The 57494-nt window shown below is 37.8% G+C and carries 67 protein-coding genes and 1 riboswitch (2 of these 68 running past the window's edge); of the genes, 8 read left to right on the forward strand and 59 right to left on the reverse strand.

Annotation, left to right across the window (positions count from 1 at the left end):
• From J7E81_RS14320 to J7E81_RS14415, 20 genes are all read right to left on the reverse strand, one after another.
• On the reverse strand, nucleotides 1-652 hold the 5' portion of the coding sequence (locus J7E81_RS14320) for a hypothetical protein (RefSeq protein WP_215043122.1). 245 nt of this gene lie to the left of the window's left edge; 652 of the gene's 897 nt are visible here — the first part of the coding sequence; its start codon is at nucleotides 650-652; the stop codon falls past the left edge of the window.
• Between the two features lie 103 nt (nucleotides 653-755).
• Entirely contained in the window at nucleotides 756-2045 is a 1290-nt protein-coding gene (gene aroA / locus J7E81_RS14325; protein WP_215043124.1) for a 3-phosphoshikimate 1-carboxyvinyltransferase, read from the reverse strand.
• Nucleotides 2046-2083: 38 nt separating this feature from the next.
• Entirely contained in the window at nucleotides 2084-3190 is a 1107-nt protein-coding gene (locus J7E81_RS14330; protein ID WP_215043126.1) for a prephenate dehydrogenase, read from the reverse strand.
• A 33-nt stretch (nucleotides 3191-3223) separates the two neighbouring features.
• Nucleotides 3224-4312 (reverse strand): histidinol-phosphate transaminase, encoded by a 1089-nt coding sequence (hisC, locus tag J7E81_RS14335; protein WP_215043129.1) that lies wholly within the window; start codon nucleotides 4310-4312, stop codon nucleotides 3224-3226.
• 36 nt (nucleotides 4313-4348) lie between these two features.
• The gene (aroH, locus tag J7E81_RS14340) at nucleotides 4349-4723 is read right to left on the reverse strand and encodes a chorismate mutase (protein ID WP_215043131.1); all 375 of its coding nucleotides are present in this window, start codon (nucleotides 4721-4723) and stop codon (nucleotides 4349-4351) included.
• An 18-nt stretch (nucleotides 4724-4741) separates the two neighbouring features.
• Nucleotides 4742-5812, reverse strand: a complete 1071-nt coding sequence (gene aroB / locus J7E81_RS14345; protein WP_215043134.1) for a 3-dehydroquinate synthase — start codon at nucleotides 5810-5812, stop codon at nucleotides 4742-4744.
• Nucleotides 5812-6984, reverse strand: coding sequence for a chorismate synthase (gene aroC / locus J7E81_RS14350; protein WP_215044371.1), 1173 nt, complete (start codon nucleotides 6982-6984; stop codon nucleotides 5812-5814). Before aroC ends, aroB begins: the two co-directional genes overlap by 1 nt.
• Nucleotides 6985-7151: 167 nt before the next feature.
• A complete protein-coding gene (ndk, locus tag J7E81_RS14355; RefSeq protein ID WP_215043136.1) occupies nucleotides 7152-7598 on the reverse strand; it encodes a nucleoside-diphosphate kinase in 447 nt (148 codons plus the stop codon).
• A gap of 108 nt (nucleotides 7599-7706) precedes the next feature.
• Nucleotides 7707-8669 (reverse strand): heptaprenyl diphosphate synthase component II, encoded by a 963-nt coding sequence (gene hepT / locus J7E81_RS14360; RefSeq protein WP_215043138.1) that lies wholly within the window; start codon nucleotides 8667-8669, stop codon nucleotides 7707-7709.
• Between the two features lie 43 nt (nucleotides 8670-8712).
• Nucleotides 8713-9417 carry a demethylmenaquinone methyltransferase gene (locus tag J7E81_RS14365; RefSeq protein ID WP_215043140.1) on the reverse strand — a complete coding sequence of 235 codons (705 nt, stop codon included), beginning with the start codon at nucleotides 9415-9417 and terminating at the stop codon, nucleotides 8713-8715.
• A 3-nt stretch (nucleotides 9418-9420) separates the two neighbouring features.
• Complete coding sequence (locus J7E81_RS14370) at nucleotides 9421-10227, reverse strand: heptaprenyl diphosphate synthase component 1 (RefSeq protein WP_251028650.1); 807 nt, start codon at nucleotides 10225-10227, stop codon at nucleotides 9421-9423.
• Nucleotides 10228-10413: 186 nt separating this feature from the next.
• Nucleotides 10414-10650, reverse strand: a complete 237-nt coding sequence (mtrB, locus tag J7E81_RS14375) for a trp RNA-binding attenuation protein MtrB (RefSeq protein WP_215043142.1) — start codon at nucleotides 10648-10650, stop codon at nucleotides 10414-10416.
• Between the two features lie 33 nt (nucleotides 10651-10683).
• Nucleotides 10684-11250 (reverse strand): GTP cyclohydrolase I FolE, encoded by a 567-nt coding sequence (gene folE / locus J7E81_RS14380; protein WP_215043143.1) that lies wholly within the window; start codon nucleotides 11248-11250, stop codon nucleotides 10684-10686.
• 185 nt (nucleotides 11251-11435) lie between these two features.
• Nucleotides 11436-11708 carry an HU family DNA-binding protein gene (locus J7E81_RS14385; protein WP_007084878.1) on the reverse strand — a complete coding sequence of 91 codons (273 nt, stop codon included), beginning with the start codon at nucleotides 11706-11708 and terminating at the stop codon, nucleotides 11436-11438.
• Between the two features lie 360 nt (nucleotides 11709-12068).
• Complete coding sequence (spoIVA, locus tag J7E81_RS14390) at nucleotides 12069-13547, reverse strand: stage IV sporulation protein A (protein WP_215043145.1); 1479 nt, start codon at nucleotides 13545-13547, stop codon at nucleotides 12069-12071.
• A 359-nt stretch (nucleotides 13548-13906) separates the two neighbouring features.
• Complete coding sequence (locus J7E81_RS14395) at nucleotides 13907-14617, reverse strand: hypothetical protein (RefSeq protein WP_215043147.1); 711 nt, start codon at nucleotides 14615-14617, stop codon at nucleotides 13907-13909.
• Between the two features lie 34 nt (nucleotides 14618-14651).
• The gene (locus tag J7E81_RS14400) at nucleotides 14652-14837 is read right to left on the reverse strand and encodes a DUF2768 domain-containing protein (protein ID WP_215043149.1); all 186 of its coding nucleotides are present in this window, start codon (nucleotides 14835-14837) and stop codon (nucleotides 14652-14654) included.
• Between the two features lie 229 nt (nucleotides 14838-15066).
• Nucleotides 15067-16125, reverse strand: a complete 1059-nt coding sequence (locus tag J7E81_RS14405) for an NAD(P)H-dependent glycerol-3-phosphate dehydrogenase (protein ID WP_215043158.1) — start codon at nucleotides 16123-16125, stop codon at nucleotides 15067-15069.
• 19 nt (nucleotides 16126-16144) lie between these two features.
• Nucleotides 16145-17455 (reverse strand): ribosome biogenesis GTPase Der, encoded by a 1311-nt coding sequence (der, locus tag J7E81_RS14410; protein ID WP_215043160.1) that lies wholly within the window; start codon nucleotides 17453-17455, stop codon nucleotides 16145-16147.
• 198 nt (nucleotides 17456-17653) lie between these two features.
• Nucleotides 17654-18262 carry a YphA family membrane protein gene (locus J7E81_RS14415; protein ID WP_215043162.1) on the reverse strand — a complete coding sequence of 203 codons (609 nt, stop codon included), beginning with the start codon at nucleotides 18260-18262 and terminating at the stop codon, nucleotides 17654-17656.
• A 106-nt stretch (nucleotides 18263-18368) separates the two neighbouring features.
• Between J7E81_RS14415 and J7E81_RS14420 the strand changes: the two genes are divergently transcribed.
• Nucleotides 18369-18515, forward strand: a complete 147-nt coding sequence (locus J7E81_RS14420; protein ID WP_215043164.1) for a YpzI family protein — start codon at nucleotides 18369-18371, stop codon at nucleotides 18513-18515.
• A gap of 30 nt (nucleotides 18516-18545) precedes the next feature.
• On the opposite strand, the gene fni is transcribed toward J7E81_RS14420, so the two are convergent.
• The 14 genes from fni to J7E81_RS14490 form a co-directional block, all read right to left on the reverse strand.
• Nucleotides 18546-19604 carry a type 2 isopentenyl-diphosphate Delta-isomerase gene (gene fni, locus J7E81_RS14425; protein ID WP_215043166.1) on the reverse strand — a complete coding sequence of 353 codons (1059 nt, stop codon included), beginning with the start codon at nucleotides 19602-19604 and terminating at the stop codon, nucleotides 18546-18548.
• A gap of 11 nt (nucleotides 19605-19615) precedes the next feature.
• Entirely contained in the window at nucleotides 19616-20755 is a 1140-nt protein-coding gene (rpsA, locus tag J7E81_RS14430; RefSeq protein WP_215043168.1) for a 30S ribosomal protein S1, read from the reverse strand.
• Between the two features lie 160 nt (nucleotides 20756-20915).
• Nucleotides 20916-21497, reverse strand: coding sequence for a lysophospholipid acyltransferase family protein (locus tag J7E81_RS14435; RefSeq protein WP_215043170.1), 582 nt, complete (start codon nucleotides 21495-21497; stop codon nucleotides 20916-20918).
• A 2-nt stretch (nucleotides 21498-21499) separates the two neighbouring features.
• Nucleotides 21500-22174 carry a (d)CMP kinase gene (cmk, locus tag J7E81_RS14440; RefSeq protein WP_215043172.1) on the reverse strand — a complete coding sequence of 225 codons (675 nt, stop codon included), beginning with the start codon at nucleotides 22172-22174 and terminating at the stop codon, nucleotides 21500-21502.
• A 229-nt stretch (nucleotides 22175-22403) separates the two neighbouring features.
• Complete coding sequence (locus J7E81_RS14445) at nucleotides 22404-22589, reverse strand: YpfB family protein (protein ID WP_215043174.1); 186 nt, start codon at nucleotides 22587-22589, stop codon at nucleotides 22404-22406.
• Nucleotides 22590-22697: 108 nt separating this feature from the next.
• Complete coding sequence (gene ypeB, locus J7E81_RS14450; RefSeq protein WP_215043176.1) at nucleotides 22698-24047, reverse strand: germination protein YpeB; 1350 nt, start codon at nucleotides 24045-24047, stop codon at nucleotides 22698-22700.
• Nucleotides 24048-24061: 14 nt separating this feature from the next.
• Complete coding sequence (gene sleB, locus J7E81_RS14455; protein WP_374104056.1) at nucleotides 24062-24754, reverse strand: spore cortex-lytic enzyme; 693 nt, start codon at nucleotides 24752-24754, stop codon at nucleotides 24062-24064.
• Between the two features lie 188 nt (nucleotides 24755-24942).
• Nucleotides 24943-25632 (reverse strand): glutamic-type intramembrane protease PrsW, encoded by a 690-nt coding sequence (prsW, locus tag J7E81_RS14460; protein WP_215043181.1) that lies wholly within the window; start codon nucleotides 25630-25632, stop codon nucleotides 24943-24945.
• A 96-nt stretch (nucleotides 25633-25728) separates the two neighbouring features.
• Complete coding sequence (locus tag J7E81_RS14465) at nucleotides 25729-26685, reverse strand: asparaginase (RefSeq protein WP_215043183.1); 957 nt, start codon at nucleotides 26683-26685, stop codon at nucleotides 25729-25731.
• Between the two features lie 6 nt (nucleotides 26686-26691).
• Nucleotides 26692-27663, reverse strand: coding sequence for a YpdA family putative bacillithiol disulfide reductase (locus J7E81_RS14470; RefSeq protein WP_215043184.1), 972 nt, complete (start codon nucleotides 27661-27663; stop codon nucleotides 26692-26694).
• A 133-nt stretch (nucleotides 27664-27796) separates the two neighbouring features.
• Nucleotides 27797-29077 carry a Glu/Leu/Phe/Val family dehydrogenase gene (locus J7E81_RS14475; protein ID WP_215043186.1) on the reverse strand — a complete coding sequence of 427 codons (1281 nt, stop codon included), beginning with the start codon at nucleotides 29075-29077 and terminating at the stop codon, nucleotides 27797-27799.
• 207 nt (nucleotides 29078-29284) lie between these two features.
• Nucleotides 29285-29866, reverse strand: a complete 582-nt coding sequence (locus J7E81_RS14480) for a genetic competence negative regulator (RefSeq protein ID WP_215043188.1) — start codon at nucleotides 29864-29866, stop codon at nucleotides 29285-29287.
• Between the two features lie 74 nt (nucleotides 29867-29940).
• Complete coding sequence (locus tag J7E81_RS14485; RefSeq protein ID WP_215044376.1) at nucleotides 29941-30669, reverse strand: metallophosphoesterase; 729 nt, start codon at nucleotides 30667-30669, stop codon at nucleotides 29941-29943.
• 171 nt (nucleotides 30670-30840) lie between these two features.
• The gene (locus J7E81_RS14490) at nucleotides 30841-31473 is read right to left on the reverse strand and encodes a CBS domain-containing protein (protein WP_215043190.1); all 633 of its coding nucleotides are present in this window, start codon (nucleotides 31471-31473) and stop codon (nucleotides 30841-30843) included.
• A gap of 145 nt (nucleotides 31474-31618) precedes the next feature.
• On the opposite strand from J7E81_RS14490, the gene J7E81_RS14495 reads away from it, so the two are divergent.
• From J7E81_RS14495 to J7E81_RS14505, 3 genes are read left to right on the forward strand one after another with little or no spacing between them, the layout of a single operon-like run.
• Entirely contained in the window at nucleotides 31619-31849 is a 231-nt protein-coding gene (locus J7E81_RS14495) for a spore coat associated protein CotJA (RefSeq protein WP_215043192.1), read from the forward strand.
• Nucleotides 31846-32106, forward strand: a complete 261-nt coding sequence (locus J7E81_RS14500) for a spore coat protein CotJB (RefSeq protein WP_215043195.1) — start codon at nucleotides 31846-31848, stop codon at nucleotides 32104-32106. The genes J7E81_RS14495 and J7E81_RS14500 overlap by 4 nt, the downstream gene beginning before the upstream one ends.
• A gap of 36 nt (nucleotides 32107-32142) precedes the next feature.
• Nucleotides 32143-32712 (forward strand): manganese catalase family protein, encoded by a 570-nt coding sequence (locus tag J7E81_RS14505; RefSeq protein WP_215043197.1) that lies wholly within the window; start codon nucleotides 32143-32145, stop codon nucleotides 32710-32712.
• A 32-nt stretch (nucleotides 32713-32744) separates the two neighbouring features.
• Here the strand turns inward: J7E81_RS14505 and J7E81_RS14510 are convergent, their stop codons facing one another.
• From J7E81_RS14510 to J7E81_RS14530, 5 genes are all read right to left on the reverse strand, one after another.
• Complete coding sequence (locus tag J7E81_RS14510; protein ID WP_215043199.1) at nucleotides 32745-33200, reverse strand: DUF2663 family protein; 456 nt, start codon at nucleotides 33198-33200, stop codon at nucleotides 32745-32747.
• An 88-nt stretch (nucleotides 33201-33288) separates the two neighbouring features.
• On the reverse strand, nucleotides 33289-34005 hold the full coding sequence (locus tag J7E81_RS14515; RefSeq protein WP_215043201.1) for a LysM peptidoglycan-binding domain-containing protein: 717 nt from the start codon (nucleotides 34003-34005) through the stop codon (nucleotides 33289-33291).
• A complete protein-coding gene (locus J7E81_RS14520) occupies nucleotides 33998-34606 on the reverse strand; it encodes a CPBP family intramembrane glutamic endopeptidase (protein WP_215043203.1) in 609 nt (202 codons plus the stop codon). Before J7E81_RS14520 ends, J7E81_RS14515 begins: the two co-directional genes overlap by 8 nt.
• 9 nt (nucleotides 34607-34615) lie before the next feature.
• Nucleotides 34616-36124: a RecQ family ATP-dependent DNA helicase gene (locus tag J7E81_RS14525; RefSeq protein WP_215043205.1), complete on the reverse strand. Its 1509-nt coding sequence runs from the start codon at nucleotides 36122-36124 to the stop codon at nucleotides 34616-34618.
• Nucleotides 36115-37161 (reverse strand): YpbB family protein, encoded by a 1047-nt coding sequence (locus J7E81_RS14530; RefSeq protein WP_215043206.1) that lies wholly within the window; start codon nucleotides 37159-37161, stop codon nucleotides 36115-36117. Before J7E81_RS14530 ends, J7E81_RS14525 begins: the two co-directional genes overlap by 10 nt.
• Before the next feature lie 258 nt (nucleotides 37162-37419).
• Between J7E81_RS14530 and J7E81_RS14535 the strand changes: the two genes are divergently transcribed.
• Entirely contained in the window at nucleotides 37420-37668 is a 249-nt protein-coding gene (locus tag J7E81_RS14535; RefSeq protein ID WP_215043208.1) for a ferredoxin, read from the forward strand.
• Nucleotides 37669-37775: 107 nt separating this feature from the next.
• Here J7E81_RS14535 and J7E81_RS14540 read toward each other — a convergent pair whose 3' ends face one another.
• From J7E81_RS14540 to J7E81_RS14625, 18 genes are all read right to left on the reverse strand, one after another.
• A complete protein-coding gene (locus tag J7E81_RS14540) occupies nucleotides 37776-38351 on the reverse strand; it encodes an ECF transporter S component (protein WP_215043210.1) in 576 nt (191 codons plus the stop codon).
• Between the two features lie 162 nt (nucleotides 38352-38513).
• A riboswitch (FMN riboswitch) is annotated at nucleotides 38514-38646 on the reverse strand.
• A gap of 128 nt (nucleotides 38647-38774) precedes the next feature.
• On the reverse strand, nucleotides 38775-39530 hold the full coding sequence (locus J7E81_RS14545; RefSeq protein ID WP_215043212.1) for a peptidoglycan DD-metalloendopeptidase family protein: 756 nt from the start codon (nucleotides 39528-39530) through the stop codon (nucleotides 38775-38777).
• 176 nt (nucleotides 39531-39706) lie between these two features.
• Complete coding sequence (locus J7E81_RS14550) at nucleotides 39707-40885, reverse strand: negative regulator of sigma-X activity (RefSeq protein ID WP_215043213.1); 1179 nt, start codon at nucleotides 40883-40885, stop codon at nucleotides 39707-39709.
• Nucleotides 40860-41411: an RNA polymerase sigma factor SigX gene (gene sigX / locus J7E81_RS14555; protein ID WP_215043215.1), complete on the reverse strand. Its 552-nt coding sequence runs from the start codon at nucleotides 41409-41411 to the stop codon at nucleotides 40860-40862. Before sigX ends, J7E81_RS14550 begins: the two co-directional genes overlap by 26 nt.
• A 285-nt stretch (nucleotides 41412-41696) precedes the next feature.
• Complete coding sequence (locus tag J7E81_RS14560) at nucleotides 41697-43478, reverse strand: ATP-binding protein (protein WP_215043217.1); 1782 nt, start codon at nucleotides 43476-43478, stop codon at nucleotides 41697-41699.
• A complete protein-coding gene (locus J7E81_RS14565; protein WP_215043219.1) occupies nucleotides 43475-44191 on the reverse strand; it encodes a response regulator transcription factor in 717 nt (238 codons plus the stop codon). The genes J7E81_RS14560 and J7E81_RS14565 overlap by 4 nt, the downstream gene beginning before the upstream one ends.
• Before the next feature lie 181 nt (nucleotides 44192-44372).
• The gene (gene ccsB / locus J7E81_RS14570; RefSeq protein ID WP_215043221.1) at nucleotides 44373-45557 is read right to left on the reverse strand and encodes a c-type cytochrome biogenesis protein CcsB; all 1185 of its coding nucleotides are present in this window, start codon (nucleotides 45555-45557) and stop codon (nucleotides 44373-44375) included.
• A complete protein-coding gene (gene resB / locus J7E81_RS14575) occupies nucleotides 45558-47183 on the reverse strand; it encodes a cytochrome c biogenesis protein ResB (RefSeq protein ID WP_215043223.1) in 1626 nt (541 codons plus the stop codon).
• 23 nt (nucleotides 47184-47206) lie between these two features.
• Nucleotides 47207-47731 (reverse strand): thiol-disulfide oxidoreductase ResA, encoded by a 525-nt coding sequence (gene resA, locus J7E81_RS14580; RefSeq protein ID WP_215043225.1) that lies wholly within the window; start codon nucleotides 47729-47731, stop codon nucleotides 47207-47209.
• Nucleotides 47732-47828: 97 nt separating this feature from the next.
• Nucleotides 47829-48566, reverse strand: a complete 738-nt coding sequence (gene rluB / locus J7E81_RS14585; RefSeq protein WP_215043227.1) for a 23S rRNA pseudouridine(2605) synthase RluB — start codon at nucleotides 48564-48566, stop codon at nucleotides 47829-47831.
• 191 nt (nucleotides 48567-48757) lie between these two features.
• Entirely contained in the window at nucleotides 48758-49294 is a 537-nt protein-coding gene (locus J7E81_RS14590; protein ID WP_215043228.1) for a spore maturation protein, read from the reverse strand.
• A 6-nt stretch (nucleotides 49295-49300) separates the two neighbouring features.
• Nucleotides 49301-49888 (reverse strand): nucleoside recognition domain-containing protein, encoded by a 588-nt coding sequence (locus J7E81_RS14595; protein WP_215043230.1) that lies wholly within the window; start codon nucleotides 49886-49888, stop codon nucleotides 49301-49303.
• Entirely contained in the window at nucleotides 49881-51026 is a 1146-nt protein-coding gene (locus J7E81_RS14600) for a D-alanyl-D-alanine carboxypeptidase family protein (RefSeq protein WP_215043232.1), read from the reverse strand. The genes J7E81_RS14595 and J7E81_RS14600 overlap by 8 nt, the downstream gene beginning before the upstream one ends.
• Before the next feature lie 164 nt (nucleotides 51027-51190).
• A complete protein-coding gene (locus J7E81_RS14605; RefSeq protein ID WP_215043239.1) occupies nucleotides 51191-52081 on the reverse strand; it encodes a superoxide dismutase in 891 nt (296 codons plus the stop codon).
• A gap of 121 nt (nucleotides 52082-52202) precedes the next feature.
• Complete coding sequence (locus tag J7E81_RS14610; protein ID WP_215043241.1) at nucleotides 52203-52691, reverse strand: YpuI family protein; 489 nt, start codon at nucleotides 52689-52691, stop codon at nucleotides 52203-52205.
• Nucleotides 52692-52719: 28 nt separating this feature from the next.
• Nucleotides 52720-53139 carry a hypothetical protein gene (locus tag J7E81_RS14615; RefSeq protein WP_215043243.1) on the reverse strand — a complete coding sequence of 140 codons (420 nt, stop codon included), beginning with the start codon at nucleotides 53137-53139 and terminating at the stop codon, nucleotides 52720-52722.
• A gap of 99 nt (nucleotides 53140-53238) precedes the next feature.
• A complete protein-coding gene (gene scpB / locus J7E81_RS14620; protein ID WP_215043245.1) occupies nucleotides 53239-53826 on the reverse strand; it encodes an SMC-Scp complex subunit ScpB in 588 nt (195 codons plus the stop codon).
• Nucleotides 53827-54582 (reverse strand): segregation/condensation protein A, encoded by a 756-nt coding sequence (locus J7E81_RS14625; RefSeq protein WP_215043254.1) that lies wholly within the window; start codon nucleotides 54580-54582, stop codon nucleotides 53827-53829. It abuts the gene before it with no gap.
• 211 nt (nucleotides 54583-54793) lie between these two features.
• Between J7E81_RS14625 and J7E81_RS14630 the strand changes: the two genes are divergently transcribed.
• Both J7E81_RS14630 and J7E81_RS14635 read left to right on the forward strand, forming a co-directional pair.
• Nucleotides 54794-54880 (forward strand): YjcZ family sporulation protein, encoded by an 87-nt coding sequence (locus tag J7E81_RS14630; protein ID WP_160722190.1) that lies wholly within the window; start codon nucleotides 54794-54796, stop codon nucleotides 54878-54880.
• Between the two features lie 152 nt (nucleotides 54881-55032).
• Nucleotides 55033-55554, forward strand: coding sequence for a DUF309 domain-containing protein (locus tag J7E81_RS14635; protein ID WP_215043256.1), 522 nt, complete (start codon nucleotides 55033-55035; stop codon nucleotides 55552-55554).
• Between the two features lie 21 nt (nucleotides 55555-55575).
• Here the strand turns inward: J7E81_RS14635 and J7E81_RS14640 are convergent, their stop codons facing one another.
• On the reverse strand, nucleotides 55576-55926 hold the full coding sequence (locus J7E81_RS14640) for a GNAT family N-acetyltransferase (RefSeq protein ID WP_215043258.1): 351 nt from the start codon (nucleotides 55924-55926) through the stop codon (nucleotides 55576-55578).
• Nucleotides 55927-56414: 488 nt separating this feature from the next.
• Between J7E81_RS14640 and J7E81_RS14645 the strand changes: the two genes are divergently transcribed.
• Complete coding sequence (locus J7E81_RS14645) at nucleotides 56415-57278, forward strand: DUF1002 domain-containing protein (protein ID WP_215043260.1); 864 nt, start codon at nucleotides 56415-56417, stop codon at nucleotides 57276-57278.
• A gap of 182 nt (nucleotides 57279-57460) precedes the next feature.
• Here the strand turns inward: J7E81_RS14645 and lysA are convergent, their stop codons facing one another.
• On the reverse strand, nucleotides 57461-57494 hold the 3' end of the coding sequence (gene lysA / locus J7E81_RS14650) for a diaminopimelate decarboxylase (protein ID WP_215043262.1). It continues 1271 nt past the right edge of the window; the window shows 34 of its 1305 coding nt (coding positions 1272-1305); its start codon lies beyond the right edge, outside the window; the stop codon is at nucleotides 57461-57463.

The raw sequence follows: 57494 nt of genomic DNA on the forward strand, positions 1-57494 counted from the left end.
TAAGAATAGGAATGGGCAAGGGGTGATTTTCTTCTATTGGCTCATATATGGCTGGAATTTTTTCTTTTACCATCCTATCTTTCCATTTCGACAGAACCAGGCTGGCTTCCTTCTTTTGCGGGGAAGAAATTAATGGAATTAATGGACAGTTATAGGGAAACATTGCTTCCCTAACCCACCCCCACGGAATCGACTCCAATTCATCAAACTCATGCAGTTCAACAAAAATGGCTGGAATTTTATACTTTTTACAAGTTCTCATAAGTGAGGGGGTGATCAGATTAGCGGAAATCTTAACCCCAATGATAAAATCGATCGGACTGCTGTTTAAGGCCGTCTTCAATTCATTTATCTTGTCTGCCAGTTGATTTTCGTATAATAGGTCAACATAGGTGAAAATGGTGGTACAACCTTTTACTAAAAAATGTTCAGATATATAGGACTTTAATGCTTGAAAGGATTCTTTATAAGGTATGGATGAACTTAAAAGGACATAAGAAGGGGTCATGATAAAGGGCTCTACGTTCATTCTCATATACTGATCATGGGATGTACATTTTTTAACCATTGTTATTCGTTCATCCGCAATGAAAAGTGAAGTAGTCATTATCTGCTTGTTTTTAAGGATATTGGCATTTTCAATAATATACATCGTCCACCACCTTTTTACTTTTCTTAAGACAAGCTATGCTAAAATTGATAAAACTATGACTTTAATGCAGTGTAAAAATGCAAAAAGCTGCTCAAAGGCAGCTTTATCGGATTAAACTATTTAGATGTGTGAAAAAGTTCGGATAGGAAACAGAAATAGCCTCGGATTGTTGAAGATCAACAGCATCCTCACATAAGAGGGCAGCAATGGCGAGCATCATCCCAATCCGATGATCCCCATGGCTGGAGACCTTTCCACCAGTTAATTTAGATTTCCCCTGGATAATCATCCCATCTTCAGTAGCTTCAATAACAGCCCCCAATTTACCTAGCTCTTGAACGACTGTATCGATGCGATTTGTTTCTTTTACCTTTAATTCTTCGGCATCCTTAATGATCGTGGTCCCTTCTGCTTGTGTAGCTAGGAGAGCAATAATCGGAATTTCATCAATTAGTCTTGGAATTAAGCTTCCCTCAATTACAGTCCCTTTAAGATTTGAAGTTTTTATAATGAGATCCCCAGCAGGTTCAAAATCATCTGTAGCAGCTTGAACAATTTCTAAATCTGCGCCCATTTTCTGCATAACCTCAATAATTCCGGTCCTAGTAGGATTTAATCCCACATTTTTTAAGGTAATTTCACTTTCAGGGATAATAGCACCTGCAACAAGAAAAAAAGCCGCCGAAGAAATATCACCAGGAACATGAATGGTTGATGCTGTCAGTTTTTGTCCACCTTTAACCTGAATAGTATGGTTATCTTTGGTTATTTCACCGCCAAATTGTCGGATCATGCGTTCTGTATGATCACGAGTCTCAGCAGGTTCAATAATGGTACTGACCCCATCTGCCTGTAATCCGGCAAGGATTATTGCAGATTTAACCTGTGCACTGGCCACCGGAAGTTCATATTGAATAGGCTGTAATTGCCCTCCACGGATCGAAATTGGAGTGAAGTCACCGCTTTTTCGGCCATCCAGTTTAGCACCCATTTGCGTTAATGGACCCGTTACCCGTGTCATTGGCCGTTTACCAATCGAAGCATCGCCCACTAAAGATGAAAAAAATGGTCTGCCTGACAAGATTCCCATTAATAAACGAATGGTTGTTCCGGAATTCCCAACGTCTAAAACCTCAGAAGGCTCTGTTAATCCCTCAAAGCCATTTCCATAAATTCGAAGCTCATCATTGGATTCCTCAATCGTAACGCCAAGCTTTCGAAAGCATGAGATTGTACTTAAACAATCATCACCCGGCAAAAAGTTAGTTACTCTTGTTTCGCCATGGGCAATAGAACCAAACATGACAGATCGATGGGATATAGATTTATCACCTGGGATTGTTACTTCACCAACTAAACGATTAATGTTGGTCTTTAGTTTTAATGTTTCCATCAGAAATCACCTTTTTTAAATTCATAATATTTTACCGGTTAGGTACCCACTGAAGTTGCGTAGTTGGAATAACTCTCTATACATCGCTCAGCTCTTTGACGATCCTCTTCTGTTTGAAAACTGATCACTAACACTCCATTAATATCCTCTCGCGTTTCTAAAATACGAATATTAGTGATGCTAATGTGTTCCTTTGCTAGATAACCAGTTATCTCAGAGATCACCCCAGGATAATCCGGAATATCCACAAACAAGTCATAAAATGAAGGAATAGCCCCTTTTTCTTTCTGAGGAAGCCCATCGCGGAACTGCTTTGCTTGATTAAAATAATTGTATATAGCAGTACTGTTTTCTTGTTCTAAAAGTGTTTTGACCTCATTCATTTCTGAAAGCCATTGGTTAAGTAATTCTATTAATATTTCACGGTTGTGAAGCAAGATGTCCTTCCACATTTTAGGACTGCTGGAAGCAATCCTTGTAATATCACGAAAGCCTCCCGCTGCAAGGCGGGGGATTAGACCCTCTGATTCAGAGAGTCTTTCGGTTTGCCGAACAATTGATGCAGCGATAATATGCGGAAAATGGCTGACGATTCCTGTAAGATAATCATGTGTATCCGGAGTAATCGTTAAGAATTTAGCATGTGTCCCGATTAACCACTCTTTTAGAGTATCCACCTTAGAATTTTCAATATGGTCCTCAGGTGTTAACAAATAAAAGGCATTTTCAAATAATATTTCCTTTGCTGCTGATACTCCGCTTTTATGTGAGCCAGCCATAGGATGGCCGCCAATAAAAGTAAACCCACGTTTTGTTAAACATAGACTACTCTCAACAATTTTCCCCTTCGTACTCCCTGTGTCAGTTACTATTACTTCTGGATTAAGTGGAAGTTCAGAGAGCAGGTGAATGATTTCTTTTGTTTCATTAACTGGCGCAGCAATAATAATTAAATCGGCGCCAATCGCTCCATCCTGGATACTATCTGCTATTTCATCAATGACACCAAGCATACTAGCCAGTCTGGCCTGTTCGTTGCTAATGTCGAATCCTACAATTTTAGAATTGAAATGTTCCTTCTTAATACATAATGCCAAGGATCCACCTATTAATCCTAAGCCAATCACAAAAACCCGGCCCTTCAATGTCCATCCCCCTATTTAGAAAAAACTGCTTTTCTAATTTGTCCTAAGAAATTCACTTAGTACCTTTAAAACACCATCGTTTTGTTCTAGGGAGCCCACCGTTATTCTTACTGAGGTAGGGAAGCCCAGTGCTTTTCCGGAACGTACAATAAATCCTCTCTCTTGTAAATAATTGAAAACCTTATCTCCGTCTACTTTAAAGTCTATTAAGATAAAGTTGGTCTGGGTAGGATAATATTCTAGATTATACTTTTCGCAAAATTGATAAAATTGTGCAATTCCCTGCCTGTTCTTATCTTTACAATCTTCGACAAATTGCTGATCCTGAATTGCCGCACTTGCAGCTAACTGGCCTAAAGAATTAACGTTAAATGGTTCCCTAGCAGGTTCTAAGGCCTTGATAATTGCTGGATTTGCTACACCATAACCTATTCTTAAGGCTGCTAAACCATAAATTTTTGAAAACGTACGGAGTACGATTAGGTTATCGAACTTACGGGTCAAACTAATAGAATTATAATAATCCTCGGCAACTACGTACTCGTAATAAGCCTCGTCAAGAACCACCAGAATGTGTGGCGGAACCTTTTCAAGGAATGGGATTAATTTATCCTCCGAAACATATGTACCAGTGGGATTATTAGGGCTGCACACCCAAATGACATTCGTCTGTTCATCAATGGCCTCTAACATAGCGTCTAAGTCATGCTCGCCGTTTACAAGAGGGATTTCTTTAATAATGGCTCCTTCAATTACCGCATTGTGCTTATACTGCGAAAAGGTCGGATGAGCCATTACTGTACTCGCTTTTGGATGTAAGAGAGCCCTTGAGATCATTTGAATTAAATTATCTGAGCCATTTCCTAAAATGAGCTCGTTCTCTTCAACTTCCAAAAAGGATGCAAGTGTTTCTCTTAGATTAGTCGCATAGCCATCAGGATAAATTGCCAGACTGGTTGAATTCGAATTTAGTGCTGAATGAACTGAATCTGAACACCCAAAGGGGTTTTCATTGGAGGCTAATTTTACGATTTTTTCAAGATTAAACTGTTTCTTCACTGCATCAATTGACTTTCCTGGTTGATATGGAGTCAGTGTTAATAACTGTTCTTTCCATCTCATTTTCCACACCCCGTTTGCTTTAAAAAATTTGAATTATTATAATGTCATGCTATTGTTTAAATCAGGTCTTAACACTTGGGCATCATTTAGATAAACATGGACAACTTTTTCCTGTGGAACACTTGTATTGACGTGCATCATTACTCTAACACACATTTTCAAGGAATTAGGAACAGGCATTTCTCGCATACACATTACTGGTACATAGGTCCAGCCTTGAAATTTCCGCAATGCTTTAGCTGGAAACGCAGCATTAACATCTTCTGTTGTTGAAACTAATACAGAGGCAACGGAATCAGGTTGAATTTGATTTACTTCAATTAATTTAGCAAATAGTTCCTCCGTTGCAGTAATAATAGCTTCTTCAGAATTAGCAGTAACCGTTGTGGCACCCCTCACACCTCTGATCATAAAACATTCTCCCTTATATTAAAATCTTGTCAACTCTTGCCATAATACCTCTTCTGACACTTCCTGGAGTAAAGGATGCCCCACTTGTTCAAGTAAAACAAAACGAATTGCATCCCCAACAGATTTTTTATCCTGTCTCATTTTCGCTATCAAGTTTTCAAAGGATAATTGTTTGGGTACTGTGGTTTCATAGCCCAACTCGGTAACCCAATCTATGAATTCATTGATATTAAACGTTAAACCTAATAAGTTATTACTTAATTTCAAAGCGAAGATCGTCCCAATCATCACTGCTTCACCATGGGTGAAATTACCGTAGCCCATTTCTGCTTCAATTGCATGTCCTAGGGTATGCCCTAAATTTAAAAAAGCACGGACTCCTGTTTCTTTTTCATCCTGTGATACGAATTTGTTTTTTATCTTTATCCCTTGAACAAGTGAAGCGGATAATTGTTCTTTAGTAAGAGTACTTAAATCATGAATATTAAACTTTAACCAATCATAAAAATGAGGATCAGCAATGAGGGAATGTTTAATAACCTCTGCAAAACCTGAACGTATTTCATGAATGGGCAGCGTATTTAATAATTCAAGATCATAAAATACCGCCTCCGGCTGATAAAAAGCACCAATCATATTCTTCCCCAGAGGATGATTGATGGCAACTTTCCCGCCAACGGCACTATCATGTGCAAGAATAGTGGTAGGAACCTGAATAAAAGGTATCCCGCGCATAAAAGAAGCTGCAACAAATCCGGTTAAATCCCCGACTGCTCCTCCTCCAAGAGAAAGAACAACTGATTTACGATCTAAATGACTAGCTAAAGCAGTTGTAAGAGCCTCATAATATACCTCAAAGGTCTTTGCTTTTTCACCTGAAGGTGCCGTAAAAATAACTGGTTCCAACGGTTTTAATCCTTGAAGTAATTTATCAAGATGAAGCTTTGCAACTGTTTCATCGGTAATAATTAGGATTTTTGTTAAGTTAGGAAAATGGTTTGCTAGGAATGAGCGAAGTTCATTTCTCACCCCATCTCCTACAAAAACAGGATACTGTTTGGATTCAGTTAGGATTTGAATCGTCTCCATTAAAATCCCCTCGCATACTCACGATGTCTATTAATTTCATCGACTAGGGTATCAAAACGGTCACTATTAAACTGTTCAATCAATGCGTTGGCAAGTTCCCATGCTACTACTTGCTCGGCAACAACAGCCGCCGCAGGAACTGCACAACTGTCAGATCGCTCAACACTTGCTGCAAATGGCTCCTTTGTTTCAATATCAACGCTCATCAATGGTTTATATAGTGTTGGAATAGGTTTCATGACTCCTCTTACTACAAGCGGCATCCCGGTGGTCATACCGCCTTCCACTCCACCCAAACGATTGGTCTTACGATAATAGCCCGTTTCTTCATCCCATGCTATTTCATCATGTACCTGACTTCCAGGTAATCTTGCGGCTTCAAAGCCAATTCCTATTTCAACGCCTTTAAATGCGTTTATACTCATAATTGCGGCTGCTAACTTCGCATCGATTTTCCGATCGTAGTGAACATAACTTCCAATACCTGCAGGCATCCCTGTTGCTATGACCTCGACGACTCCGCCAATCGAATCACCATTTTTCTTTGCTTCGTCAATAGCAGACATCATTGCTTGCTCAACAGTAGGATCTGCCACACGAACTGGAGATAACTCTGTTACTTCTTTTAATGTTTCTATCGAAAGATTAGGATCAACATTCGCTTTCACTCCACCGATTTCGACAACATGTGCGACGATTTCCACCCCAACTAATGAAAGCAGTTTCTTTGCTACAGCACCAGCTGCAACTCTAACAGTTGTTTCCCTAGCTGAAGAACGCTCTAATACATTTCTCATATCGCGGTGGCCATATTTAATGGCTCCATTTAGATCAGCATGACCAGGCCGTGCTCTTGTCACCTTCCGCTTTACTTCATCCTCTTGGCCTTCCTCTAAAGCCTCAATACCCATTATCTTAGTCCAATGCTTCCAATCATTGTTCTTTACCACAAGGGCAATCGGTGAACCAAGTGTTTGTCCATGACGAACTCCTGAAACAATTTCTGCAGTATCCTTTTCTATTTGCATACGTCTTCCACGGCCATAGCCTTTTTGCCGTCTGGCTAATTCATTATTTATATCTGAAGCTTCAATCGGCATTCCTGCCGGTAAGCCCTCTAAAATTGTCGTTAGCTGCGGCCCATGGGATTCTCCTGCTGTTAAATATCTCATTCCCATCGCTCTTTCCCCCTTCAACTCATTAAAGAATTATGTATCAATATAACATATTGAGCAAAATAAACATAGTATAACTATTCAGAAAATAAGGAAGAAATTTTTGTAACCGGATACAAAAAAAGGCACTTGTATATGTCTTATACAAGTGCCTTTCCGATCAATTAATAAATCCACTCATTAACTATCTTAGAATAATCAACTAATTCAATTTCTTTAAAAAATAAGCCAATTTCACGTTCTGCACTAGCAGGCGAATCAGAGCCGTGGATAATATTTTTACCAACAGTAAGGCCAAAATCTCCACGAATCGTTCCCGGAGCTGCGTCCTTAGGATTTGTAGATCCCATCATTTGACGAGCCGAGAAAATAACATTTTCTCCTTGCCAAACCATCGCAAATACAGGCCCGGATGTAATAAAGTCCACCAATTCCCCAAAAAATGGACGGTCCTTATGCTCACCATAATGTTGTTCAGCAAGCTCATTCGGAATTGTCATTAATTTTGCCCCTACTAATTGGAAGCCTTTCTTTTCGAAACGAGCCACAATTTCCCCAATAAGGTTACGCTGAACACCGTCAGGCTTGACCATTAAAAATGTTTTTTCCATGAAATCCCACTCCCAAAGAATATTATGTATATTGGTTGTTAGTTTGAACAATCCATGAAAATGTTATCATTTTTTTGAATATTTAGCAAGAAGATGTCGGCAGAGAAATTAAAACTTTCGTCTGCCTATATATTTAGCGATATCTCTTAGTGTTTTTTTGGCTTTATTTTCTGGTAACTCCTCTAGAATAGTTAATGCTTTATCCAGGTAGTGGTCACTTAAAGCGAAGGACTTTTCAATTGCACCCGATTGTTTGATTAAGGAAATAATTCGTCCAATTTCATTAGGTTCCATATTTTCATGAACCTTTTCAATTTCACTAAGTATTCTAGGGCTGTTCATAGCAAATAAGGCAGGGGCAGTAATGTTTCCTTGGAGAAGATCGCTGCCAGCTGGTTTCCCTAATTCCTTTTCTGTCGAAGTAAAATCCAAAATATCATCAATAATCTGATAGGACATGCCAACATAATAACCAAATTGGTAGAGTTTCTTATGATCATTTTCCTCTACACCCGCAGCAACAGCTCCTAATTGGCAGCTTACTGCAATTAACAAAGCGGTCTTCCTTTTAATTCTTCTAAGATAATCCTTCAGGGATTGGTTAAAGCGGTACTTATCTTTTATTTGTTGAATTTCCCCCACCGTTACTTCGACAATGGTGTTGGCCAAAATTTTATGAGCTTCTGAGCTTTTAATATTTGACATCAATTCAAGGGCAAGTGCAAATACAAAGTCACCTGTGTACATAGCTATTTTGTTGTCCCATTTGGATTTGACAGTTGGCTGCCCCCGACGCAGATCAGCATCATCGATTACATCATCATGAACGAGCGAGGCCATATGAATTAATTCTAAGGCGACAGCTACATTTTTGAGGACATGGATATCGTAATGTCCAAATTTACCTGCAAGTAAAACAAAAACAGGACGAATTCGTTTTCCTCCGGCTTGTAGTGTATGCATAGAAGCCTGTTTCAAAAGAAGAGACTCCGGTTGGATGGTCTCTTCAAGTTCTTTTTCTATTATGTTAATATCCGAATTCAAAAATGAATACATCATTTTTAATTTCATTTGTATTCACCCTGCTTTTCATCCTGTCTTCATTTTTGACGAATTAAAGTTTTTTGCCTATATGAACAGCGGCAGCGCCGCCACTATATGGTTTATATTTCACTGCTTTAAGCCCTGCCGTTTCAAACAACCTAGCAAGCTCCCTCATCCCCGGAAAATCACGGGCAGATTCATGGAGCCACGCATATTCCCGATAGCTTTTCGCCAGCATTTTCCCAAACAGCGGCATGATAAAACGAAAGTAAAAATAATAAAGCTGTTTATAGCCTATTAAGGTAGGCTGTGACGTTTCCAAGCACACTGCTATTCCGCCTGGTTTTAGAACCCGATGCATTTCCTTTAATACCTGCAGGTAATCCGGTACATTCCTTAAGCCAAAGCCAATTGTAACATAATCAAAGCTGTTATCAGGGAATGGTAATTCCATTGCATTTCCATGAATTAATGTCACCTGGTCAAGCCCTAGTTCCTTAACTTTTTCTATCCCTACATTTAACATGTTTTGGCTAAAATCGAGTCCTGTAACCTTTCCGGTCGGGCCAACTGCTTCCGCTAAGGCAATGGTCCAATCAGCCGTTCCGCAGCAGACATCGAGAGCCTTTGAACCAGGTTGAACATTCATTCTTCTCATGGTATCCTTCCGCCACTTGATGTGTTGCTGAAAACTAATAACCGAATTCATTTTGTCATAGTTATCAGATATCTTTTCAAACACATTGTGAACGCGCTGTTCTTTCGATTGCTGCATGTTTTACCCTTCTTCCACAAAAGTTTTTGCATATGGATGGTATTGACCCAATAACACTCTGACCCTTTTTGCAAGGAAGTCATTCAAGTAAGGAAGTTGTTTTTCAATCCCTTGTTTGGACCGCTCTATATATTCGTCACAAGCCTGTATTAAACGCTGTTGTTGTTCTTCGGTTAAATTTCCCAATATTTCACCAGAGAAAATGATTTTCTTTAGAGTTTGAAATAAAAAAGAGTATCCTGTTTGAAAATATTGGTTTCTCTCATTTAGTAACCTTTTAAATAAAAACAGCTCACTAAGAAACTCGTTCCAAACCCCGACTTTAAAATAATCAGCAACTTTAGTCAGTAGAGAACTTTCGATTCTTTTCATACTAGACATCAAGCTCTCAATGCCATCCAGGTCATTTTTGTTGTAGACAAGAATTTTATTTTCATTTACTTCTTTTACACCTGCAGATAGACATTTTATCATATTTATATCTTCTGCATCCGCAAGAAGTTTATAGTAAAGGCCGCTAAAATAGTCTCCAGCAAGTACTGTTAGCTGCCGTTTTTTCTCATCTATGGCAGTACTTGATATATAATCATGGGTGTCAAGGGCAATTTGAATTAGCATGGTTGACAATGTATAGTTTTGAATCTGATTAAAAGACAGTTCTAGTGGTTCCATTAAAGAGACGAGGACTAACAACTTTTCCTCATCAATTTTGGGGGGTTCTATATATTCAAGCAAGTAGGAATCAAAAACCCTTTTTTCGACCTGCTCTTTAATCATTGTATATTTTTGTCGAATGTCATGCACTGTCATCACCCTTGCTTCCCCGATGTAATCACTTTATGTATTTTATATTGTCTATTTTCACTAAAATTTCATGCCCACTTTAAGGAAAAATAATTATCTTGTTAATAAAATAAGGCAGACACAATTATAACATAAAAGGTCTGCTGTGGGCAGGAATTCACAAAATAATCACTTACCATTCTATGTTCGGAGTTATTTCTTCATTTCACTCTCAACTTCACCAAATTGAGTGAGAATTTTAGCGTTACCACGAATTTTAATGGCAGAGGTATGCTCGGTAAATTGAGCAATGAGAACTTCCCCTTTATCAAGCTTTTCTGAATGATGGAATCTTGTATCCGTACCCCTTGTTAAGCCGATTACACTGACACCGTCATCTTCAGCTTTAATCACAACATAATCACTATTTTGTGGATTACGCTTTTCCAATTTGATCACTCCATAACCAAGAAATAATTGCTCTTAATATTTAATTAAAGATAGAATCTCTGACCGTGCCACTGAGTCCTCTGCAAGAACTCCTCTAACAGCTGTTGTAACCGTTTTGGAACCAGGCTTTTTTACTCCACGCATCGTCATACACATATGCTCAGCTTCCACAACAACCATTACACCTTTAGGATCAAGTTTTTCCATCATACTATCCGCTATAGTGGATGTAATCCGTTCCTGCAGCTGCGGCCTTTTAGCAACAGCTTCGACAGCCCGGGCTAATTTACTTAGTCCTGTAACACGGCCATTCTGTGGAATATAGGCAACATGGGCTTTTCCAAAGAAAGGGACTAAATGATGTTCACACATTGAGTAGAATGGAATATCTTTGACTAATACAAGTTCTTCATGATCTTCACTAAAAATAGTTTCAAAGTGCTGTTTCGGATCTTCCTTTAATCCGCTGAATACTTCTTCATACATTTTTGCTACTCGCTTTGGTGTGTCAAGAAGTCCTTCACGATTTGGATCTTCACCAATTGCCTCTAATATTAAACGTACCGCCTCTTCAATTTGGGCACGATTGATTTCCGACATACCGATTTCCTCCTAAAGTATATCTTTTAAGTATAAACAACAACTACATATTAGCACAATCATTTCCCTGCAAGCAAAAAAATAGTTACTTACCCATATGTTTAACTTTAAGATAGAAAAAAGGCCATGGAGTGATCCATGACCTTTTTGCCTAAGCTACCCGCTTTAAGCAATCATTTATGTAATTACTTAACTGCATCTTTAAGTGCCTTACCTGGTTTAAAAGCTGGTACCTTGCTAGCAGCGATTTCGATTTCATCACCTGTTTGTGGGTTACGACCTTTACGGGCAGCACGCTCACGTACTTCAAAGTTACCAAAACCAATTAGTTGTACCTTATCACCATTTTTTAAAGCATCTAAAATCGCATCAAAAACAGCATCAACTGCTTTTGTAGCGTCCTTTTTTGAAAGCTCGCTAGCTTCAGCAACTGCGTTAATAAGTTCTGTCTTGTTCATGCCATTCACCTCCTCCCGAAGAAATTATCAAGATTCGTAAATAAGATTACTTATCTACATTTCTAAACAATTTTTCTAATTTCTATACGTCATAGCAAGGTTTTATTACCAAAGTAATCGATTTTGACTACTTTAGTGACCTTAAATCTATTTTTTTAATAAAAACCCAATGATATAAAGGGTTTAAGGACTATAACGTAATTCTGTTAAAAGATTATCATAATCATTTCCGCATATCAAGAAGATTTCATGAAATTATGGTAATCTTTTCTTTGTTTATCAAGATTCTTCTATATTTGACCTAAATTTTGTCATAATCAGTTAAAATAAAAAAAAGGACTCCGAATCGGAGCCCAATAATTAGAGGATTATCGCAATTAATCCGCCGCTGCCTTCATTAATAATTCTCTCTAATGTTTCTTTTAATTTATATCTGGCATTCTCTGGCATTAGAGATAGTTTACCTTGAATCCCCTCTCGAACAATAGAACTCAAAGACCGGCCAAAAATATCGGAATTCCAAATCGATAATGGATCATCCTCGAAGTCCTGCATTAAATAACGGACTAACTCTTCACTTTGTTTTTCTGTACCGATAATCGGAGCAAATTCTGATTCTACATCGACTTTAATCATATGAATCGATGGAGCGACCGCTCTAAGTCTTACACCGAATCTAGCACCCTGACGAATGATTTCTGGTTCTTCAAGACTCATATCAGAAAGTGATGGTGAGGCAATCCCATAACCTGTTTGTTTAACCATTTTTATTGCATCGGCAATATGGTCATATTCCGCTTTCGCATGGGCAAAATCCTGCATTAATTCTAGAAGATGATCCTTACCTCTGATTTCCACTCCGACAATTTCTTTTAATATATCATCATATAACTCATCCGGAGCGATTAAGTCGATTTCTGCAACACCTGAACCCATCTCTATACCAGCTAATCCGGCTTTTTCAATGAATTCAAAGTCACTAAACTGCTGCACAACTCGATCCACATCTCGTAATCTCTTTATATCTTTAACTGTTTCTTTCACAGCATCTTGATAGCTTGAACGGAGCCAGTGGTTCTCTCTTAGTACCATAACCCAGCTTGGCAGGTTTACATTGACTTCAAGTACCGGGAACTCGTATAGGGCCTCGCGAAGGACATTGTATACATCACTGTCACGCATGCTTTCTACACTCATTGCTATAACAGGAATATCATATTTCTCTGCTAAGCTTGATCTTAATGTTTCTGTGCTAGGGTGGTATGGCTGAGCGCTATTGACCACCATAATAAATGGTTTGCCCACTTCCTTCAGTTCGTTTATGACTCTTTCTTCGGCTTCGATATAGTTACTCCTAGGGATTTCACCAATTGTTCCATCCGTTGTAACTACAACCCCAATCGTTGAATGTTCCTGGATTACTTTTCTTGTGCCAATTTCTGCCGCTTCATGGAATGGAATAGGTTCCTCATACCATGGCGTATTAATCATCCTAGGTCCATTTTCATCTTCATATCCTTTAGCACCTGGGACTGTGTATCCCACACAATCCACTAGCCTGATATTAACATTAAGTCCCTCATCAACATGTACAGTAGCCGCCTGATTTGGGACAAATTTTGGTTCAGTTGTCATAATGGTTTTACCTGCTGCACTTTGTGGAAGCTCATCCTGTGCGCGGGACCTCTCCGCTTCACTGTTTATATTTGGTAAGACAACAAGCTCCATGAACTTTTTAATAAATGTTGATTTTCCTGTTCGTACTGCTCCGACTACTCCTAGATAAATATCGCCGCCTGTTCTCTCGGCAATATCTTTAAAAATATCAACCTTTTCCAAGTGATCCCCTCCCGATCATAGAGTAAAGTGGGATAATAACATCCATTTTAGGTATTTTTGGACAGTATATATTTATGACGTTGTCCTATCTTGTTATGACACTTTTCTAAAATTTTTACCCCCTTGTTAATATTTCACACGATGTAATGATATCTGTTTTCTCTGAACTTTTAAGTTGTATGGAGGGTTTCTAACTATGGTTAACGGATACGGCAGTAATAGTTAAATCTATACTGCCATTAAATGATTAAGCATAAAAAAACCCTTCTCCTACAATATATTTCATAGGAAAAGGGTTATGACAAAAATTAAAGCAAAGGACGTTCTCTAGGAGTAGAGAGGAGGACCTAATTATATTCTTATTTTTCTAAAAAAATAGGTTCCTTTGTCTTAGGATCAATGGTATAGGGCAGGGAATAAGCAGGAACAAACATGGAATTATCCACTAAAATAGAGCGGATATCCTCGCCAGGTTTGGGCTCCTTACCTGTCTTTTTTAAAATCTGATAGAGGTCGGGCCGATAATCAACGTAAACCTCGGCATCACCTGTTATGACGAACGAAAGGTTTTGATTTGTAAAGGGACTCACGGCGTATGGAGCTTTCTTGAATCCAAGTTTTGAATAGTCAAGTGAATAAACATTTTTGGCCAATTGCGTTTTATATGGTGGATAACCATTCGTTCTTATCCTTAAATTAATATCCCGAATCGTTTCCGCCATCCGCAAATCCAACAATTTAACCGTAGGATTTGTCTCCTCATTTACAAGTACATATTGAAATATACCACCGCTCTCATAAGCATTTCCAGGTGGTTCTGCTATATACTTGGGCGCAATTTTTTTAAAATCTACAGGATACTTTTGATAAATCGGTGTTTCGGCTTCCTTGGTTTTAATGGGCAGAATTCCGCCATTATCTTTTTGAAAGTCATCTACTGCCGATTGTACTGCCTTGATTTGATCTTTATAAGGTACCTGGTTTTGCGTTAATTCCTCTTTCGGGTACATGCAGCCTGATAAAATGACTGCCATAATCATGAGTGTGCTAAACAGCATTATTCTTTTCATAAAATCACCTTTAGGTTTATGTATGGTCGAAAATTCAAGTTAAAAAAACAATCAGTAAGGTTATTCCTGCCACAATCATAAACAAATAAGCAATAATTGCAGTTAGAATTCGAAATACTCCTTGTAACTTATATCGGCTCAAATAAATCGTAACGATCGCAAGAAACATAAGAGCCATACCTGCAATGGATATCCACATCTTTATCATGGCTGGCGACAATTTTATTCCCCCTTTTTCGAAGATTAATTATAACATAGCTATTATTATAAAAAAATTCATAACATAAAAAAACTGAAGTAAAGAGGGGCGAGTTCTTTACTTCAGCATAAATTTGGACTAAATAACCCATTCTCCAGCGTCTACTACTAGGTTGCTTCGTTGCATTGTATGCAACCTTGAGAAAAAACGCATCATAAGATTGCCTATTTTTTAATAAAAAAGCACATTTTTAATCTTCAAGGGATTTTTCCTCAAGAACATTAACCAAGTCTTCCATCTCATGGGTTCTGCCGCGCGACATTAAAACATCAACTGCATCTTTCGGATTTTTGCCATTAAACAAAACATTATACAGGACAGATGTAATCGGCATATTAACATTATACTTTTGTGCAAGCTGATTCGCCGCTTTTGTTGTTCTTACACCTTCAACCACCATTCCCATATTATCGAGAACCTCAGTTAGCGTTTTTCCCTTACCAAGCAGATTTCCTGCTTTCCAGTTTCTTGAATGTACACTTGTGCAGGTAACAATTAGATCTCCTATTCCCGCTAATCCGGAGAACGTTAATGGATTGGCACCCATTTTTGTTCCGAGCCGGGCTATTTCCGCTAATCCCCGCGTCATTAAAGCGGCCTTAGCATTATCACCGTAACCAAGTCCGTCTGTAATACCGGCCGCCAAGGCTATAATGTTCTTTAAGGCTCCGCCAATTTCCACGCCAATGACATCTGAATTGGTATATACGCGGAAATTTTGATTGATAAATAGATCCTGTATATGTTCAGCTGCTTCCATATTTTCCGATGAGACTGCAACGGTTGTAGGGTGTCTAAGACTGACTTCTTCCGCATGACTAGGTCCTGAAAGAACCACGACATCCTTAAGAAGTTCTTTAGGCATTTCTTCTTTAATAATTTCGGTTATTCGCAGCAGGGTATTAGGCTCTATCCCTTTACTCACATGCGTAATCGTCAATGGTTCACTCTGAACTGCTCGAATACTGCCTAGCACTTCCCGAATGGCTTTTGTCGGAACAGCCAGGATAATGTTTTCCACTCCCATTAATGCATCATTTAACGAAGCATACCCCACAATTAATCCTGGCAATTTGATATCAGGTAAATATTTTTTATTGGTATGAAATTGATTTATTTCCTTTACCTGGTCCTCATTATGACTCCATAAACGTACTTCATGACCGTTGTCTGCAAGTACCATTGCGAGGGCTGTTCCCCAGCTTCCTGCACCAATAACAGTTACGGCTGTTTTGCTATCCTCCCGCATAACCCTTCACCTGCCTTTATTATTTTCTTTCTCGAGCATAAATCTTGATTGGCGTCCCCTCAAAACCAAAAGCGTCCCGAATCCTGTTTTCAAGAAAGCGTTCATAGGAAAAATGCATTAATTCAGGTTCATTTACAAAAACAACAAAAGTTGGTGGTTTGACAGCCACTTGGGTAGCATAATAAATTTTTAATCGTCGACCCTTGTCTGTCGGAGTAGGATTCATCGCGACCGCATCCATAATGACGTCATTTAACACGCTTGTTTCAACTCGCATCGAATGATTATCACTTGCCGTATTGATCATTGGCATTAGCGTATGGATACGCTTTTTCGTTTTTGCCGATAGGAAAACAATTGGAGCATAGCTAAGAAATAAGAAATGTTCTCTTATTTTTTGTTCCAATTCTTTCATTGTTTTCTCATCTTTTTCAACCGCATCCCATTTATTCACCACAATCACGACAGCCCGTCCTGCTTCATGGGCATAACCGGCAATTTTCTTATCTTGCTCAATAATTCCTTCTTCAGCGTTAATGACCACTAAAACAACATCTGAACGTTCAATCGCCCTTAGTGCACGCAACACACTATACTTTTCTGTCGTTTCATACACTTTTCCTCTTTTTCTTATTCCAGCTGTATCAATAATGACATATCTTTGGCCGTTATAAGTATAAGGGGAATCGACTGCATCACGAGTGGTACCGGCAATATTGCTGACTATGACACGATCTTCTCCTAGTATCGCATTTACGAGAGAGGACTTTCCAACATTCGGTCGTCCAATTAAAGAAAACTTGACCACATCTTCATCATATTCTATTGGCTTTGATTTTGGAAAATATTTAGCTGCCTCATCTAATAAATCACCAAGGCCAAGTCCGTGAGATCCTGACACTGGGATTGGTTCACCAAAACCCAATGAATAAAAATCATAAAGTAACTCTCTCATTTCAGGGTTATCGATCTTATTTACTCCTAATACGATTGGCTTTTTGGACTTATAGAGGATTTTTGCTACTTCTTCATCCGCTGCCGTTACCCCTTCACGACCATTTGTTAAAAAGATAATGACATCAGCTTCATCAATTGCAACCTCCGCCTGCTGGCGAATCTGCTCTAAAAATGGCTCATCTCCAATATCTATTCCACCCGTATCGATCACATTAAAATCATGTGTTAACCATTCACCTGAACTATAAATCCGATCTCTAGTTACTCCCGGCACGTCTTCCACGATGGAAACACGCTCACCCACAATCCTATTAAATATGGTGGATTTTCCAACGTTTGGTCTTCCTACAATGGCAATAACAGGTTTAACCATCTTAATCGCCATCCTTTCTAATATATTTCACAATAGTGTTATTAGTTAGCATTATTCAAATTGAAAGTTCTTACGTAAGTAAGGCGGACAATAGCCTTAAGTAAAGAAACCCTTCTGTTAACAAGAAGGGCCTAACTTCAATTATTTTAACAATGTTAGTCCTTTCCTGCAATGGTAAGGATTCTCCAAGCAGCCCATTTAAGATGATTTTTGTTTTCCTTTTTCAAAAAAATGATAGTGTGTTTGAAAAAACGTTCCAGCATTTTCGATTGCACTCCAAGCAACAAGTAAAGCAGAAATCAACGCACATGCATCTAGATATTCAAACCCGCCTATTTCATATGGAAAAGGGAATTTACTTAAGGTATATGCATATAGAAACTCCCCTTGCATCGTTCCGCAAATCGCAATCAGTAATCTTCCTTTTAAGCTTTTTTGCAACAGGATGGCAAGGTATCCAAAGGCAATTCCCATCATCCATTCCTTTTTAAAAATAATCCAGACCGGGTCAAAAATTTCAAACAAATGAAACGCCACATATCCTATTGATACAATCAATGAACAAAGATAGAAATAAAGAATTGCTCCCCGTTTTTCCTGGCTAAAGAAAAGATAACTCATGACGAGTAAAAATAATCCACTGGTATGAATGTCATATTCCCCCAGTTTAAAGTGCTGATTGGATAATAGGATAACGATTAAAATAATTGCAGATAGTTTTCGCCGATACGGGTTTTTCTTATCTGTCAGAAAAGTAAGGTAAACCCAAAATGACCAATAAATCCAATAAAACATCGTACCTTCCATGCATACACCTCCTATTATTTTCATTATTGGTAAACTTTATGTACTTTCATACTTCCTTGAATAATATTTCAGTGGTGAATCATCTTATAAAGAGGAGGTGTAGAAAATGGGAAAAGACCGCCAAGAAAAAAAGCTGGCTGCAAGCGGGCGCGCTGGGAAAGATCGTGATCAGGCCTTGCATTATCCTGGCTCAACAAAGTTATCAAGTCCTGAGGAAGCTAGAGATTTAAACGATGGAAAATATGATGAATAAATAGTAAAAGCTCCCGCACATGCGGGAGCTTTATTTAATCTTTCGCTGACTATATTGCTTTGTATCGATTCCTCTTTGCGTTAACCAGTGATAGGTCTCACCTGATATAATTACGGGCGCATTTTTTAAGTCCGAAATAGACTTTGCACCTAATGCAGTCATTACCATTGTTAATTCCGAATGAAGAGTGTTTATTTCTTCGATTAAAGCTTCCAGACCATCCTGCACAAGTATTTGCAAGAAGAAGCCTGCGAGACCAATCGCACTTGCACCAATTGCTAACCCTTTTGCAATATCTATGCTTGAGGAAAAACCTCCAGACCCAATAATCGGAATATGATTAGGGATACTTGCTGCCTCAAGTATTGAAATAGGTGTAGGGATTCCCCAATTATTGAAAAACGGAAGAGATTGTTTCCTGCGTTTATTTTCTATTTCAGCAAAATTTGTCCCTCCGGAACCTCCTACATCAACAAAAGCTGCACCTGCCGAAATGAGAGACTCAACTGTTTCCATAGACATGCCAAAGCCGACTTCCTTTACGATAATCGGAACGTTTACCCCACTGGCAATCTCTGTGATTCTGTTTAGAGATCCGAAAAAATTCCGATCCCCTTCAGGCATCGTTAATTCTTGAATCACATTTAAATGGATTTGTAAGGCATTGGCCCCAATCATATCAATGGCCAATTTAGCATTTTCAATGGTCGCTTCACTGCCTAAATTGGCGATGACAATCCCATTGGGATTCTCTTTACGGACAATTTCATATGTATATCTTTCTTGTTGATCCCTAATAGCCGACATTTGTGACCCAACAGCCATAGCCACTCCGGTATGCTTTGCAGCGATTGCCAGCTGCTTATTAATTTGATAGGTTTTTTCGCCGCCGCCGCCCGTCATTGCATTGATAAAAATTGGCGAACTTAAAGAAAGTTCGCCAATTAAATAATTTAATCGAACATCGGACACATTGATATTCGGTAAGCTTTGGTGAATAAATTTGATATCGTCGAAAACTGTAGAACGATTTTGCCTATTTTCCAAGGCAAAGCGAATATGATCCCATTTTCGTTCAGATCTTGACACTTACATCACCATTATTTTCCTAGATTCTTTAATTTATCTCCAATCATTTCTCCAAGCTGGAACCCTTTAGACTCTTCAGGAAGCTCGTAATCAAAGTTTTCCTCTACTTCTTTTTCAAGCAATTCCTTTATGCTCAATGATAAACGCTGATCCTGCTCATTGACATCAAGAACTTTTACATTTACTTCTTGACCTTCTTTTAAAACTTCATGAGGGGTTCCGATATGTTTATGAGCAATTTGCGAGATATGAACAAGCCCTTCTACACCAGGAAATACTTCCACAAAAGCTCCATAAGAAACCAATCTTTTCACTGTTCCGCTTAAAGTACTTCCTTTAGGAGCTTTCTCAGCGATATTATTCCAAGGTCCTGGAAGGGTTTCTTTAATCGATAATGAAATTCGCTCATTATCGCGGTCAACACTCAACACTTTTACGTTCACTTGTTGTCCTTCGTGGACAACATCCGATGGTTTATTAACATGTTCATGGGAAAGCTGTGAAATATGAACTAGTCCATCAATTCCGCCGATATCTACAAAGGCACCAAAATCAGTAATTCTTTGGACAGTTCCCTCAATAACTTGCCCCACTTCTAGAGCACCAAGACGGTTTTGTTTTAACTTTCCTTTTTCTTGTTCTACAACTGCACGATGGGAGAGAATTAAGCGATTTTTTTCCTTGTCAAGTTCAACGATTTTAAATGAAAGCGTACGGCCTTTGTAATCACTAAAATCCTCGACAAAATGCGCCTCTACTAAGGAAGCTGGAACAAATCCACGAACACCAAGGTCTACAACTAATCCGCCTTTAACAACGTCTTTAACCTCTGTTTCGAAGATCTCTTCAGCTTGGAATTTATTTTCTAAGCTTTCCCAAGCTTTCTCAGCATCCACTTTCCGTTTCGATAATACTAATGCATCTTCTTCTACCTTTGTTACTTCTAATTCCAATTCATCGCCTTCTGCAACAGCATCAGATGCCTTTTCAATATGAAGGCTTGAAAGTTCACTAATTGGGATAATTCCATCCAATTTACTGCCTGGAATATTCACAAGCACCTGTTTTTCCTCAACCTTAGTAACTTGTCCAGTTACTTTATCCCCGATTTCAAAGTTTTTCACTTCTACTTGATTCAATTCTTCCGACATATGTATTCCTCCTTATTCCATTTACTCTTAAAAATCTATATATGATTTGGTGAAAAACACACTGTTCACCACATATAAAATAAAACAAAACCAATAGAATTTTCAAAAAAAATCTCTTTTTATTAACTTCTTACAAATAGCCTTTTTTGTCAAGCAGAAGCTATTTATGCTCTTTTATAAGTTTATCGATTTCTGACATAATTAATTCAGTTACTTGCTCAGCTGAAGCTTTTGTTTGTCTCATTTCAGTCATATCGATTGGTTTACCATAAACCATTTTTAATTTTTTTAGACTTTTATACGGACCAATGACCGCACAAGGTACAACTTGCGCTTCCGTTCGTAATGCAAAAAAACCCGCTCCTGAAAGCCCTTTTCCCAGTTCCCCTGTTTTGCTTCTTGTTCCTTCTGGAAAGAGTCCAAAAATATGTCCATCCTTTAAAAGCTTTAATCCTGTCCTTAGCGCCTCTCGGTCACTGAATCCCCTTTTTACCGGGAATGCATTACATTTTCTTACGATTCCACCCAATACCGGGACCTGAAAAAGCTCATCTTTAGCCATATAATGCACGGGACGAGGGCACATAATACCGACAACGATTGGGTCGATTACAGAGATATGGTTGGAGCAAAGGAGCACGCCACCCTCTTTCGGGATATTCTCTACACCTACTGCTTGTATCCGATACCACGGTTTAAAAATGGTATAAACCACTGATTTGGCAAACCCATAAAACGTCATACTCAACCAATCCTTTCATTCACCAACGCCATTATTTTTTCGACAACATCAGGAATGGTCAAAGAGGTTGTGTCGATTTCAATTGCATCACTTGCCTTTTTTAAAGGAGCCACTGCTCTTTCCGAGTCAATTTTATCACGCTGGGCAATCTCTTCTTTTAATTTTTCTAAATCAGAAGGAAAGCCTTTCTCTAAGTTTTCAGTATGCCTTCTTTCAGCTCTCTCTTCTACACTTGCTAGCAAAAATACTTTTACTTCAGCATTTGGTAAAACATGTGTTCCAATGTCTCTACCATCCATCACAACTCCGCCTTCTGTGGCGAATGCTTGCTGTCTTTTCACCATTTCTTCACGGACTTTTGGCTGCCGTGCCACGTAGGACACAGAATTAGTTACTTCAGATGTACGAATCAAATCAGTTACATCACAGTTATCAAGAATAACCAATTGTCCTGTATTGGAAGGTTTTAGTTCAATCACTGTCGATAAGAGCGTGTCCAATAATGCTGCTTCATCTTCCAAATCAAGTTGATTGTTGATTGCTTTATATGTCAATGCTCTGTACATCGCACCAGTATCAATATAAACATAAGAAAGTCTTTCTGCCACAATTTTTGCTACTGTACTTTTCCCGGCTGCGGCAGGGCCGTCAATTGCAATTGATATTTTATTTTCCATAAATCCTCCTAAATGCTCTCATGATCGTCTCATCTACCTTATTTATTTTACCACAAGATAAAGATATGCCTCTTTTTTTAGCAATTAAATAAAAGAAAAATGCTGAAATAAGCCTAATTTAATTAATACAATTGCCCAAAATTCGATAATAAAAATAGGAAAGTATAAATCTTCCAACAAGAGGAAGCATTTATACTTTCCTATTTTATTTGTTAACAAAATGCTTTGGTTACGGGCTATTCTCCTGAAAGGTCTGCAAAATTTCAGTTATTGAATTTTCATTAACCCCTTCGTATTTTGTTAAATGTTTAATTTGCGGAAAGATATCGAATTGATGCAACAGTAATTGTGATAAAAATAAAAAGATAAATTGTACTATCACTACTTTAATTAAAATTCTTTCTATTGTTTTCATGCCAATCACTCCAAAAGCCATATGTCGTTAGTATTGGAGCAGCCTGCCGATTTTATTCTTTTCTTCTAATAAAGGAATGATTTAAAAAAGGGGAAAACTGTGTTTTCCCTATAAAACATCTTCGTATGTTGCCTCGGCATTTTTTAATTTTTCTACTTCTTCTTCTAATCCTGTTTTAGCATTAATAAAAATCCGATAGGTATCATCACCCAATGTTCCTAAGAATTCATAACATAACACATCTTCATTTAGATCATTAACGATCATTGCTTGGCGTTGTTCCATTACCTTTAATTTTGGATTTACTTTGGTACGAGCTTGTGCAAGAGTAAGCGTTGGTTTTTCAATGGTTCGAGTTTGGAATGATTTTAAGTACTCTTCAGCAGAAATACCAACTATATCTCCATTATCCAGCGCTACTTTGACTTTTACTGATTCTGGATAAATTCTAACTCCATTTATATTTGTAACAAAATCAAATACTCCCACATTATCATATTGTGTACTCTCAAATGTTTCTAAATTTTTAAAGCCTGTTTCCTTCAAAAATGCTGCCGCCTTATTATTGGCATCGTTTAAACTCAAAGATTGTTTTTTGATATCACGGTTATTAATGAACCAAATGGGCTTGCCTGCCTTTTTCGTAATATCCATACTTGCTTCTTGTCCTGCCGTTTTATTTTTAATGGATACACTGTAAAAACCATAATCAGAGCCTTTACCATTATCAGTGACTTTTACGTTTGCATTTCCATCAAACTTCATATACCTTTTTGCAATTTGAATTGCCTCATTGCGGGTAATGGTTTTCCCTTTAATTTTCTTATAGTTTTCATCCTTTTTTTGAAAATTGCTAAATGTTGGCCCCAAATCTGATTCCGCAAAGCTTGTAACTGTTTTTTCAACAGTCTTAAACCCATCAATAATCGTATTGTCTGTGTTTTCCTTCCCAGATGCCAGGGCAAGTTCCACATCCATCCACCGAAGATTATTTTTCAAGACCATATGTTGTACATTTCGAAGCTCATTTTGGATGTCACCAGACTGCTTGTACAGTGCTTGAAGTGTTTGATATTCTTTATCAGTCAATGGTTCCTTCGATAAATCTCTAACTGCAGTACGATAGCTAAAGTTACCAATATTCGCTAAAAATTCCTCAGTTTTATTGAAAGGCAATAGTGTTAACGGAAGCTGTCCAACATCGCCATGTGCCTGCGAAGTGAGCCTCCATACTTCGATTAAGGAGGGCGATAAGGATTCTTTGGAATTCATCGCAAGTGTAGTTCCTATTTTATCGTTTAATAGATCCATACGATAAGAAAGATTATGGAATGCCCGTTGATAGTTGTTTTCCGCATTGATAAGGATTGCATTTTTTTCCTGATGTTCTTGATAGCCCCAATAAGCTGTTCCCGCAATACCAACAGCGAGAACACCTATCAATATGCCTCTAATCAATTGAGCTCACCCCTCTATTTACAAAAAATATGCTTGCCAATACGTTTAATTTGCGGTCTGCCCCAAATCCATCCGCTGGTGGCCGTTGCTGGATTAAAGTAATACAGTGCCTCTCCCGTTGGATCCCATCCATTTATGGCATCTATTACCGCTTTTTTAGCGGATTCATTTGGAGTCAGCCAAATTTGTCCATCTGCTACTGCTGTAAAGGCACCCGGTTCAAAAATAACACCGGAAACTGTGCTAGGAAATGATGAGCTGTTGACACGATTCAAAATAACTGCAGCAACAGCGACCTGACCAATATACGGTTCTCCCCTTGACTCACCATGAACAGCATTGGCCATTAATCTTATATCATTTTGCGAGTACCCTTTTGGTGTGTTTAAGGCTGTCGGCTTTTTTGCAGCTGCCTTGGGCGGCGTTGAATTCTGTGCTGTTTGTTTGTTATATTTCGTGGCTTTTGTTAATTTTGCTTTTGTTGTTGCCCCTGCAATTCCATCAATAGGTAAACCGAATTCATATTGGAAATTTCTTAACGCCCAATACGTGCCCCATCCAAATACCCCATCAATTTTCCCATGATAGAAGCCTATATATGTGAGCCTAGATTGCAGCTCGATTACATCCTCCCCTACTGCTCCTCTTTGAATTACCTGATTCGAAAACGCATATACCTTTTGACTCTCCAAGGAAGAAAATATCATGGTACATGAAAAGATTAAGATGAAGAATCTGATGAAGATGTTTTTCTTTATCATGGAATAATAACCCCCATTATGAATCTTTTTAGCATTAAGGCTATTTTTTGTTTTAATGGTATTTTTATTCCATTTCTAACAGAAAAAAACCCTTCAACCAACTGTGAAGGGTTTTAAAAAGTTTTTTCGGTTAGTTAAACAGGTGCTTGTGCCTTATGTTCCGGGTATTCTTTAAAATGATTTGCACTTAAAATTTTCGCCTTTTTTACTTTCCGCAATCCAAACCACCAAAGGAAAATCATAAATGGAAAAATAATAAACAACCAGTTCTCAAGTGAAATTAAAATAAAGTCATAGGAGCCATGCAAAAGAATCGGCAACAACAAGGATAATAAAATCCACTTTGCTTTATGATCCTTCGTAAACTTTGCTTTTCCTAGATAAAAGCCCATAATAACACCGAATAGAGCATGACTAGAAACAGGTAATAGAGCGCGGGTCATGGCATGCTCAATTCCATTTGCCACTAAATAAAAGATATTTTCAACAGTAGCAAAACCAAGCGAAACGGCTACCCCGTATACAATTCCATCAAACGGTTCATCAAATTCGACGTGCTGATATATAAGATAAAAAAGGATAAACCATTTAAAAAACTCTTCTAAAATACCTGAACCAAAAAAGGCATTTAATAAATCGGATTGTAATAAATGCTCTGTTTCCAAAACATGTTGGATAAACATAATGGGGAACACCAGCAGCACACCATACAAAAATGTTCGAAAAACAAAGGAAACAGGCTCTGGTTCATATTCATCCCTTAAATAAAAATAACTTAGCAAGGCCAAACCTGGAGCAATTCCGGCCGATAATATTCCAAGCATGCTGAACCTCTTTTCCAATCCTTTTTCTTAATGGTACCATGTATAGCACGTAAAGAAAATGAAAGATTCATTCCAGCGGCCAAAGAAACCTACGCGTTAAAAATTGATGTTTTCAATGCTGCTTGCCATCGCAACAGCCAATTTCATCCTTGCCTTTTTAGAATCATTATCACTTCCAAGTATGACTCCCTTTTTATACAGGTCATATGCACTGCCTTCATAATCGTACGTTGTATAGACTGCGCCCTCTTCAGCACTGGTAGTAATCACTATTTTGATCCCTGCTTTTATGGACGCTTCGATTTCTTGCATCATCTTCGGAGCTACCTGACCTCTTCCCACTCCCTCAAGGATGATTCCAGATACACCTGCTTCTCGGGCTGCCTTTATAAATTTCCCATCTGCCCCAATATAGCACTTAATAATTTCTACAGCCGGAATGGGGGATTTTAATTGATAGTACTCTCTTCTAATCGGTTTCTGGAAAACATGGACATTGTCATTATCAATAATACCAAGATAGCCAAAGCCGAAGGCATTAAACCCCTGAATATTAGAGGCATGTTCTTTTTTTACATATCTAGCCGCAAAAATTCGTTCATTAAATACAACAACGGTGCCAACATCGTGTAAATCTTGAGAACATGCCGAATAAATGGCATGTCGCAAATTAATGTACACATCACTGCCTAAATCATCAGGTGATCGCTGCGAGCCTGTGACGACTACAGGCCTGCGGTCATTAATGGTTAAATCAAGAAAATAGGAAGTTTCCTCCATTGTATCAGTCCCATGGGTGACAACGACACCAGAAACGGACTCATCCTTAAAGTAATCCTCAATTTTAGTTTTTAAAAAGACTAAATCGTCAAATGTAATATGTATACTCGCTTTTTGAAAGACAGAGTCCACGATTACTTCTATTTCATTGGGTAAGTGACACATCGCTGCCAGTTCTTCCCCGGTAATAGCTCCGGAAGCTAATTTACCAGAGGTTTTATTTGGTTTACTAGCAATCGTACCCCCTGTTGTTAATAAAACGACCTTTTTCATCATTTATCACCCTTTAGTTTCTTTATCTAGTATAGATTGTGCGATTTGACCGCCATGGAAACGACCATTTTCAATAAAAATTTCATTTGCATTATTGCCTGCCGCAATAACACCAGCAATATAGATTCCACTGATATTAGTTTCCATTGTATCAGAATTATAGAAAGGTCTTCCGGTTTCTTCATCCATTCTTATCCCCATCTTCACTAGGAAATCATGGTCAGGATGATATCCGGTCATCGCAAAGACAAAATCATTTTTTATCGTTTTTTGTTTCCCTTCCTTTATATAAGTTACTTGGTTTTCGGTAATTCCTTTAACATCTGCTTCAAACTCCATTGTAATGGTTCCATTTTTGACTAATGATTCAAATTCAGGGAGAATCCATGGTTTAATACTTGGTGAATATTCTTTACCGCGGTATAAAACCGTTACCCGGGCTCCTGCCTTTACGAGTTCAAGTGCGGCATCGACACTTGAATTTTTCCCTCCGATTACACAAACATCCTTATCAAAATAGGGATGTGCTTCTTTAAAGTAATGGAATACTTTTGGAAGGCTTTCACCTGGTACATTCATATAGTTTGGATGATCATAATAACCCGTTGCAATGACAACATAACCACTCTGATAAGTATCTTTATCTGTTTTGACGTGGAATATCTGCTCATGTTTTGAAACTTCTATAACTGTTTCAAATGCATTTATCCGCAGCTGTTTCCGCTTTGCAACCTCCCGATAATACACTAACGCCTGATTACGTTTAGGCTTGTAACTATCCGTCACAAAAGGAAACCCGCCTATTTCTAATTTTTCGCTTGTACTAAAAAAGGTTTGATGGGTTGGATAATGATAGATGGAATTTACAACATTCCCCTTTTCGATAATTAATGGCTTCTTCCCAATCTCTTGTAAAGCGATTGCTGCAGCTAAACCACAGGGACCCCCGCCAATAATAATGACATCTTCAATTTGCATCTAGACCAGCTCCTTACAACGAATATATATATAAAGAATTATTTCTCTACAAAAAAATCTCCTACCGTATCATGATAGGAGATTTTTTATTTAGTTTCAACAAACAAAACTTTTTATGATGTTATTAATTTGGTTAAATCCAGCCTCTGAAGCGGCTGGCCTCTGCCATTTTCCTTACCCCGACCATATAGGCAGCAAGCCGCATATCCACTCTGCGAGTTTGTGCAGTATCATATATATTCATAAATGATTTGACCATAACTTTTTCTAGTTTTTCTTCTACTTCTTCTTCCGTCCAATAATAGCCTTGGTTGTTTTGAACCCATTCAAAATAGGAAACCGTAACGCCACCTGCTGAGGCTAATACATCTGGAACAAGCAGAATACCGCGTTCAGTTAAAATTTCTGTTGCCTCCAAGGTTGTTGGACCATTGGCAGCCTCAACCACAATTTTCGCACGAATATTATGAGCATTTTCAGCTGTAATTTGATTTTCAATAGCCGCAGGAACTAAAATATCACAATCCAGCTCAAGTAATTCTTTATTCGAAATTGTATTATTGAATAATTTTGTGACAGTTCCGAAGCTATCCCGTCTATCCAATAAATAGTCGATATCTAGTCCATTAGGATCATATAATGCACCATAAGCATCTGAAATACCGATTACGATAGCACCAGCATCATGCATAAACTTTGATAAATAACTTCCTGCATTTCCAAAGCCTTGGACAACTACCTTGGCTCCTTCAATTTGAATGCCTTTCTTTTTGGCAGCTTCACGAATACAGATGGTCACCCCTTTTGCGGTTGCAGATTCTCGACCATGGGAGCCTCCTAATACAAGCGGCTTTCCTGTGATAAATCCTGGAGAATTGAATTCATCAATTCGGCTATATTCGTCCATCATCCAGGCCATAATTTGTGAATTAGTAAATACATCCGGAGCGGGGATATCCTTTGTTGGTCCAACAATTTGACTGATTGCTCTCACGTAGCCACGGCTAAGTCTTTCAAGCTCTCTAAAAGACATGTCCCGCGGATCACAGACAATTCCGCCTTTCCCTCCGCCATATGGGAGATCGACAATACCGCATTTCAAACTCATCCAAATCGAAAGGGCTTTCACTTCCGTTTCAGTTACATTAGGATGAAAACGAATACCGCCCTTTGTTGGCCCGACTGCATCATTATGCTGTGCACGGTATCCAGTAAATATTTTAATAGAACCGTCATCCATTCTGATTGGAATTTTGACTGTCAGCAAACGTAATGGCTCTTTTAAAAGCTCATATACTTCTTCAGGATAACCTAACTTTTCAAGGGCTTTATGTATAACGGTTTGTGTTGATTTCAACACATCGTGGTGCTCTCCCTCTTGATTAGTTTGACCATTTGCTTTTTCGGCAACCATTTAAAATCCTCCTAGAAAATGCTTTACGAATGTTGTCTTCTTTCAGAGACAAGTATACACGTTTCATTGATTTATGCAAGAAGAAAAACCAAGACTAAATCTTAATTTGTAAACGCTGCGATAAAATTTAAACCTCTCAAAATATGGAGGTTTAAAAGACTTTTAAAGGGGCGTCCGCCCCTTTAGTGTGGTATTGATCCAATCAAGTTATTTAAAAAAATGAAGAATTGTTTCAACAGCAAATTGTTTCATCACAGGCTTTCCATATTCAGCAAGAACGTATGGACTTAGAATAGATGGGTTACCGAACTCCGATAAAATACAGGCAGCCATTTCTTTTTTATCAGATTCGACCTTATCCATTTCAAGATAATAACGGTTATGCATGGCATAAAGGGTTCCGCCATAAATGTCGACAATTGATAGTCTTTTGGCTAGGCCGACTAGATCCTCAAATTCATTGAACTCATATAAGAGAGCTTCACAGCCTTCAACTCTTACCTGCATTTCAATATAACCATCGTACAATAATTCTTCGTCATCTTTTACTTCATCAACGGTAATGATTAAAATCATTCCTTGAGCCTGAAGGGAGAAAATTTCTACAGCTACAGAACCCTGGATATCAACATCAAATTCCTCACTTGCCTCTTCGAGCATATCATGAAAGAGCTGATTCCATTTACTTGAATCCTTCCAAATATCCTCTTTTGAAAGTCCTCTTTCAAATAAATCATCAGAGGTTAAAAATATTTTTATTTTATTGGCCGTTAAGCGTTCTAAGCGCATGCTTTTGCCCCCTGCCGTGACGTAACTCTTGTTTTCAGTGTATGCCGCAGGGAACTATTGGTGAATTGTCTATCTCAGCCTATCTTTTCTAAACCTCGTTTAAGTGTAATAAGATGAGTTTCAGCAGGAGCTCCTAATCGCAAGGGCACAGTCGTTGTTCCATAGCCGTTACTAATTAACAAGATTGTATTTTTAAGCTTTTTTAACCTTCCTCTTGGATACGGGCTATACCCCAAAATATGTATTTGCCCTCCATGGGTATGTCCGCTCAGTACCAGCCTAATATTATGCTCAGGTAAAATCTTATCTGTAATGGTTGGAATATGACTAGCTAATATTTTAAAACTGCCCTCCTCGGCATCCATAAGGGCAAAATCAAGCCGGTCTCGCTCCTGGCTGCAGTCATCAACCCCCAAGAGAGATAATTTATCCCCATGATTTGACTCAAAAGTAACGGCTGTATTATCCAGGACCTTTATACCCATATCGAGCAATATCGCATCCAATTTACGAAAATCCACTTCATAATCATTGTTTCCCCAGACAAAATAAGCAGGCCCCACTTGTTTTAATTTCCGTAAATTTTCCTTTACTTGCGGAAAAGATACCCCTTTTTCAGTTAAGTCTCCTCCGATTATAACAAAGTCGGCTTTCCCTTTTACATTCTGAATAATACGATCGGAAATAACCCGTCTATGAATATCCGAAATAAAAAAAATGGTCACCTTCCCAAACGAGTCAGGAAAATCCGGAAAGGTTACCTCATGCTCTACCACTTTATTTAAAAAGGCCTCTCTCACCATAAATAAGAAGAGAAAGATACCTCCCAATAACAATAACACGACTATCCCCCATATAATCAACCTGTTCTCCCCCTCTTACAGTTCTACGGAAATCATACCATAAAGACGATCTAAACTAAAAAAATCCCCCCATACAATGTATGAGAAGGATTTCCTTTCTTTCCCTTGATTTTAATCCTCATGTATATCTAAAATACGGAAGCCGTGTTCTTCGAGTTTCCTAGTAAACCTGTCAATATTATCTTTCTTTTCAATCTTCATCACAATCCTTCTTACAAGCTTATCGGTTTCATCGAATGTAACAAGGGAGATGATATGCTCATGGAACTGATGGGCAATTTCTGATAGCCGGGCAATCCGTCCTTCCGTCTCCACTGATGTAAAAGCAATCCTTACGCCCGGTCGATTTACACCAAAAGCACTTTCAAACGAAGTTAAACAATCGGATCGTGTGACTACCCCAAGAAAGGTTTTCCCTTTGTCGACCACAGCTAATAATGGGAAATCCTTCAGGTCAAGAAGTGTTTTTTCAAATAATTCTCCACCTAGCAAAAACTGATCTTCATGGGATGCAATATCCCCCACCACTGTCGATGTTAGATAGTCATCCTTTTGTTTCCCGGCCTTAAAAAAACCTTCATATATATTAAATCTTGTTACAACACCTGCATATTTATTACCCATTAAAACAGGGAGCCCATCAATTTGGTGTTTCTCTAACAGCTCCAGTGCATCCTTAAGGGATACTTCAGGTTGAGTGGTAAAACACTCATGCTTGGGGATCATAATATTTTTAACAAACACTTACCATCACCTCATAAATTAGTCCTATATCCATTATTATACATCTACCATACCATTAAAACCCCTCATATTATTAAAGCTTTATGTCATGTAACGGAAATACTCTCATAAGATTAAATGATATCGAAATTAAGGGAGGGCAACTATGAATACACATTTTAAAACCTATCATCCCTATGCTAGTCCGTTTGACCCTTGTCCACCAATCCTTGAAAAAGCATACTCCACACCACCCAATTTATATATGGGCTTTCAGCCGCCAAATTTACCGCAATTCACCCCACTTGAAGCACTTAGGGCAGGGACATTGTGGAAAGCCTTTTATGATCCTTGGTTCAGCCCGCTTGAACCAGGTAAAGGGGGACTCCCGCAATGAAACAGGTTCCTGCAGAATATTATCAACTAATGGAACAGCTTCAAGCTGTGGACTTTGTATTAGTTGAGTTAACCTTGTACTTAGATACACATAATGATGATCAAGAAGCTATTAATCAATTTAATCATTATGCCAAAGAAAGAAAACGATTAAAAAAATTATTTGAGAGCCAGTTTGGACCTTTACAGCAATTTGGAAACAGCTACTCTGGATATCCTTGGAACTGGGATGATTCACCATGGCCATGGCAAGTATAAAGCGATTCAGTATAAACGTATAGGGGAGGGTCAAACATGTGGATATACGAAAAAAAGCTGCAATATCCTGTACGAGTTAGTTCATGTAACCCAAGATTAGCTAAATATTTAATCGAGCAGTATGGCGGTGCCGATGGAGAATTAGCAGCTGCACTCAGGTATTTAAATCAAAGGTACACAATTCCTGATAAGGTAATCGGCCTTTTGACGGATATTGGAACCGAAGAATTTGCTCATCTCGAAATGATTGCTACTATGGTCTATAAATTAACGAAAGACGCTACACCTGAACAAATAAAAGCTGCAGGCATTGAGGATCACTATGTCGACCACGACAAGGCATTATTCTATCATAATGCCGCTGGAGTACCTTGGACAGCTTCCTATATCCAGGCTAAAGGGGATCCAATTGCCGACCTCTATGAGGATATTGCCGCTGAAGAAAAGGCGCGGGCTACCTATCAATGGATTATTAATATTAGCGATGATCCAGATTTAAATGATGGATTAAGATTTTTACGGGAAAGAGAAATTATTCATTCACAGCGATTCCGTGAGGCTGTCGAAATCTTAAAAGAAGAACAGGGCAAAAAGAAAATCTTTTAATTCGTAATAAGAAGCAGTTGAAGATCTGCTTCTTATTTTTTTTCATGGTATAGATTAATATCATATTGCTTTTTCATTATTTCAAAGACAATATGCCGGTTTTTCCATTCCTCTTCCTTTTTCCACAAATCCTTGCTCCGATCAACAATTTCGCATCGTAACTCTTGATATTCCTTTTCCTTCTTTTCCTTTTGCTGTTTCAACAAATTCATTGCCCCAAACCCGACAATTGTGAATGCCAGCAAGTAAACAGCAACCGTATCATTTAATACCGCCGACAACATGGCTAAAAAAGAAAATGAAAATGGTTTTATGAAAGTAATATAGAAATACACAGTAAAAATAAAGGCAAAAAAGAGTGTTGCATAAACCGATAGATAATGCCACATTTTTATATCATCAAATTTCTTCTTTCTCTTTCTTACATTCTCTAACATTTGTTTGGTTGCCTGATCGGTATAATCAAGTTGCTGAATTGGTGTATCCATCTTTGTCCCCTCCCTATTTCGATATATATATTTATGTTCTTGTCCTATAAATTATGTTGGGAAACAAAAAAAACCGATCAAAGATCGGCTAGTTTAATGGTATTTTGAGTACTTGACCAACATATATATTCTCATTTTGCAGATTATTAGCTCTCTTGATAATGGTAACACCATTTTTAGAATGGTAATACCTTATCGCTAGTTTAAACAATGTTTCTTGAGGCTTTACCTTATGATAAATAATTTTACTTTTTTTTTGAGGTGCAGTTGGTATGGGTTGACTTTTTACTGCCTCGATTGGCTGACTATTTTTATCTGATACCTGCTGATCGGCTGTCCCTTGGTTTGAAGTTGGCAAAGACGTTCCAGCAGAGCTAGTCGCTGGCTCCACAATCTGTGTGGAAGTTCCTAAACTTTTTTCCTCTGGAGCCGTTAACTTTTCATCATCTTGAGCGGATTTTGATGATTCCTCCTTCAGATCTTCATTAACAGGAATAGACTTTTCAAGATTAATGGTTTCATATCCCACTGAACTTCCAGAAGTTTTTTGCGTTCCAGTGACTTTCCCGCCGCTATCCCGGTAGGAAATGACACTAAAAATAATGATAGGAAGGAGAATAAAACATAAAACTAAAAGCCGGATAACAGGATATTTAACCTTCCATTTTGTTTTCTTTCTCTTTTGTCTGTGGACCTGCTCCCTTGGCGGCAGTTTTTTATTGTCACCATCCACTTTTTCATTTATTTTTTGAATCCGTTGTTTTAATCGTTCCGCTTGGTCTCTGTATGGTTCTTCTTTATTCACAGAGCTGCTCCTCCCTGTTCTGATCATCTGTTGTCTTTCTACATTTTATATATACTCCCAGAAGAAAGTCTATGACAAAATGCATCATAATGGTCACTGCTAAATTTCCAGTCCATTTATAAATAAATCCTATCAAGAAACTTAACAGAATAATATTCAAAAAGAGGTACCAGTTAAAGAGGTATCGATAATGAATAATCGCAAAAATAATACTTGCCATGATTAGACCAACTTTTGTTTGGATAATTCCCCGGAAAAGCAATTCTTCACTAAACGCGACAAAAAAAGCAATGACAAATGTATGAACTACATGTCTGTTTTTAAAGATTCTCTCATTTAATCCCCCATCATCATAATAGGAAGCAGGCAGCCATTTCATTAACAAAATATCAGCTATTACAATGAGTACTCCTGCAGGAATACCTATTGTAAGAATATGACCGTCACTCAAATCTATATTTTGCAGATAAGAAAAATGATCAAATAAAATAGCTCCCAAGATAAGTGAAATAACTAAAAGGATGACTTGCGTAAGATATAAGTGATATAACAGCTCCTTATCTGTTAAATCTGTGATTATTTGGTTATACTTTCTTTTCATTTACTCAACTCACAATTTAATTAGAATTTTGGCAAGGTAATCCTTCCAGTTCTCTTCCTCTTCACGAGTTTGTATGGATGGTGTATTTACATCTGTTTGGTAATCATTTAAATTTACGCCGCATATATCACAACAGCATGGAATCTTCTGGAACCTGTCTTCGGCAAAGTACTGTAAAATAAATTCTCGTCTGCATGTTTCGGCATCGACCAGTTTTTTCATATAGAAGATATTATCATGCTTTAGTTGAAATCTTTCCCTCACAAACTCTTTTAGTGAAGTTTTTAACTTCTCAAGATTAGTAATCTGGTGATCTGAATGATTTACATATTCCTTTATGATTCGCCATTGGATTTCTGAAAACCCGCCCAGTGTACTTAACTCCTGATTTAGTTCAATTACACCATCGTTTAACATATGCTGATTGATTAAATTGGTAAATAACCAATCGATTTGCTGCTCAGATGGCAATTCACCCTCAACAAGTTGAAAAGGAAGCTGCTCATCACCTGGTGCATATAAAAGAATGGCAACACTGGGGCGCCCATCCCGCCCCGCCCTTCCAATCTCCTGAAGATACGACTCAATCTGCATCGGCATATGGTAATGGATAATAAAACGAATATTTTCTTTATTGATTCCCATACCAAACGCACTTGTTGCACACACAACATCCAGTTGATTGTGAATAAACTGCTGTTGAATCAATACTCTCGTTGTTGCATCCAATCCCCCGTGATAGGCCATTGCTTGGCAAATCCCTTTTTCCATTAAGAGAGACGCCATTTGATCAGCAGCCTTTTTACTAGAAAAATATATAATACCAGGTTTTTGCAGTTGGGATACAAGCTCGATGATTCGATTTTGCTTAAAATGATAATCAGTTAATTTTTCAAAATGGAAGGCTATGTTAGGCCGATCAATGGTTGATTCTATTTTGCTGATTTCATCATTTTCGAGCCCGAGGGAAGTTACAATATCTTCACGCACCTTTTTGGTTGCAGTTGCAGTAAGGGCAAGGGTTAAGGGAAAGCCTAATTTCTTGCGGATATCACCTAACTTTGAGTAGTCGGGCCGGAAATCAAATCCCCATTGTGAAATACAATGAGCTTCATCTACAACGAATAAAGAAATGGTAAGCCCCTGTAAAATCCTAATAACAAAAGGAACACTTAACATTTCAGGGGAAATAAAGATGAACTTATAATCTCTTAAATGGCGTAGTACCTTATTTCTCTCTGTCAAAGGAAGAAAAGAGTTCAACGCAACTACTCTTTTTTCTCCCAATCGCTTCATTTGCTCTACCTGATCCTGCATTAAAGATAGTAATGGAGAAATAATCAAAATCTGCCCACTAAAAATATAGCCAGGTAATTGGTAACACAAGGATTTTCCTGTTCCTGTCGGGAGCATAGCTAATGTATGCTGACCAGAAAGTATGGAGGTTATAACCTCTTTTTGTCCTTTTTTAAAGGTAGAATAACCAAAGTGCTTTTTTAAAAGAATTTCTAATTCCATTTTTCATCACCATACTTCGCCAGTACTAACCTTATTTGAAGATAAGTCACAGCCTTCAATTCATCCTTTATCCGCTTTAATTGTCTCGTTCCTATACTTCGAGAAATTTCAATAATATTTGTTTGTAACTCCTTATCTACATATGGATCAATAGAGAAGTTGGGGAGATGCAAGGCAAATTCAACGAGATGATCTTCTATTGTACTTAATTTTAAGTTTCTTAAATCAGCAATGTTTTCAGGTGGGTTTCCCTGTATTAAAAAATTCCAAGTTTTCCTTGCAGAAATAGTTAATTCATCATCCTTCTCTAAACCCTTCAAAAGAAAACTTAGTATATGATAGCTATTAGAATCCTTAATTTTTTGAATTAAATAATGCAGTGTGTTAATAAATTCAAGCTGGTAATCGTGAAGGACCATTTCTCTCTTTCTTGCTGCTTGGACTGCCGTCAATCCTATTTGCTGGAAGCCCGTTAATCTAAACACTAAAATAGCCGGGTCTAAATCCTTAGCCCCGTTAAAACAGTCAAGTATTTCTGAAAATAACATGCTGCCTAATTCATTTCTAGGTACTTGTATTTCTATTAACAGCGATTTAAGCCAATTATGGACATCTTTATTTTTTTGAATAGGAATGTATTTGGATTCCTCATAAACGAGATTTGAAGCGACCTGAATAAGAAACGACAGTCTTTCCCAAAACAGCCTTGTAAATGAGTGAAAATTCCAGCCATTTAAATAATGGTTCATTGACGTATTTTCTAAATGCTCTAATCCTGAAACCGTCAATTGGTACCTTTGTTCACCACAACCATCAATTAAGTTCTTTCTGAATAAATCTTCTGTGATTTGTTCGAAATCTTCTCTTGTTAATGTCTCATCTACACCAAAAAATTCCTTCAAGGAGAATAAGTGGGCATCTTGAATGGTTTGGGATGACTTTTTTCCATTTAGTAGATGATAGATAGAATAAATAGTTCGTTCGTTATTGAGTTGTTTTAAACAATATAAAATAACGGTTTCTAATTGTAGCATCATTTCCCACCACTTTTACCCATTTATTCGACAAAAATCCTCATTTTTTCTTATTTTATTTTAACATGAATTTTGTATAACTGGTTGGTTAATAATGAAGAAGTTTCATCAAATTGATCTCATTCAATCATTTCACTAATATCATTTTTCTATTGAAAAGTTGACCATACAGCTTTACAATAGGAATGAGTAATTCGTTTCCATAACTGTGAAGGAAACAGGGAAGCATATTATCTGTTATTTACTGGGAGGTTTTTTTTCATGGCAAAGTATACAATTGTTGACAAGGAAACTTGCATCGCATGTGGTGCATGTGGCGCAGCAGCACCAGATATTTATGATTATGATGATGAAGGCATTGCATTTGTAACTCTTGACGAAAATGAGGGAATTGTTGAAATTCCAGATGTATTAATCGATGACATGATGGATGCTTTCGAAGGCTGTCCAACTGATTCAATCAAAGTTGCTGACGAGCCATTTGACGGTAACCCAACTAAGTTTGAATAGAATCATCTTTAAGCTACTGTAAAACCACACCTCGTCTTCTTTAGACGAGGTTTTTCTATTTGGGACACAACAACAAGAGCTGCCAAATGGCAGCTCTTGTTGTTGTGTTATGCACCCTTTACAACTGAAAATTTATTAATCCATGCTTGCATTTTTATAAACAATAGCATGAAGATACCTGACATCATGACACCTTTTAGGATATTAAAAGGTAAGATTGCTGGAACGACCAAATTTCTCATATCTGGAAATCCCATGAGTAGTGTGTAGGCAGGAAGGATTACGAGATAATTTAAAATACTCATAACCACAGCCATAATGGATGTTCCGACTACTAACGCAATCGTCATACCCTTCTTAGTTTTAAGTTTATTATAAACAAATAATGTTGGAAGAACAAAAACAATCCCTGCAATAAAGTTTGATATATGGCCTACAGGTATCCCGGTTTGACTTCCAGTGGCAAGATAGTTAAGCACATTTTTGAAAAATTCTACTAAAATTCCCGCAAGCGGTCCAAAAACTAATGCAGCAATTAACGCTGGGATGTCGCTGAAATCGACAAATAGAAAATTTGGGAATATTGGCAGTGGAAAATTTAATAGCATTAATAAATAAGCGATACTGCTCAGCATTCCAATTGAAACATAAGCTTTTACATTTAACCTTTTTCTTTTTTCCATTTTCCTCTCTCCTTTTTGATCCATCATGTTAGGAAGAGAGGTTCAGCATATAGACGACCCAGGTGACTAAAAAATCCCTCAAGAAGAATTACTTGAGGGATTTTACAAAGGCACGCTTAATAAACATTCAATGTATCAACATTTTTTGAATGTCTGCAGAACCTCCATCTTCTCCCATCCAGACTATACTGTCGGCTTTGGAATCGCACCAAATCCTGCCCCAAAAGGCTCGCGGGCTTAAGAGCACTGCTCTAATACCGCCGATCGGGAATTTCACCCTGCCCCGAAGATAGATCGTTATTTAATTACGATTTTATTATACTAAAGAATATACATTTTGTTAAGAAATAAATCTTACATCCTTATTTTCCATCCTATAATCTAAAAAGAATCCGCAGTCTAAGGGCTGCTGATTCTTTTTATTTAAGGTACCATTAGTATCTGGTTAGGTTTAATAAGATCTGATGTTAAATGATTGAGATTTTTAACTGCCGATACAGTTGTATTCTGTCTTTGGGCTATAGAGGATAAGGTATCCCCTTCTTTGACCATATACTTGTCCAAAGGTTGAGAGCTGTTTGTACTGTCATTCTGCTGCAAACGCAGCAGTGAACTTGCTGCTAACACCGAATCACCCATACTTGCAATTCCTGCTTGTACTGATTCTCCAACATCCGCTTTACCTAATAGCTTTTCAGGATTCATTGCAAATTTTTTATCATATCTCCATTCCAGTTGATGAGCTTCAAAATGCAGATGTGTCCCAGTAGCTTGTCCTGTTCTTCCCATCCTTCCAATAACATCGCCTTGTTTGAGCATTTGACCTTTAGCCACATTCCGTCTATTTAAATGTGCATATACAGTTACAAAATGACTTGGATGCTTAACAAAAACTACATTTCCATATGTATTAGAATAATAAGACTTTTCAACAACGCCATCCTCAACGACGAGGATGGGTGTATCTATTCTGCCAGCAATATCGATTCCTTTATGCCTTCCCTGCCTTGTTCCATATGTATCTGATATGATGCCGTCTGCCGGCCAAATCCAGTGGTCATTGATGCCTCCTGCGTCTTGTGTCCCTGCTGCTTCCGAATGTTTTCCTCCTAAAAATAATAAACTGACACAAAGCGCCATAATAATGGCAATTAAAAATCTCTTTATGTAGTCACGCATTCCTTTCCTTTCCTCCTTGTATATTGTACTCTCCTCCACACCATATGTTATATGGGTCCTATTTAGAACGAATCGAATAGTAAGTTTTATGGGGAGCGTAAGCATATTTGTTATAATTTGGAGACCTATCGGATTTTATTCATAAAAAAATCAACCACAAGGGTTGATCGGCATTTTTATGGTATATTCCGTAAATTAGGAGCAATTGGAACGTTAATTTCTTTCGTAAGATCAAATGGGCCAAGATTTGCTAAAGGAGAATTTCTTACCCTGACCTTTTCAATGCCAAACTCTTTTGCTGTTAAGAGTAAAGCCTCGAAAGATAAGATTGATTCCTGATTATCCTGTAAACTGGAGTTAACATCGAATGAAAGATCCATAATTTTATTAGAAATTGATACATGATCTATTTGAGGGAAAGTCTGTAAAGAACTTTTCAGCCCCCCTGATTGGTCTGTTTTCATTGCTTCAAAAGCAGAGTTTATATTGTTATACGTTTCATTTGATGGTGCTAGGAAAGGTAATTTACTGTCCTCAGGGAAATATAAGAAATAGGCATGATTATTCTGAGAAGCAACATCGATTTCTTCCTTCCTGCCGATATTTCCTAACTCGATACCGGGTAAACCCTTTGTGGTAAACTTAATTTTTTTACAATTACTATTGGTTGATATGTCCTTTTGTACTACACTAATAAAATTCGTTTCAGTAGTGGAGCCTTGACCGTATTGATGATCGGCAGGAACATCTACTATTACTGTATTTCCATCTTTCTCGAGTTTCATAGTTGCATTTAGAGGATAGAAGTCTGCTAGCCCCCACTCCTCCTCCTGTAAATTGGCCATTAATGCAGTATAGTTAGTAAGCCAGGATTGTCCAGAACTCTGATTGGTAATAATTGAAACGGGTATAAGTATTTGGGCTTGTGCATCTGGTACCCAATAGGTTAAAACAGTTCCTTTGCCAACTTGATCTTCGTAAATGGCTGTCTTAACATTTTCCGTTTTAAGCAAATTAGCCTGCTGGGTCTTATTAGTTTCGGCTTCTTTGGATGAAGCCTTCTCTTTTTTGAAGGCACTGCTGTCCTTTTGCATAGCTGTATTACCACTAGACGCTGATTTTTCTTCTGCGCTTTCATGAGAGAAATGCATTCCCCCAATCAACTTTGGCATTAGTATTAGGAAAAGCAGCAAGGCTGCTGTAGCAGCTAGGCCTGGTAACACCCATGGTCTAATCCTTTTTCTTTTAAGAGAAATATTTTGGTAAATGTCACGAGGATCGCGATGATCATGTATTCTGGGCATTTGTCTTAATAGTTCTTCAAGCTCTCTATCGCTCCACTCTGACTTTTTCACTAGTTAATCCCCCCTTTTCATAAAACATTTCCATATGTCTTTTCAATACTTTCAAGGAGCGATGTTGAGTTGTTTTCACTTTACTTTCTGTCCAGCCAAGGACTCTAGCTGTTTCCGATATCGATAAATCCTGCAAATATCGAAGAACGATGACAGACCTCTGATCGACCGTACAAAATTCTAGACATCTGTATATCCCTTTTATCTCCTCATTTTGGATCGTAATCTCCTCTGGAATAGGGTATTCATCCTTTACCTGATTGGTTGACCAATCAAACTTTTCAAGCAATCGATCCTTCCACCCCTTTTGTTTACGGAAGTAATCAATTGCAACATTCCGAGCAATCGAAAAAAGCCATGTTTTCTCACTACTTTTCCCTTGAAAACGGTCATAAGACTTAAATACCCGAATGTAAACCTCTTGGACAAGATCCTCAGCCTGCTCCTTATTTCTAACCATATAAAATAGAAATTGAAAAACGTCATGATGATATTTTTGATAAAGCTCATCGAAAACGGAGTCCATCCATTCCCCTCCCCGTTCATTACTATTAGTCGATATATTTATTTAAAAAGTTTCACTCATCTTAATATAGACTTTTCTTGGATAAAAAGGAAGATATTATCAGAAGATCAATGCACTATAGGCTACGAAAAAAAGCTCATCTTTATGGATGAGCAGGTAGTTAAACTTTACTAATTATCTGGCATCTTCGCTTAGGAGCTATAGGTCATAAGCCCCCTTTCAAGACACTTCCGCCTTTAATTGTTCCTTGTGAATCAAGAACAATCGGCAAATTGTTTGTAAATTTTACTTTTTTCGTGGTAAGTAGAAGGAAAAGGTCGTTCCCGTTCCAATTTTACTTCGAACAGAAATCGTCCCACGATGGGCATCAATGATATTCTTTGCAATGGCAAGTCCTAAACCAGTACCTGCCCTGCCCCTCGTTCGAGCTTTGTCCGCTTTATAAAAACGTTCAAAAACAAACGGCAAATCCTCTTCTGGAATACCAGAGCCAGAATCCTTTACTTCCATTCTAACTCCCCTGTCTTCTAAAACAGCCGATACCTTTACCTTGCCGCCTTTTGGTGTATGTCTCATCGCATTGTCGATTAAATTCGTCAACACTTGCTCAATTCGGTCAGGGTCAAAAAGAACCGGTGAAACGTCGTTTTCAACTTCAAAATACAATTGGATTTCATTATCTTTAGCTAGACCTTGGAACTTATAAATAATCCGATTAATAAATGCGGATAAATTCACTTCTTCCACAGAGAGATGGATATGTCCAGCCTCCATACGAGCTAAGTCTAATAGTTCATTCACAAGCCGTCCCATACGTAAGGATTCATCGTAAATGACTCTAGCCATTTCTTTTTTCTCTTCCTGCGTTTCAGCAATATCATCAACAATTGCTTCACTATAGCCCTGCAGCATGGAAATAGGCGTTCTTAGTTCATGTGATACATTGGCAATAAAATCTTTCCGCATTTTTTCCAGCTGTCTTTCCTCGGTCATATCCCTAAGTACGACAACTGCCCCTCGAATAAATCGATTGCTATAAAGCGGACTTACTAAAATCACCCAGTGGTGCCCTTGAAGAGATAGTTCCCCGATTTGCTCCTTCTCTGTTTCCAAGGACTTTTGGAAGAGATCCATAACTTGTGATGGAATGGCTTCAGCATCATTTTTAATTCCGCCTTTTTCGTAATACCAATATTGCAAAAAACGATCCGCAGGTGGATTGGTATTTAATATCGTTCCATCACGGTTAAAGGTGATTACCCCATCAGCCATACTACTTAGAATACTTGCCAGCTGCTCTTTTTCTTGGCTTAATGCATTCATATTAAACTTTAATTGTCTTCCCATTTGATTAAATGCTGTTGCCAGTTCCCCGATTTCATCATGTGTTAAAATCGGGACTTTTGTATCGAATTTTCCTCTTGCCACTTCAAAAGCAGCTTCTCTCATTTTTCTAAGCGGCGCTGTAATTCTGGTAGACAGGAAAAAGGCAAAGATAGTAGTTAAAATAATGGCAACACCAGCAACAAGCAAAATGTATTTCGTTGTTTCATTGGATGTTTCCTTCATTACCTCGAGTGATTGATAAATAAAGACAGCTCCATTTTTTTCACCAGGGAGCTGCAAAGGAACACCAATGATGGAAAAACTCGTATCCTGATTATTGTTTTTTGAAGATAAATTAGAAACTTTCTCAACAGATTTTTTGTGATGAAATACAGCAAAAAAGTCTGGATCCCGTTTGATATCATCAAAGGATAGCTTGATATCCTTCTCCGTATTTGGAGAATAATAGACTTCATGATCATTTTTAACAATTACTACTTTGGTCACATCATCAATAATCTCCCAAGAAATTTCTAGACCCAGTGGAAATTTGTCATTAGGATGTGCTTCCAAAACATCGGCAATCTTCTCGGCTGTATTGGTTAAATTATTCTTTGTTTCAAGAATGTTATGGTTTTGAAAAAGCTCAAGGAGCATCACTGTTAGGATGAAAAGTACAAATGAAACTAAAAAGATAATGGTAAACCAAAGTTTACCTACGACACTTCTCAAGAAGGTCATTCATTAATTACCTCAAATTTATAGCCCACACCCCAAACAGTAACAATCATTCTTGCAGCCTGCTCTGAAACCTTATTTAACTTTTCACGAAGTCGTTTTACATGGGTATCTACTGTTCGTAAATCCCCAAAGAATTCATAATGCCAAACTTCTTTTAATAATTGCTCTCGATCAAATACTTTGTCTGGCGCTTTAGCCAAAAAATAAAGCAATTCGTATTCTTTGGGGGTTAAACTGACCTCTTTCCCATCAGCCATTACCCGGTGTGCATCATTATCAATGGTTAAGTGTGGGAAAACTATTACATCCTTTGTGGTTGTTTCTGTTTGTAAATAGCTTGTTTGAGATGAGCGTCTCAACAATGCCTTCACACGTAAAACTACTTCCCTAGGGCTGAATGGCTTGACAATATAATCATCTGTCCCAACTTCAAAGCCCTGTACACGGTTGATTTCCTCACCTTTAGCTGTCAACATAATAACAGGAGTTGCCTTTTTTTCTCTAAGCTCACGACAAACTTCAATTCCATCTTTACCAGGCATCATTAAATCAAGCAAAATAACATCGTAATCATTAGCAAAAGCTTTTGACAAAGCATCATTTCCATCTTCCGCTTCATCAATTATATATTCTTCACGCTCTAAATACATTTTTAATAAACGGCGAATTCTTTCCTCATCATCTACTACTAATATTTTTACGTCTCTTTCCATTATTAATCCCCCCATGGAGTTTATTTTACAAAATGGAACTGAATTTTGCTACATTTTCAAGGTAATTACTCTTACAAAGTGTGTCAATAATTTGACAATATGATTTTTCTATTAAAATTCCTTGATTTTATAAAAGCCTTCACTTATTCAAGTGAAGGCTTATTTGTTATGCGGCACTTTTCTAACCTGCGTAGGAATGAAGTCCTGCAATAACAAGATTAACTGCAACCAAATTAAACATAATAATGACAAAGCCGATTACGGCAAGCCATGCTGATTTTTCTCCGTGCCACCCTTTGGATAAGCGAAGATGTAAAAATGCTGCATAAAAAAGCCAAGTGATTAAAGCCCACACTTCCTTTGGATCCCAGCCCCAAAATCTTGACCAGGCCATCTGCGCCCATATCATCGCAAAAATAAGGGCACCCAGTGTGAATACAGGAAAACCGATTAATACGGAGCGATAACTAATTTCATCGACGAAGTCCAGTTTAATATTTTTCACAAATGGTTTAAGGGCAGCGGCAATCCGTTTGCGTAACACAGAGCGGATTAATCCATATAAAATTAACCCTCCAATTAAAGACCAAATAACGGTATTTAACTTTTTCGCGTTAATGAAAGCTGGTACTTCAACTAACGGTTTAAAAGCATTTTTGGTTAATAATTCTCCATCATGAGGGCCAGTAATAGCAGGCATGGTATACGTTACAGCCACCTGATTATCATGTTTATCTACCCAATTAAATTTTTCATGATAGCCCATTGCTGAAAAGACAGATGAAACTGCCACAAAGCCAAGGACCGTGACAAGGGCAAACATCACAACCTCGAGCCAAAAAGTTCGTTTATTCGACTTTGTCTGATCTATTGCCTTTACAAGATAGATTAAGCCGGCAGCAAAACTAATCGCAAGAATGGCCTCTCCCATTGCTGCAGTTGTCACATGGATATGGAGCCAATAACTTTGTAAAGCCGGTATTAAAGGTGTAATCTCTCTTGGAAACATACTTGCATAGGCGATGACTAAGATTGCAACAGGCATGGTAAATAGTCCGAGTAAGGTGGTTCTGTAAATAAAATAAATAACAATGAATGCACCAACAAGAGCCATTCCAAAAAAAGTAGTAAACTCAAACATATTACTTACTGGAGCATGACCTGCTGCGATCCATCTAGTGATAAAATAACCGAGTTGAGAAATGAAACCCACGATTGTTAAGGAAACAGCAATTTTCCCCCATGTGTTTGTTTCTGCTTTTTCACCCGAGCTACTCTTCGATTTAATTGACCCTCCATAAAATAATGTTGCAATTAAATAAAGAATAAAAGCAATAAATAATAAATTACTACTTAATGCTGCCAACTAGTCTCCCTCCTTATCCAAATTATCTTTTTGTTGTTGATCTTCTGGGATATCAAGTTTGGTATCTTTTAATACTGCCTCAATTTCCCGCTTTAAGCCGTACCAATTTTTATTGGTATGAGCCGCAATCCAAACTTGTCCGTTTTTATTTTGAACCCATATCCGGCGATGGTTCCAATATGCCCCTTGCATTACACCGATCATAAAGATAATCCCGCCTATAATAATCACCCATAACGATGAGTCCTTTCGAACGGTGAATCCCGAGACATTTTTAGTTTGAATTCCTTGAAAAGCCATTTTATAAGTGTTTTCTCCCAATGGCTCTAGCGTTTGTTTAATAGCTACAAAACTTGTTTCAGGTTTAGATTTATCTGGTGTAACCATCTGGAACACGAAGGCCGGATTATTAGGGAGCCTTGATTTTGTAGATGGTTCGTTATTTTTATCAAATTCGAAATCCGGAAAATAATTAATAATTTTTACAGAATAACCATTACCTAAATCATATGTAGCTTTGGGATTCTCAAGATCAATGTTCACTGCTCCAAATGACTGTCCTGTCTTCTTATTCGCAAGCACAAATGACATAGTTTTCAGCTCACTGCGATAGGATGATTGGAAAACAGAATAACCATTAAAGTCTAACGGATGATTCACTCTGACTTTATATTCCTTTAGCTTTTTAAGCTCTGGTTTTTCCCCCGGAAGATTTTTACTGACACGTTCATACAGAACAACATTTGATTGATAGTTTTTAACTACCTGTCCTGCTTGTTCTATTGCTTTTTCAAACGTCTTATCTTTGTTTTTATCATAATGCTGCAGGATAAATTGATTGTTTTTTAGATAGTATTTTTCACCGGTTTCAGGTACAACAGCAGTTTCCCCTTCTTTTACCCATAAATTTTCATTTACATAAAATCCCGGAATAAATCGAAGCATTGCACCTAATAAGAAGATAATTAACCCAACATGATTAATATACGGACCCCAGCGTGAAAAACGGCCTTTTTCCGCTAACAGGTCGCCATTTTCCTCCCGAACCTGATAGCGTTTTTCTTTTAAATGACTTTTGATAATAGTGAAATCCTTATCGTCGGCGTGCTCTGTTACCCCAAAAATCCGCTGACGTTTTAAAAAGCCCTCATGTCTTGTAACCCTTTGAGCTTTTAGGGCTTTATAAAGCGGTACTACTCGGTCAAGACTGCAAATAACTAAAGAAATACCAATCATAGCAATTAATAATAGATACCACCATGAACCATATAAATCATGCAACCCTAATTGGTAATATAATTTTCCGAACCAGCCATATTCCTGCTCGTAATACACTTCCGGAGGAAGATTAATATACATTTTCTGCGGAAGGATGGTTCCAAGGGTGGATGCAAGCAACGTGATCACAATCAGCCAGATCCCCACCTTGACTGACGAAAAAAAGTTCCAAATTTTATCTATAATAGTCTTATTGTATGTTTGTGAACGGCGTGCACTTCCCTCATAGCGCATGTCGAGAAGTTCTTTATTATTTTTCTCTTGTTCATCCAGCACTTTTCCACAGGCCTCACACAACACGGTTCCATGCGGATTCACATGACCGCATTCACATTTAACATCGTTCATTGTAAAAACTCCCTCAGGTCCCCTTAAGGTTTTATTTGCTCCATAAATTCCTTTACCTTGTTTTCAGTTAGTTCGCCTGTATAATATTTGACTACCTTCCCGTTCTTGTCGACTAAGAATGTTGCGGGTAAAAGATCAATCCCGTATACATTCATTACTTCCTTTTCAGTGTCAATCATGATGGGAAAGTCCAACCCAAGGCGTTCGGCAAATTGGTTTACAGCAAGCTTTGGTTCCTGAATATCTACACTTAAAACCTGAACACCTTTGTCCTTATATTGCAGGTACTGATTATTGATATAAGGCATTTCCTTCTTACATGGAGGACACCATGTTCCCCAAAAATTTAAAAATACCCCTTGCCCACGATATTCGGAGAGACGATGTTTATTCCCTTGCATATCAATTAAAGCAAAATCTGGAGCTGTGTCCCCAACCGCAACTTTTTGTTTTGTATCTTTTGTAAGATTAGCATAAAGTGAATAGGCAACGGCAGCACCTAAGACAACTAATATAAGCGTTCTAATGACTAATCGCCGTCTTTTCATACATTCCCCTCCAGTAAATCCCCATCACATTCGTATAAGATTATAGCACTTTACAACAAATTCATAGTGTTAATGGAAGAAACTAAATGTGACGATTTTATGAATTTTTCTTCGATTGACCCATGGCAAGGGCTCTCAATTGTTTTACCTCATGCGGAGTCAATTCTCTTGCTTCCCCTGCTTTTAAGCCGCCCAGTGTTAAAAATCCATAACGTTCTCTTTTTAACTTTATAACTTCATTACCGATTGCCTCAAACATCCTTCTAACCTGACGATTCCTGCCCTCATGGATTGCGATTTCAATGATCGCCGTTTGCTTTTTATTATCTGCAGAAAGAAGCTTCACTTTAGCAGGTGCTGTTTTACCATCCTCAAGACGAATTCCTTTTTCTAATTTCCTTAAATTTTCTCTTAAGGGTATGCCTTTCGTCTTAGCGACATAAACTTTGTCGATTTCGTTTTTAGGGTGCATTAATAAATTAGCAAATTCACCGTCATTCGTTAAGATTAATAATCCCGAAGTATCATAATCCAGGCGGCCGACCGGAAAAATTCTTTCTTTAAAATGAGAAAAATAATCGGTAACGACCTTCCTCCCTTTGTCATCGCTTACACTCGAAATCACACCTCTTGGCTTATACAGAAGAAAATAAACAGGCTCTTCCTTCTCAATCTGTACTTCATTAACCTCTACTCGATCGGAAGGCGATACCTTCAGGCCTAACTCAGTTACTACTTTGCCATTTACTTTAACTTTGCCTTCTTTAATGAGTTCCTCGGACTTTCTCCTAGAGGCAATTCCTGCTCGAGCGATAACCTTTTGCAATCTTTCCATTATTTCACCTCAAAAATTCTATTTGTTGCAATCATTGTTAGTAGTAAAGAGATTTATTTCAATTGATTAACGAAAAAATCACTATTCTATCCTAATGAATTATGACACAATTTCTCCACTTTTCAAAGTAACGGGCATTAATTACACAAAAAAAAGCATGTTCCAATCAGAACATACTTAGATCTATTTTATTAGGTTGTACCAAAAATGAGTGCGACTACTAAAATAGATGCAATAATCCCGACTACATCTGCAAGCAAGCCCACCTTTAATGCATCTCCCATTTTCTTAACTCCAACTGCACCAAAGTATACGGTTAATACATAGAAGGTAGTATCTGTACTTCCTTGAAGGACAGAGGCAAGTCGTCCAATAAATGAATCAGGACCATAAACAGCAATTAAATCACTTGTCATTCCTAATGCTGCCGTCCCTGAAATGGGTCTAATAATCAGTAATGGCACAATCTCAGCCGGTACCCCCATTGTTTTCATGAAAGGTCTTAACCAATTCATTAACGCATCCAATGCACCTGATGCACGGAAAATGGATATGGCTACAAGCATCCCCACCAAGAAAGGAATGATCGACACCGCAATTTTAATTCCTTCTTTTCCACCCTCAACAAAACTTTCATAGGTCGGTACTCGCTTATACGTTCCATATAATAATATAATTCCTATCAGTAAAGGAATAAACGTTAACGAAATATACGAAATGAATTCCACACTTCATCATCCTTTTCGACTTCGACGATAATAAAAATAGCGGTCAATCAATATTGCACCTATTGCTGAGAGTATGGTAGCGATAATGGTTGGAACCACAATTTCTGTTGGAGACCCGGAATGATAGTTTATTCTTATCGCAATTACTGTTGTCGGGATAATGGTAATACTAGCGGTATTAAGAGCCAAAAAGGTCACCATACTTCTAGAGGCTTCAGGTTTCCCTCCATTTAATCTTTTCAGCTCTTCCATTGCCTTTATTCCAAGAGGTGTTGCCGCATTTCCTAAACCAAACATGTTAGAAATCATATTAGATAGGATATAGCCCATTGCAGGGTGATTGGCAGGCACTTCAGGGAATATTCTTTTTACTATCGGTCTGAAAAGTTTCGTGAGTTTCTGAAGTAGTCCTGACTCTTCAGCGATACGCATCATACCGAGCCAAAAAACAAGTACGCTGATTAACCCGATACATAAAGTAACAGCTTCTTTAGCTCCATCAAAAACAGCTTTATTGACTGCCTCCATAGTACCGTTTATAAGTGCAAAGACAATACCAATAATAGTCATAGCAACCCATATATAGTTAACCATTGACGTTCACACCAATCACTGATAAAAACATTTCTTTTATAGAGTTAAGTAACCCCTTCTCCTCTTTTTTTTGTATTTTTTCGAAGTAGATCGGAGCTTCTTCCACCACTCGGCCATTCAAATAAACTTCAGCCTTCCCCACGATGGCCTCATTGTGGGAGGTAATCAGGTTTTTGCGGGGTTTCTTCATTTTATATTTAATGGAGAATTGGTCCATCTCCTTACTCGTTACCGGGTACACAATCGACTTTTTGAGGAATAAATGGCCTTTATAAAGTTTATTCTTGGAAATATCCACCCTTCCCTTTGTTAACACTTCCGCCATATCAAAACCTTTAAATCCGTTTTCGTACATAGAAATATGGTCATTCCAATCGTCCGGATCGTTTAGGGTTACAGCAATGAGGTTCATATCTCCTTTCGTTGCGGTTGTCACCAATGTTCGCTTTGCACGTTTTGTGTATCCTGTTTTTCCACCAGTAGCAAATTTATATTTGGTTAGGAGGCGATTTTTGTTCTTCCATACGCGATCCCAATCCTCCGTGGGGTTAGGAGCACGATAGACCTTTGTACCAGATATCTTTTGAAATGTTTTATTTTGCATGGCATAACGCATTAAGATTGCCATATCATAGGCTGTTGAATAATGATTTTCATGATCATCCAGTCCATGTGGATTTGCAAAATGGGTATCATACATGCCTATTTCCCTTGCCTTCTGGTTCATTAAATAGGCAAATCCGTCCACACTTCCTCCAACATATTCTGCAATAGCCACGGCCGTATCGTTTCCAGACCTCAGCATTAAGCCGTAGACAAGGTCATTAAGTTTAATCTTTTCTCCGGGTTTTAAATAAACCGAAGACCCTTCCGCTCTTGTTGCCTGTTCACTCACCTTAACATACTGGTTCATTTTCCCCGATTCAATCGCAAGGATAGCCGTCATGATTTTTGTTATACTTGCAATTCTTCGCTTTGTATGTGCATCCTTTTCAAACAAGACCCGGCCAGATTTTTGTTCAATCAATACGGCACTCGCAGCACTTACACCAGTGGAAGCACCAACCTTTTGAGGAATGTTTACGATCAAGAGTGAGATCATGAGGGTTATAATAACTAGCTTTGAAATCAGTCTCATCAGATTAACCTCGTCTCCTTTATATCTGTCTATTAGAAGCTTGTCTATTGCAGCTGCTTGAACAGGTCATGTTCAAGCTCCCATTCGCTTTTATACAAGTTTATGCGGGACGAGTTTTGTTATGACAATAAATAAGGAAAACTCGCCGATGAGCGAGTCTCCCATTAAAATGCCGGCCATTTTATGTCGGCTGCTTTTTCAAATCTCATTTCAACATCATGCCAATTTACTAGATTCCACCACTTGTCAACGTATTCACTTCGATTGTTTTGATATTGTAGATAATAGGCATGCTCCCAAACATCCAAAACAAGTAAGGGAATTGTATCCCATTGTGTTAGGAGATTATGACGTTCAGATTGAAGTACCTCCAAATGCCTTGCTCTCGAACTCCAAACCAGTAATGCCCAGCCAACACCCTCTACTTGCTTTGCAGCCTCCGAAAATTGACGCTTGAAGGCATTAAAACTTCCGAAATAATTCTCGATTTCTCCTTTTAGTAAGCCCTGTGGATTGCCGCCGCCATTTGGACTCATGTTATTCCAAAAAATGGTATGCAAATAATGACCTGAACCGTGAAACGAAAGCTCTCTTGACCAATGCTTAACCAACGAAAAGTCATTCGATTCCCTAGCTTTCTTCAAATTAACTTCCGCTCGGTTTAATCCTTCTACATAGGAACGGTGATGCTTGTCATGATGCAGCTTCATGATTTCCCCATTAATATACGGTTCTAAGGCGTTATAGTCGTACGGTAGGTCCGGCAATGAATGTCCACCAGGCGGGAGTGCTTTTTCCACCACCCAAATCTTCCCGACTTCTTGTTTATTCCTAAAGTAATATTCCATTTGCTGATGGATGTTTTCTGCCTTTGCTTGAAGACTGATTAGCTCCTCGTTGGATAGCTCTCGATTCGTACTTTCAATTAATTCCGTAAATTCATCTAATTTATCCCATAATTCCACGTCTTGACGGACCTGCTCAGATTGAAGGTATTGTTTCATTTGCTCATTCCAAACAAATAAATCGTTAATATATTGGCTAAAACGTCCCATCAAATTCCCTCATTTCAGCTTATAAGTAATATTTCTAAATGGTATGAGGAGCCGAACTCAATAAGAACGAAAAAAGACTGTTCACAGGGGAACAGTCTTTAGTGGGTATTGTTTCATTTTTTTATTTTGATTGAATCATTTTTGTTCGATAATCTGTTTCATAATATTCAAGTTCTTCCCTTATTCTTTGGAAATCACTTTCTAAACTCTTGATAAGCGCTGATATTTTTTCAGATACATTGCGATAAAATTTAATCGAGTTCCTGCCTGTATAAGCGGAGCGGCTATTTTCATACCATGCATCATTTTTAGGTGAGAAAAATTCTTCAATACATTGATGATAAATCTTATATAGCGTTTTCTCAGCCGCAGCTTTTTGAAAAGGCTCGCTTTGTAAGAGAACAGAGCACGCCTCTAAGCCCTCTTCACTATAAACAACCAACTTCCGCATGTTTGCCAAGATCAATTTAACGTAAACTCGGTCTTCTTCGTTTTCCACATTTAATTGCGAAATGGTGGTTTCATTTAAAAACTCTTCAAGTGTGGAGATTGATTTTGTTAAGAATTCCTTTACATCATTCAGTTGTGTTTTTACCAAGGTATTTCCCATAGTTACCCTCCTAAATTAGCTGTGCTTATTAATGTGATTGCAAAATGAACTCAAGTGGAGAACTGAGATCAAACTCTTTGTTTTGCTGAATACCAAGAAATACTTCAGGTAATTTATCAAAATTTATATCTTGAAAATAGGAAGCAAATTCGTGCTTAGAATTAATATATAATCTTTTTCGACTGCGAAGTCCTGGATTTTTCAAGAGACAAACAAGTGCAACAATATCCTTAAAATAAACTTCATTACTTCCTTGATTTATAATAGGGTCTTGCTTGTACGGAGTAAACTCTTGAAAGAGCTCATCAAAATACCTTACGTATAAAACATGAAGTGTTTTTTCCTGTCCATCTTCGAAAAACGTAACTTCACTTCTGTTAAAAAAATCCTCTGAAGTATTTGATTTTTCTTTCTCCAATTCATACCCTTTACACTCTTTGATTAGCAATGTACTCCCTCTCCTTATCAACTGGCTGCACAATAAATAAAAAAGAAACATCTTTTAAATTTATATTTATTTTAGCATAAATTCCATCAGAAGATTGAGTTAAGAGTTAATTGTTTCCTGAAATTTCTCAAAAAACAGGTCTGCTTCCTCCTGGATATATTCTTCTTCCACTTTTTCTGGTAATTGGGGCAGTTCTTTTAAGTTCTTTAATCCGAAGTAGTCTAGAAATTCTTTTGTTGTTCCATACAAAATGGCACGTCCTGTTCCTTCTGCTCTTCCAACCTCTTTTATTAACACCTTAGCGATTAGGGTATGAAGTGGCCGCTCTGTTTTCACTCCACGGATATCCTCAATTTCGGCACGGGTAATTGGTTGTTTATAAGCTATGATTGCCAATGTTTCTAGAGCAGCTTGTGATAAGGCAGAAGTATGCGGAGAATCTACTAATTTCTTTAAATAAGCTGCATTTTCTTTTTTAGTGGCAAGTTGAAAGGTGCCAGCCATTTGAACAATCATAATGCCCCGTTTTTCATCTCGGTCATACTCTTGACGCAAGTCCTCAATCATTTCACTAGCATGCAGCTCATTTACTTCTAATACCTCAGCGAGCTGCTTTAGGGATAAACCCTCATCCCCGGCGGCAAATAGGAGACTCTCTAATATGCTGTTCCAATTAATAATTTCCACCTAATTTGCCCCTTCCTTTACAGCTTCCACAAATATATCCCCAAAATTTTCTTTCTGGTCTACATCTATGACATTTCTCTTGATTAATTCCAATACGGCTAAAAAAGTAACCACAATATGCTCTTTTCCCGGGTAAGGAAACAAGTCATTGAAATTTTTCCTTCCCTGCAATTGATGTAATTCATCCATAATTTCAGTCATTCTTTTTTCAATCGAAATCTCTTGACGAGCAATCTTTGTCGCCAGCGGCCGCTGCAATTTTTTTCTGCGCAAAAGTTTCTGAAAGGCAGCAAGCATATCATACAAAGATACATTTAATTCTGTCCGGTCAGGCTTGATCTCTTTTGTAAAATCAGAAAGATCACTTGGGGGTTTGGTATACATAAGCCCGCGTTCCTCCTCCAAAGCTTTCAAGTCATGGGCCGCTTCTTTATATTTTCGATATTCAATTAAGCGCTCCACCAGCTCATCCCGAGGATCGTCCTCATAAGCGATTTCCGGGTCGACTTCATCTAAAATCTCTTCATGCTTCGGTAAGAGCATTTTGCTCTTAATAGCCAGCAATGTAGCAGCCATAACCAAGAATTCACTGGCAACATCAAGCTGCAATTCATTCATTGTTTGAATGTATAGTAAGTATTGCTCCGTAATTTCAGCTACCGGAATGTCATATATATCAATTTCGAGCCGGTTAATCAGATGAAGAAGTAAATCTAACGGCCCTTCAAATGCATCAATTTTTACCTGATAAGGCATTTTCATTCACCAAAATTCTAAATATAAAATGTTCTTTGTTCATTAGTCTCATTGACTATTATTAGTATAGAGGATTCAAGTTTGTTATCCAATAGAAAATTCACCCTTTAGATGGTTAAACACAAAGTTGGGGTGTTTGCCCATAACAATGGACAAATATTCTACATATGATGACAAGGTAAAGAACAAAATTTTCAAGGAGGTCTTTCATATGGATGGCGGATTTGGATCCGGTTTTGCTTTAATCGTTGTTTTATTTATCTTGTTAATTATTGTTGGTGCTTCCTGGGTTTACTAAGAAGTCGAGAGCTCTGGCAAGACGTTTTAGTTAGTCAATAAGAAATTAGAAGGAAAGGATCCGTCAATTTGGCGGATCTTTTTTTACCGGTTAAATGGCTAAGCCCTATATGGTAAACTATACATACACTACAATTATAAAGGGGTGATTTTTTGTACCCAAATGAGTATATTCAATTTTTAGCCCATTTCCATGGTGACAGAGATTATTTTGAGTGCCATGAGATACTTGAAGAGTATTGGAAAAAAAACGATGGCAGAAATAAAAACTCCATCTGGGTCGGCCTTATTTTATTAGCCGTGTCGACCTATCATCACCGGAGAAATAACTTTAATGGTGCCAAGAGAACATTAGAAAAAGCAATAAAAATTTTTAAGACACAGCCCGAATTTGTAATAAAGCTTGGATTTAACTGCCCATTGCTTCAAGATTTATTAAAAGAGCGCCTTTCCATCATCACCAATCAACAAAGATATAGTAGTTTTATCCTGCCAATAGAGGATCTAGCTCTATTGGAACTTTGCAAGAGGTATTGTGAGCAGAATGGGGTTGTTTGGGGAATGAACAGTGACGTCACCGATGATCATTTAGTTCATCGACACGTCTTACGGGATCGAACTAGTGTTATAGAAGAAAGAAATCAAGCTCTAAAATTAAGAAAAGGCAACGACTAATTCGTTGCCTCTTTAGGTATCTTAGCAAACATCACATTTTTCTATAAATGGAGCCGTGTTCTCATTCGAAATAATTACTTTATCTGCATACATCTCTTTTAACGCTCTCACCATTTTTTTTCCTATCCCTTGAAAACGATGTGACGGGTTAACTGAAATATGCTGAATGATAATCTGATTGCCAGGATGATCAAAGAGGACGCCAAGGAGCCCGATTATATCTTCTTCCTTCCAAAGAAAAAGCTGCCAATTCTCTTCTGTTTCATATTCCTTCATGGTTAGCTGGAGCTTCTTTAAGTCCTTTTCATCTGGCATAAAGGACAATAAACCCATTGCAATCTTTTCAAAAGTCTTCTTGTATCGAATTAACATTTTGATCCCTCATTATATTAAATAAACCGCTATTCTGTCTGGTTTAACAATAGTATATTTTTTCCCAATCATTAAATTATAAACCTTTATTCATTATATGTAATTTGAATTTATAGTGTTTCACTAAACAACATCATACCTAAATAATGGGCATTCTCCAAATAAAAGCATCCATTATTTACTAGGAACAATAAAAATCCAGTAAATCAATCCCCAGATTACAGAGAGACCAATAAGGATACCAAATAACAACCAGTTACTTTTCATAATAGAAAGTTCCTCCAAAAGCATTCTATCCTGCCATCATTCTACACTATCTAACAAAAATAATCTATTCTCTCTTTTAACTGTTCTAGAATGTACACGAAAGTTTCAAACTATGAAACTCCCAGATAAAAAATTCGTTTATATTTGAGCTTTCAGTTATATTAGTAAAAGAGATTTTATATTTATTTTAAGATCTGCTTAAAATTTCAAGGAGGCATAAAATGAAAAGATTTCTCATTCTTCTACTCGTATCACTTATTAGCCTTTATCCTACCCATAGTTTGGCTGATATGGCTGAAGGGGATATGATTGTTACTCTAGGAGAAAATTTAACAGAAGAGCAAAAAAGTAATTTATTAGAAGAGATGGGCGCACCTGCAGATGTACAAATTGTTACTGTTACCAATCAAGAAGAACATCAATATTTAGGAAAATACATTGCGAAATCTCTTATTGGCACCAAGGCCATTTCCTCATCTGCTATAACCATTTCCTCTAAGGGCGCGGGGATTAAGGTTAAAACAAAGAATATCAACTGGGTTACGGATGAGATGTATGTCAATGCCCTGATTACAGCTGGGGTTAAAGATGCCAACATCTATATCACTGCCCCTATTTCTGTATCGGGAACAGCTGCTTTAACAGGAATTATTAAGGCCTATGAAATTTCTGCGGATAAAACAATCCCAGAAGAAGTAAAACAGGCTGCGAATGAAGAAATGGTGGAAACAGCAAAACTAGGCGACTCTATTGGAGATAAGAATGCCGCTGCACTAATTGCAAAGGTAAAAGAGGAAATTGCCAAGAATAAGCCGAAAAATGATGCAGAATTAAAAAGCATGATTGAACAAGCGGCTAAAGATTTAAATGTCGCTTTATCAGAAGCTGAAATGAACAGGTTAATGGACTTTTTTAACAAGCTGATTGATTTAAATATTAACTGGAACCAAGTAAGCGATCAGCTTAATAAAGCTAAAGATCAAATTTCTAAATTTCTGCAATCAGATGAGGGACAAGGTTTTTTGGAGAAGCTTAAACATTTTTTCATCTGGTTGATTGATGCAATAAAATCACTTTTTTCATAAAAATTTGGCTGTGTTAATCTTGGATGTTGATTTCCGCTCCAGGCGGCTTCGCTCCAATCAACATGTTAAAACTCAACGATTACCTTTAACACAGCCAAAAATTTAGTCATAAAAAGCTGCCGCAAAAAATGAATTGCGGCAGCTTTTCTAATGCTCTAGTATTAACAGCAGAAACCACGTGCTTATTTTAATGGTAAATCCAATCGGACTAAGTCC

Source organism: Bacillus sp. ISL-18, from assembly GCF_018613415.1.
Classification (GTDB): Bacteria; Bacillota; Bacilli; order Bacillales; family Cytobacillaceae; genus Neobacillus.

Excerpts from the sequence above, each read along its gene's own strand:
- aroA (WP_215043124.1), bottom strand. The coding sequence starts at position 2,045 with ATGGAAACATTAAAACTAAAGACCAACATTAATCGTTTAGTTGGTGAA.
- hisC (WP_215043129.1), bottom strand. The coding sequence starts at position 4,312 with ATGAGATGGAAAGAACAGTTATTAACACTGACTCCATATCAACCAGGA.
- aroH (WP_215043131.1), bottom strand. The coding sequence starts at position 4,723 with ATGATCAGAGGTGTGAGGGGTGCCACAACGGTTACTGCTAATTCTGAA.
- aroB (WP_215043134.1), bottom strand. The coding sequence starts at position 5,812 with ATGGAGACGATTCAAATCCTAACTGAATCCAAACAGTATCCTGTTTTT.
- aroC (WP_215044371.1), bottom strand. The coding sequence starts at position 6,984 with ATGAGATATTTAACAGCAGGAGAATCCCATGGGCCGCAGCTAACGACA.
- ndk (WP_215043136.1), bottom strand. The coding sequence starts at position 7,598 with ATGGAAAAAACATTTTTAATGGTCAAGCCTGACGGTGTTCAGCGTAAC.
- hepT (WP_215043138.1), bottom strand. The coding sequence starts at position 8,669 with ATGAAATTAAAAATGATGTATTCATTTTTGAATTCGGATATTAACATA.
- J7E81_RS14365 (WP_215043140.1), bottom strand. The coding sequence starts at position 9,417 with ATGCAGCAATCGAAAGAACAGCGCGTTCACAATGTGTTTGAAAAGATA.
- J7E81_RS14370 (WP_251028650.1), bottom strand. The coding sequence starts at position 10,227 with ATGACAGTGCATGACATTCGACAAAAATATACAATGATTAAAGAGCAG.
- folE (WP_215043143.1), bottom strand. The coding sequence starts at position 11,250 with ATGTCGGAAATCAATCGTGCCCAAATTGAAGAGGCGGTACGTTTAATA.
- J7E81_RS14385 (WP_007084878.1), bottom strand. The coding sequence starts at position 11,708 with ATGAACAAGACAGAACTTATTAACGCAGTTGCTGAAGCTAGCGAGCTT.
- J7E81_RS14395 (WP_215043147.1), bottom strand. The coding sequence starts at position 14,617 with ATGAAAAGAATAATGCTGTTTAGCACACTCATGATTATGGCAGTCATT.
- J7E81_RS14405 (WP_215043158.1), bottom strand. The coding sequence starts at position 16,125 with ATGCGGGAGGATAGCAAAACAGCCGTAACTGTTATTGGTGCAGGAAGC.
- der (WP_215043160.1), bottom strand. The coding sequence starts at position 17,455 with ATGGTTAAACCTGTTATTGCCATTGTAGGAAGACCAAACGTTGGAAAA.
- J7E81_RS14415 (WP_215043162.1), bottom strand. The coding sequence starts at position 18,262 with ATGGAAGGTACGATGTTTTATTGGATTTATTGGTCATTTTGGGTTTAC.
- J7E81_RS14420 (WP_215043164.1), top strand. The coding sequence starts at position 18,369 with ATGGGAAAAGACCGCCAAGAAAAAAAGCTGGCTGCAAGCGGGCGCGCT.
- rpsA (WP_215043168.1), bottom strand. The coding sequence starts at position 20,755 with ATGTCGGAAGAATTGAATCAAGTAGAAGTGAAAAACTTTGAAATCGGG.
- J7E81_RS14435 (WP_215043170.1), bottom strand. The coding sequence starts at position 21,497 with ATGACGTTTTATGGGTTTGCCAAATCAGTGGTTTATACCATTTTTAAA.
- cmk (WP_215043172.1), bottom strand. The coding sequence starts at position 22,174 with ATGGAAAATAAAATATCAATTGCAATTGACGGCCCTGCCGCAGCCGGG.
- J7E81_RS14445 (WP_215043174.1), bottom strand. The coding sequence starts at position 22,589 with ATGAAAACAATAGAAAGAATTTTAATTAAAGTAGTGATAGTACAATTT.
- sleB (WP_374104056.1), bottom strand. The coding sequence starts at position 24,754 with ATGATATTTTCTTCCTTGGAGAGTCAAAAGGTATATGCGTTTTCGAAT.
- prsW (WP_215043181.1), bottom strand. The coding sequence starts at position 25,632 with ATGCTTGGAATATTATCGGCCGGAATTGCTCCAGGTTTGGCCTTGCTA.
- J7E81_RS14465 (WP_215043183.1), bottom strand. The coding sequence starts at position 26,685 with ATGAAAAAGGTCGTTTTATTAACAACAGGGGGTACGATTGCTAGTAAA.
- J7E81_RS14470 (WP_215043184.1), bottom strand. The coding sequence starts at position 27,663 with ATGCAAATTGAAGATGTCATTATTATTGGCGGGGGTCCCTGTGGTTTA.
- J7E81_RS14475 (WP_215043186.1), bottom strand. The coding sequence starts at position 29,077 with ATGGTTGCCGAAAAAGCAAATGGTCAAACTAATCAAGAGGGAGAGCAC.
- J7E81_RS14480 (WP_215043188.1), bottom strand. The coding sequence starts at position 29,866 with ATGCGCTTAGAACGCTTAACGGCCAATAAAATAAAAATATTTTTAACC.
- J7E81_RS14485 (WP_215044376.1), bottom strand. The coding sequence starts at position 30,669 with ATGGTGAGAGAGGCCTTTTTAAATAAAGTGGTAGAGCATGAGGTAACC.
- J7E81_RS14495 (WP_215043192.1), top strand. The coding sequence starts at position 31,619 with ATGAATACACATTTTAAAACCTATCATCCCTATGCTAGTCCGTTTGAC.
- J7E81_RS14500 (WP_215043195.1), top strand. The coding sequence starts at position 31,846 with ATGAAACAGGTTCCTGCAGAATATTATCAACTAATGGAACAGCTTCAA.
- J7E81_RS14505 (WP_215043197.1), top strand. The coding sequence starts at position 32,143 with ATGTGGATATACGAAAAAAAGCTGCAATATCCTGTACGAGTTAGTTCA.
- J7E81_RS14510 (WP_215043199.1), bottom strand. The coding sequence starts at position 33,200 with ATGGATACACCAATTCAGCAACTTGATTATACCGATCAGGCAACCAAA.
- J7E81_RS14520 (WP_215043203.1), bottom strand. The coding sequence starts at position 34,606 with ATGAAAAGAAAGTATAACCAAATAATCACAGATTTAACAGATAAGGAG.
- J7E81_RS14525 (WP_215043205.1), bottom strand. The coding sequence starts at position 36,124 with ATGGAATTAGAAATTCTTTTAAAAAAGCACTTTGGTTATTCTACCTTT.
- J7E81_RS14530 (WP_215043206.1), bottom strand. The coding sequence starts at position 37,161 with ATGATGCTACAATTAGAAACCGTTATTTTATATTGTTTAAAACAACTC.
- J7E81_RS14535 (WP_215043208.1), top strand. The coding sequence starts at position 37,420 with ATGGCAAAGTATACAATTGTTGACAAGGAAACTTGCATCGCATGTGGT.
- J7E81_RS14540 (WP_215043210.1), bottom strand. The coding sequence starts at position 38,351 with ATGGAAAAAAGAAAAAGGTTAAATGTAAAAGCTTATGTTTCAATTGGA.
- J7E81_RS14545 (WP_215043212.1), bottom strand. The coding sequence starts at position 39,530 with ATGCGTGACTACATAAAGAGATTTTTAATTGCCATTATTATGGCGCTT.
- sigX (WP_215043215.1), bottom strand. The coding sequence starts at position 41,411 with ATGGACTCCGTTTTCGATGAGCTTTATCAAAAATATCATCATGACGTT.
- J7E81_RS14560 (WP_215043217.1), bottom strand. The coding sequence starts at position 43,478 with ATGACCTTCTTGAGAAGTGTCGTAGGTAAACTTTGGTTTACCATTATC.
- J7E81_RS14565 (WP_215043219.1), bottom strand. The coding sequence starts at position 44,191 with ATGGAAAGAGACGTAAAAATATTAGTAGTAGATGATGAGGAAAGAATT.
- resB (WP_215043223.1), bottom strand. The coding sequence starts at position 47,183 with ATGAACGATGTTAAATGTGAATGCGGTCATGTGAATCCGCATGGAACC.
- resA (WP_215043225.1), bottom strand. The coding sequence starts at position 47,731 with ATGAAAAGACGGCGATTAGTCATTAGAACGCTTATATTAGTTGTCTTA.
- rluB (WP_215043227.1), bottom strand. The coding sequence starts at position 48,566 with ATGGAAAGATTGCAAAAGGTTATCGCTCGAGCAGGAATTGCCTCTAGG.
- J7E81_RS14595 (WP_215043230.1), bottom strand. The coding sequence starts at position 49,888 with ATGGTTAACTATATATGGGTTGCTATGACTATTATTGGTATTGTCTTT.
- J7E81_RS14600 (WP_215043232.1), bottom strand. The coding sequence starts at position 51,026 with ATGAGACTGATTTCAAAGCTAGTTATTATAACCCTCATGATCTCACTC.
- J7E81_RS14605 (WP_215043239.1), bottom strand. The coding sequence starts at position 52,081 with ATGGGACGTTTTAGCCAATATATTAACGATTTATTTGTTTGGAATGAG.
- J7E81_RS14610 (WP_215043241.1), bottom strand. The coding sequence starts at position 52,691 with ATGGGAAATACCTTGGTAAAAACACAACTGAATGATGTAAAGGAATTC.
- J7E81_RS14625 (WP_215043254.1), bottom strand. The coding sequence starts at position 54,582 with ATGCCTTATCAGGTAAAAATTGATGCATTTGAAGGGCCGTTAGATTTA.
- J7E81_RS14630 (WP_160722190.1), top strand. The coding sequence starts at position 54,794 with ATGGATGGCGGATTTGGATCCGGTTTTGCTTTAATCGTTGTTTTATTT.
- J7E81_RS14640 (WP_215043258.1), bottom strand. The coding sequence starts at position 55,926 with ATGTTAATTCGATACAAGAAGACTTTTGAAAAGATTGCAATGGGTTTA.
- J7E81_RS14645 (WP_215043260.1), top strand. The coding sequence starts at position 56,415 with ATGAAAAGATTTCTCATTCTTCTACTCGTATCACTTATTAGCCTTTAT.